The sequence below is a fragment of the Devosia sp. LjRoot3 genome, assembly GCF_964252865.1.
In the GTDB taxonomy this organism is placed as follows: domain Bacteria; phylum Pseudomonadota; class Alphaproteobacteria; order Rhizobiales; family Devosiaceae; genus Devosia.
The window spans coordinates 439,700-497,370 of sequence record NZ_CAXUPK020000004.1 but is presented as its reverse complement, the minus strand read 5'-3'; the positions used below and the strand labels follow the sequence as shown (position 1 = coordinate 497,370).

Sequence of the window (57,671 nt, the reverse complement as noted above, 5' to 3'; positions counted from 1 at the left end):
CCACCAGTTCGTCGGGAATATCGTCGAAACTGGCATAGTTCATGTTGTAGAGGCGCGAATAGAGCCCGCCCAACTCCATGAGCTGGTCGTGGTTGCCCTCTTCGATCTTTTCGCCGCTCTGCAGCACGATGATCCGATCCGCCCCACGAATGGTGGCGAGGCGGTGTGCGATAACGAGGCCCGTCCGGCCCTTGAGCAGGATTTCGAGGGCCTTCTGGATCTGCCGCTCGGTGTAGGAGTCGATGTTCGCTGTAGCTTCATCGAGCACCAGGATCTTTGCGTCGGCAACGAGTGCACGAGCAAAACTGAGAAGCTGGCGCTGGCCCAGCGACAGGTTGGAGCCACGCTGTTCCAGCCGGCTGTCGTAGCCGCCCGGCAGGCGCTCGATGAATTCATGCGCGCCAACCGCCTTGGCCGCCGCAATGACATCTTCGCGGGTCGCCGAAGCCTTGTTGTACTTGATGTTGTCGAACACCGTGCCGGTGAAGAGGAACGGCTCCTGCAACACCATGGCAACCTGCTCGCCCAAGCTCTCCTGGGTGACATTGCGCACATCGTGGCCGCCAACCAAAACCGCGCCGCCCTGCACTTCATAGAAGCGATGGACGAGCGCCATGGCACTGGTCTTGCCCGAACCGGTCGGCCCGACTAGCGCCACCGTTTCACCGGGATTGACGCGGAACGACACGTTCTTGAGCACCGGCCGCGCGGGATCGTAGCCAAAGACCACGTCGTGGAAGGCGACGGAGCCGTCCATATCGCCAGTCAGCGTCAGGGCATCGGGCTTGTCGGTAATGGTGACCGGCAGATCCAGGACTTCAGTGATACGGCGACCCGAGGTCATGGCGCGCTGCATGATCGAATATTGCATGGTTAGCGAGCGGATCGGGTCGAAGAAGCGCTGGATGTAAAAGAGGAACGCGACAATGACGCCGACCTGGAGCGTGCCATTGAGCACCAGGGAACCACCGACCAGCACCACGGTCGCCATGGCGATGCCGGTGAGGCTGTCTACGATGGGGACCATGACCTGCGCGTATTTGCTGCCGGTGAGCTGAGTTTCGAGGTTGTGATAGGCCTTGTCGTCGTAGAGGTCGAAATTGACCTGCTGGCGTTCGAGGTTCTGCACCGTGCGCACGCCATTGATGCCTTCGGCCATGGCGCCATTGGTCAGCGAGTTCGTCTCATGCGCTGCCCAGAAGGCGCGCTTGGCCGGCGGCAGCCAGAAGATGCGGACGATGAACAGCACCGGCATGGTGACAAGTGTCAGCAGGCCCAGCCACGGATCAAGGGTGAGCAGGACCGCAACGATGCCGAACAGCAGCACGATGTCGCCCACGGAAATGACGGAGGTTTCCAGGAATTCCTGCATGGAATTGACGTCGCCCTGGAGGCGGCTCATCAACCGGCCGACTTCGGTCTTGTCCATGAAGCTCAGGGACACGCGCTGCAATTGCGCGAACATGGCGCGGCGCATGTCGAAGAGGACGTTTTCTGCGACCTGGCCAACCTGGGTTTCCTGCACATAGGAGGCGACGAAATTGAACAGCACGGCGACCGCAAAGGCGACCACGGCCCAGGTCAGATTATTGGCGTTGCCGCCCGCTACCATGGCACCGTCAATGGCCCAGCCAATGATCAGCGGAATGGCAAGCTGGGTCGCCGTGAAGACCAGCACGGCGGCTACCGAAAGGTAGATCTTCATCCGATAGGGTTTTACGAAAGCCCAGATACGGCGCACCGTCTTGGGGTCATAGGCCTTGCCGAAGACCTCTTCCTCTATGCGATGGCTGCCCACCGACGCGCGCGGCGGCCGCTGGCCCGGAAAGCTTGCGACGTCCCGTTCGTCGTCTTCGACCACGCTCATTGGGCGGCCCTTTCTACGTCGATATCCTCGGTCGGTCGCGTCTGAAGGTCATAGAGCGCCGAATAGCGCCCCCCCAGAGCCAGGAGTTCGGCATGGCTGCCGCGCTCGACGATCTCGCCGTCTTCGAGGAAGAGAATTGTATCGGCATGCATCAGCGACGAGAGGCGATGCGCGATGATGATGGTGACGCGATCGCTGGCATAGGCGCGGATGGCCGAGCGGATACGATGCTCTGTGCCGGCATCAATGGCGGCGGTCGAGTCGTCGAACACCATGACGGCCGGGCGCATGACGAGGCTGCGGGCAATGGCAAGGCGCTGGCGCTGGCCGCCCGAGAGCGACACGCCACGTTCGCCCACCACCGTGTCATAATCGGTCGGCAGGCCCATGATGTAATTGTGGAGCTGCGCGCTTTCCGCCGCCTTCTCGATCTTGGTTTCCTTGGCCCAGGGATCGCCATAGGCGATGTTGTTCTCGATCGTGGTGGTGAAGAGGAACGAATCCTGCTGCACCACGCCCACCTGCCGACGCAGCGACTCGATGGTGACGTCGCGCACGTCCTGGCCATCGATGGTCACACGGCCAGAAGTGACATCGTAAAAGCGCGGGATGAGATGGGCGATCGTCGACTTACCGCTACCCGGCGCGCCGACAATGCCGATGGTCTCGCCGGTCCGGCCTTCGAAACTGATGCCCTTGAGGGTCGGATGCGTGGCACCAGGATAGGTGAAGTGCACGTCTTCGAAGCGCAGGGTGCCCTCGCCCAGTTGCAACGGCACAGCGCCAGGCTTGTCCTCGATTTCGATGGCCTGGTCGATAAAGGCATAGAAGCGTTCGCCGCAGGTATCGGCGCGGGCGAAGGAATTGACCATCAGGCCAAGCTGGCGCACCGGCATCTGCAGGATGGTCATGAAGGTGAGGAAGCTCGCCAGCGTACCAACGCTCATCTCTCCACCGATCACCTTGTTGCCACCGACCCAGAGCACCAGGCCCATGGCAGCAAAGAAGGAAAAGGTCATCATGGAGGTATTCTTGACGCGGATCAGCACGCGATCATGCGCCAGTTCCAATGCCGACTTCGACGCCGTGTCGAATTTGGCAAGCTCGAAGAGCTGGCCCGAAAACGCACGCACCACGCGGATACCGCCAAGGTTCTCTTCCATGACGCGGGTCATGATCGAGAGGCGCTCTTGCAGCACGACCCAGGTGGCGCGCAGCATCAATTGCGCTACCGAGGAGCGCCAGGCAACGAAGGGCACGAAGCTCAGGGCAAGAAGGCCCAGGACCACATCAGTGCTCAGCAACATATAGGCGCCGACCCCGATCAGCACCGTGAGCAGGATCGTGCGCACGAAGCCGGTCGAAAAGAACATGCGCACGCCGTCGAGATCGAGGAGGCCCAAGGTGATGAGATCGCCCGAATGCACGCGGTCATGATAGGAATAGGAGAGCTTTTGCACCTTGTCGTAGAAGGCGAGGCGCAGTTCGTAGCCGACGTGGTGGCCGACTGATTCCGAATAATAGTTCTGCACCAGGGTGAAGAGACCGCGCGCCACCGAGACAAGGAGCAGCGTCACCGCGCTCCACAGCAATGCCTGCTGGGCCCCCTCCGCCGCCGTGCTCAGCACGTTTTGTGCCTGATCGACCGCATGGCCGAGCAGGCGCGGGATCATCAATTGCAACACCGAGGCGATGATTGTTGCACCAATGGCCAGGCTCGCCTGCCAATAGTGCCGCAGGGAGAAGAAGGTGATGCGCAACAACGGGCTTCGGCCTTTGCCGGCATATACGGCGGCCAAGTGAGCCCGAGCATCGCCGCGTGAACGTTCGCGGCCAGCCTTGAGGGTAGGCAAGGGACTATCCAGACTTTAAAAAGTGGAGCCCGAAGGGGGAGGCGGGGATCCGTCGACCGGGATCGGGCAAATCAATGCCTGCCTATAAAAGTCGCATTGCGCGTACCATTCAAGGTGCAAATTGCGCAAAATTTGCAAGTTTTTGGCGTCCCGCTAAGCGGAACGCCAAAAAGGGCTTGTCGGGTCTCGGTAAAGTGGCGCGAGCGCCCTACTCCAGCCGCACCAGCAGATCCTTTGCGTCGATCTGATCGCCCGGACGGATGAGCAGCTCGGCCACGACGCCATCGACCTCGGCATGGATCGCCGTTTCCATCTTCATGGCTTCGATAGAGCAGAGCACGTCGCCGGCCTCGACCTTCTGGCCTTCCTTGACGGCAAGGGTCGAGATCACGCCCGGCATCGGCGCGCCGACCTGCTTGGGGTCGCCGGCCACGGCCTTTGCCCGAACTTTCACTTCGCCAGCCTTCAACCGGTCCGGAACCACGATGGTGCGCGGCTGGCCGTTGAGATCGAAGAAGACACGAACCTCACCCTTTTCATTGGTCGGAGCGCGGCCGAGATAATTGACGACCAGCGTCTTGCCCTTTTCGATATCGACAAGCAGCTCGTCGCCTTCCTCAAGGCCATAGAAATAGACCGGCGTTGGCAGAGCTTCGGTCGGGCCATAGCGATCCTGGGTCTTTTCGAAATCCGAATAGACTTTTGGGTACATCAGGTACGAGGCCAGCCGGAAGTCGTCGACCGGCACACCGACTTCGCCCGAAATCTTCTTGCGCTCGGCTTCGAGGTCGACGTCCTTCAAATAAGAACCCGGGCGCTCGGTGAGCGGCGTGCGGCCCTTGAGCACTTTCTTCTGCAGTGCCTGCGGGAAACCACCCGGCGGCTGGCCAAGATCGCCGGCAAAGAAGCCAACCACGGAATCGGGGAAGGCGATGTCCTTGTCCGGATTTTCGACATCCGTGCGGGTAATGCCGGCCGAGACCATGGCCAAGGCCATGTCGCCGACGACCTTGGAGGACGGGGTCACCTTGACGATATCGCCGAACATCTTGTTGACGTCGGCATAGGTCTGCGCGACTTCGTGCCAGCGGGTTTCAAGACCAAGCGAGCGCGCCTGTTCCTTGAGATTGGTAAACTGGCCGCCCGGCATTTCATGCAGATAAACTTCCGAGGCGCCGCCCTTGAGATCGCTCTCAAAGGCCCGATACTGGGTGCGCACCGCTTCCCAATAGAAGGAAATCTGGCGGATCGCCTTGGAGTCGAGCTGCGGATCGCGTTCGGAACCATCGAGGGCGGCAACCAGCGAACCGAGCGTTGGCTGTGAGGTGGTCGAGGACAGGGCATCCATGGCCGCGTCGACCGCATCCACACCCGCTTCCACTGCCGCCAGGACCGTCGCCGCCGAAGCGCCCGAGGTGTCATGGGTGTGGAGATGGATCGGCAGATCCGTTTCGTTACGCAGTGTCGAAATCAGCTTCTTGGCAGCAGCAGGCTTGAGGAGGCCCGCCATGTCCTTGATGCCCAGAACATGGACGCCAGCGGCCTCCAGTTCCTTGGCAAGGCCGACATAGTATTTCAGGTCATACTTGGAGCGATCGGGATCGAAGAGATCGCCAGTATAGCAGATGGCGCCTTCCGCCACCTTGCCCTCGGCCGCCACGGCATCGATCGAGACGCGCATGTTTTCGACCCAGTTGAGGCAGTCGAAAATGCGGAAGACGTCAACGCCGCCGCGGGCAGCCTGCTTGACGAAGAATTTGACGACATTGTCTGGATAGTTCGTGTAGCCGACGCCGTTGGAGCCGCGCAGCAGCATCTGGGTCAGAATGTTCGGCGCGCCTTCGCGCACCTTGGCGAGGCGCTCCCACGGATCCTCGTTGAGGAAGCGCATGGACACGTCAAAGGTCGCGCCGCCCCAGCATTCGAGCGAGAAGAGGTTCGGCAGGCCACGCGAATAGGCCTGGGCAATGCGCGTGATGTCGAACGAGCGCATGCGCGTCGCCAGCAGCGACTGGTGTGCGTCGCGCATGGTCGTGTCGGTAAAGAGCACGCGGCCCTGGCGCTTCATCCATTTGGCAAGACCCACCGGACCGTCGCGGTCCAGCACCTGCCGACTGCCTTCGATGACAATCAGCGGATCGAATTCGGGCACGAAGGGCGCGGCAGCATCCGCCGGCGGACGCGGACGATCGCGCACTTCGGGATGCCCGTTCACGGTCACGTCGGCGATGTAGCTCAGGAGCTTGGTCGCGCGGTCGCGACGCGGCTTGAAGTTGAACAGTTCCGGCGTCGTATCGATGAAGCGCGTGGTGTAGCGGTTCTCGACAAAGTCCGGATGCGTGATGATGTTTTCAAGGAATGCGAGATTGGTCGCCACGCCGCGAATGCGGAACTCGCGCAAGGCGCGATGCATACGCGCAATCGCCTCTTCGGCCGACGGCGCCCAGCAGGTGACTTTTTCGAGCAGCGGATCGTAGTAGCGCGTGATCACAGCGCCAGAATAGGCCGTGCCGCCATCGAGCCGCACGCCAAAGCCAGTCGCGCCACGATAGGCGGTGATACGGCCATAGTCCGGAATAAAGTTCTGTTCCGGATCTTCCGTCGTCACGCGGCACTGGATGGCATTGCCGTTGAGACGGATGTTTTCCTGGAGAGGAACGCCCGATTCCGGCGTGCCGATCACGGCGCCGTCGAGCAGATGAATCTGGGCTTTGACGATATCGATCCCCGTCACTTCTTCGGTGACGGTGTGCTCCACCTGAATGCGCGGGTTCACTTCGATGAAGTAGAACTTGTCGGTATCGGCATCCATCAGGAATTCAACCGTACCGGCACCGCGATAGTTCGCGGCATTGCCGAGACGCACGGCGGCGTCGGTCAGATCCTTGCGGACAGCGTCGGACAGATAGGGCGCAGGCGCGCGCTCGACCACCTTCTGGTTGCGGCGCTGCACCGAGCAATCGCGCTCATAAAGGTGCACGAGATTGCCGTGATCGTCGCCGATCAGCTGCACTTCGACGTGGCGGGCGCGCTCGATCAGCTTTTCGAGATACATCTCGTCCTTGCCGAAGGCGGCCTTGGCCTCGCGCTTGCCTTCCGAAACTTCCGAAAGCAGCGTCTTTTCATCCATGATGCGGCGCATGCCGCGGCCGCCGCCGCCCCACGAGGCCTTGAGCATCAGCGGATAGCCGATCTCGGCAGCGAGCTTCTTGATCTGCTCGGGATCATCAGGCAGCGCCTCGGTTGCCGGCACAACCGGCACCTTTGAGGCAATCGCCATATTGCGCGCGGCAACCTTGTTGCCGAGATCGCGCATGGTCTGGGCGCGCGGGCCGATGAAGATGATGCCGGCATCGTCGCAGGCATCGACGAATTCGGGGCTTTCCGACAGCAGGCCATAGCCGGGATGGATCGCATCGGCGCCGGAGATACGGGCGATACGGATATATTCTTCAATTTGAAGATAGGCTTCGACCGGGCCCTTGCCCTTGCCGATCAGATAGGCCTCGTCGGCCTTGAAGCGGTGCAGCGCCAGCTTGTCTTCTTCGGCATAGACCGCGACGGTTTTCAGCCCCAGTTCGTTGGCGGCGCGAAACACGCGGATGGCGATTTCGCTGCGGTTGGCGACGAGGATTTTCTTGATTGGCATCGATTTAAATTCCGAGCAGGAGAGGTTGAGGACCCGTTTGCCCGGGTCCGGCTCAGCAATGTCGGTAGAATGGATGGCGGGCCATCCACGCCGCCAAGTTGGTTATGTCAGCTTCTCGAAAGAATGCCGGCCAGATGGCTCATGTCGTAGCCGGCTTCCGCCGCCTGCGAGATGATTTCCGAGGCATCCATTTCACCGGCCTGGCTCAGCGCCCATAGCGTGGTCGAGCGCGTACCGGAACGGCAGAAGCAGAATACAGGGCCGTCGCTCCCCTCGATGACGGCCTTGGTCTTCTCGACGAGATCGGCATTGACGCCCTCTCGCCCCAGCGGAATGGCGTGGTAGGCAAGCCCGGCCGCCTTGGCGGCAGCCTCGATTTCATCACCCGCCGGCTGGTCAGGCGATTCACCGTCTGGACGGTTGTTGACGATGGCAACGAAACCCAGGGATTTGAGCGTGGCGACATCTTCGGGGCTGATCTGCCCAGAAACACTGACGTGATCGTTGATCCGCTTCAAGTCCAAGTCGCTACTCCCCGAATTCGCCCATTGGCTTCCCGCCCCCTTATATCCACCGGGCGGCAAGCCATGCAACTGTCGGTTAGTCGAAGTGTACTAAGAGTTACGGTTAGGCCGCATTGGCAACCGAAAGGCCCTTCAGCGGTGCCGGCCGTCCGAGGAGATACCCCTGGAAAGCGCTGCACCCGGCCCGGCGTAGCATATCGAGTTGTGCTTCGGTCTCGACGCCCTCGGCAATGACATCAACCTTGAGCGAGCGGGCAATATCGCAGATGGCCCCGACGATCATGGCGTCGATGCGATTGTCGCCGAGATTGGCCACATAGGTGCGGTCGATCTTGATGATGTCGAAGGCAAAGCCACGCAGATATTGCAGGCTCGCATGCCCCGCCCCGAAATCATCGATGGCGACTTTCAGCCCAAAGGCGCGGATCGCATCGAGATTGGCCTGCTCTATTGCACCCGCCACCATGGGCACGGTCTCGGTAACCTCGACGATCAGCATGCCGGGGTCGACGCCCATTTCCTCGACCACAAGACCCAATTGCTTGGCAAAATCGCTGCGGCGCAATTGTGCCGGCGACACATTGACCGCCACGGGCGTACCCAGCACTTCAAGGTCGGCACAGGCCCGGCGCAGCACCCAGTCGCCGAGCTTGTCGATCAGGTCGCTTTCCTCGGCAATACCGATGAATTGCGCCGGCGGGATCATGCCGCGCACCGTATGCCGCCAGCGCAGCAGCGCCTCATGCGAGCGCACGCGCATATCTGCGCCATAGACAGGCTGATAATGCAGTTCGAGTTCATCCATCAGCAAAGCGGCGCGCAACTCGCGCTCGATGAAACGGCGATGGCGCTCATCGCCCAGCATGTCGGGATCGAAAGCCACGACCTGCCGCCGCCCGGCCTTCTTGCCCTTGTAGAGCGCGAGATCCGCCTTGGCGATGAGATCGTCGACATCGGTGGCATCGGCCGGCGCCAGTGCCATGCCGATGGTCGCCGAGAGGCGGGTTGGGCGTCCTGCGACATTGACCGGCTGGTCGAGCCGGCGCAGCAATTCTTCCCCAAGCCGCCGCAGCGCACCGCGATTGTCGCAATCGGGAATGGCGATGCCGAACTCATCGCCCCCCAGACGGCCGACAACCGCCCCCGGCATCACCGCGCCGATGGTCTTGGCAAGATGGGTCAGGGCCGCATCGCCTGCAGCGTGGCCAGCTCCATCATTGAGGACTTTCAGATTGTCCATATCGAGCAGGAGATAGCCCAGCGACTTGTCCGAGCCGTGATGCACGTCATTGCGCAGCGCCTCCATGAAATAGGAGCGCGTAAAAACCCCGGTCAGTGCATCGCGATGTACCGAGGCCATGACTGCCCGCGTGGCCCGGGCGGAGTGCAGGAGGTCACGGCGGATCATGCGATGACCGGCAACAAGCCCGGCAATCCCCAGGGTAGAAAGCGCGATGGCGACAAGAACCATCAGTGGCTCAAGCCGATCCGCGGAACGGCCGGCCAGCAGCAGGACCGAGCCAACGGCACCCAAAAAGCAGAGGCCCACCAGAGTCGCTACGGCGCGATAGCCCGAGAGTATGCGCACGAACTGGTCGACCTGACGAATGTCCTGGTCACCCGCGCTGGTTTTGCGAAAGGCACGGCCCGATCGGGAAATACCACGAGCAAGCATCGCTCGGCTCCGCTCTCTTAACGAAAGATTCATAAACAGTTCAGGGGCTTAAAGGCGCATTTGAGAGCACCTTACGTCACCGGGCGGCACGCCGAATGACGGTTCGATGACAAATCATCGCCGCCAGAACTTATGGTATATGGCGCGTAAACCCTTCAGGGCGTTGCGCCGAGCCAGGCACCCCAGAGGTCGCGGCGCGCCACGACGAACCGCTCTGCCACGCTCTCGACTGTGGCGCCGGGCTCATTGAGCTGGCCAAGCAGCGCATTCATTTCCGCAATCGGCAAAGTGGCCCGCTGGAAATAGGAGGCGACCGTAGGCGCGTCGGCAAAAACCCACTCGGCCAGCGCAATAACAACCGTTTCCGCCGGAAAGGCAGAAGGCGTGGGCGTGGCACAGGCCAGGCGCGCAAGGCACTTCATCGCCTCTTCATCATAGGCGCCCATATCAAGCGCCCGGAAATCGAGCTGCGCCAGGACCGCATTGGGCTGCCAATAGTAGAGAATGAAATTCTCCTGCCGGCTGACCGCCTCGGCAATCAGCGCATCCATTTCGAAGCGATTGGCTGGCTCGACCACTTGAACGAGGCTGCCAAGGCCATAGGCCGCAATGAGATTGCGATTGATGACCGAACAGGCCCAATCCGCCGGACAGGAGATGAAGCGGACGGGCATTTCGCTGGTCTGGGTCGAGAGCAGTGGCTGCAAGGCCGCCGCGCTTGGCGTTCCGCCAAAGGCGCCTTCCATATAGGCCGGGATGAACCAGCCCTCCATTGTCGCTTCGGCAAAGCTCGGGGCAATGCTGCGCACCATCTGCGTTTCGACTGCACCGTTCCAGACATCGGCAATGCGCGTTACCCACATTTCCGGGGCCACGGCAGGCTGGCCGGTCGAGCCCATGGACGAGGCCGTCGCTGCCAGGTCTCCGGGCACCACCTGAGCCTCGCAGGCAAATTCGGCATTGAGAATGCGCGAATGAATATCGGCCAGGAGCGCCGCCGACGGCCAGCTCATGCGCGCAATGGTCATCGGCTGGGTGCCGCAAGGAGGTGGTGGCGCAGCGGGCGTCTCAGCCACTTGGGCCTCTGGCGCCGCGGGCACTGCGGTCCCTGCCCCCTGTGGCTGATCCTGGGCGCTGTCGAGCACAGTGATCTGCGCCAGGGCTGGCCCCACCAGAAAGGCCAGCATCAAGCCGGCAATGACAGGCTGCCGAAATCGCATGCGCATCCTCATTCCACCGGCGCCAGTCTATGCGCAATCGGCTTGCCTTAAGCAACCGCGAGCGTTCACCATTTTGCCCAAGACCCCCGGTGACTCCCTACACGAAAATGTGCAACAGTCCCCATCAGCGGGGCGCGTGAGGCGCCCCCGGTATTCGTTGTGTCGCTGCAAGGAGGAGGCTGGCAAGGCCACCCGGCACACAACGGCAACAGAGGGACGTCCATGTTCAAGAAAACCCTGACCCTGGCGGTCGCCGCCACTGCTCTGTCCATCGCCGCTCCGGCGCTGGCCCAGGACACCGGCGCCACCATCGGCTTTATCGGTGGCTTCACCGGCCCGATTGAATCGCTCACCCCGCCGATCTTTGGCGGCGCTGAACTGGTCGTGAAGCAGATCAACGAGCAGGGCGGCGTTCTGGGCGGCGAGCTCAAGCTCATCTCCGCCGACGGCGCCTGCGACGCGACGGCCGCTGCCGCCGCTGCCGACAAGCTCATCAACACCGACAATGTCACTGGCGTCGTCGGCGCGCTCTGCACCGGTGAAACCATCGGCGCCTTCAACGGCTCGGGTCTCTCGGGCGGCGTGGTCTTCATCTCGCCGGCTTCTTCGGCTCCGGCCCTGACGACGCTCGAAGACAATGACCTTGTCTATCGCACCACCCCGTCTGACGCGCTCCAGGGCGTGAAGCTGGCTGACCTGCTGCTCGCCAAGGGCGTCAACGACATCGCCATCACCTATGTGAACAACGACTACGGCAAGGGCTTTGCCGATGCTCTGGCGGCCGCCTACACCGCCGGCGGCGGCACGGTTGCTGCCAACCTCGCACACGAAGAAGGCAAGGCCGATTACCGCGCCGAGCTCGGCAACCTCGTTGCCTCGCAGAACCTCGTGATCCTCGCCTATGCCAACGCTTCGGGTAACACCGTGCTGCGTCAGGCTGTGGAATCGGGCAACTTCACCACCTTCGTTGGCGGTGACGGCATGGTCGGCGATGACCTCCTCAACGGCATCGACGCTGCTGCCGTCGAAGGCCTGATCGCGACCCGCGCCGGCGCCCCGACGGGCGAAGCCGTTGACATCTACAACGCCTTCACCGGTGAGGGCTTTACCGCCAACGCCACCTACGCTCCGCAGGCCTATGACGCCGCCTTCCTCCTGGCTCTCGCCATCGAGAAGAACGGTTCGGCCAGCCGTGAAGGTCTAGCCGCCGCCCTGCGCGACGTGTCCTCGGCTCCGGGCGAAAAGATCCTGCCCGGCGAATGGACCAAGGCCGTCGAGCTGATCAAGGCCGGCACCGACATCGACTATGAAGGCGCCGGTGGCGCGCTCGACTTCGACGCCGCTGGCGACGTTGACGGCATCATCGTCGAACTCGCCGTCGAAGGCGGCGCTTTCGTCGAAAAGGGCCCGATCCAGTAATTTGGCCACACGGCTTCGAACGATAAATCATCAGGCTCGGGAGCAATCCCGGGCCTTTTTGTTGGAGAATGCCTGATGGCCGACAATCCGACGCTGCGCTTTTACGCCGAGAACGCCGCTGTCTATGCCGAACATGTCACGACGCCCACCGGCGCACGCCTCAACGCGTTCCTGGCTCTGGTTTCTGCCGGCGGCAAAATCCTCGAACTCGGTTGCGGCAATGGACGGGACGCTGCGCATATGCTGTCCCGCGGCTTTGATGTCGATGCGACAGACGGCACGCCGGAACTGGCTGCGGAAGCCGAAAGGCGCATCGGGCGTGCGGTCCGCATCCTGCGCTTCGAACACCTCGACGCCAACGCCACCTATGACGGCGTCTGGGCCTGTGCCAGCCTGCTGCACGCCCCCGCATCCAGCCTCGTCGACATCCTCGGCCGTATCCATCGCGCCCTGCGGCCCGGTGGCGTTTTCACCGCCAGCTTCAAGGCGGGCAATGGCGAGGGTCACGACAGCCTCGGCCGCTATTTCAACTATCCCAGTGCAGAGCGTCTTCGCGCCGACTACGCCTTGGCCGGCTGGAGCGACGTCGCGATCGAAACGCAGATGGGCAGCGGCTATGACGCAAAGCCCACAGAATGGCTCTGGGTCACGGCGCGGCGGATGTTCTAGACACTATTGCGACAGTGTCTCTACCTCGATGGCAGGCCCGTCGGTGCGCACCGTCACCGAAAGGTGCTGAGCCTGGGTCACATCGAGCACCTTGCTCGGCCGATAGACGCAGATGGCGATCCCGCCCGTAAAACGCAGGCTATCGTAGACGATGCCGTCTTCGCCCGCGGCCCGCTGCTGTTCGCCAAAAGCCTGGCTTGCCGCATAGTCCTGCCGATCATAGAGCGCTGGTTCGTCGGCCCCGCGGAGATCGACAAAGGCGCCCTCCAGCCGGGCGACATAAACACGAAAGCAGCGTGTGGCACTCACCTGTCGACGAGCAAAGGCCTCGCGCCGGAGGTGATGGGCCACTTCGGCCAGGCTCGTCTCGATCCTGTCCGCCGCATACCAGGCACCAAGGTCTGCGCCTGAAAAGCGTCCGCCCCCCGGTGCTGCGTGGAGAAATGCCGCCATGACGATGGAGGAATTGGTCCGGCCAAATACCCATTCGTCCCGAGGCAGCCGGGCAATGCGTTCGGCAACCAGCCGATCATTGGTCCAGCCCGCCAGTTCCATCACCGCATCGAGATCGGCGGCGCGCGACACCGTATCGAAAAGCCCGATGGGTGGAAATTGCGACGGGATCAGCCGGAAACTCGGTTGCGGGGCCGGTGTGTGCCGCGTCTCTAGCGCCACACGATATCTCCCGCCGTCGTCGCCGGAAAATCGGTATCGAGCCCGTTGGGGGCCATATAGACGCCGCCCCGCGCCGCATCGAGGAAGCGCCGCACCAGCACGATGCCGTCCAACGACCCAGACATGATCAGGTTCAGCGGCTTTTGCCCCCCAAAAAGCGGCGCATCATGCGGCCCTCTGAGCCAGCCAAGCTGCTCCTGCGCATCGGCAAACAGCACGCCCAGGGCCTGATGAATGCCGAACACGCCCGACAAGCGCATCAGCGCATCGACGTCGAGCGTCACCTCGCCCTGCTCGCGGGCGATTTTCATCCAGTTCTGATAGGTCGAGCGGCTCGGATAGCCCAGCACCAGTCGGCGCTGTTCCTCATTGAGCCCCCAGAGATCGGCAATAGCTGCAAAGCTGCGCAGCGCCGGGGCGCTCAGCCGCCGCCGATTGGCCGGCTCGAAGCGTTCAGTACCGAGAACTTGAGCGTGACCCGCAAAGGCAGCCTGCGGCGCTTCACCAAATCCAAACGTGGACATCTCGATCTCCTTCGAGATAAGGATTGTCCATATTTGGACATTTGTCAAGTATTGGACGAATTAGCTCTCGCGTTTGACCACTTCGGGAATGAGACCCTTGGGTGCAAATCGCAGCGCAATGGTGATGACCAGGCCCAGCACGAAGACGCGCATCTGAGCCGAACGCGCCTCGATTTCCGGGATGGCGCCCCAGCCGAATTGCGTCGACCATGTGCTGACGAATTCGAATACCGCCTTGGACAGCGGCTCCGATACCACCCATATCAGCCAGAGCAGCACGGCCCCAAACAGGGCGCCCCAATTGTTGCCCGCACCGCCGACAATCACCATGACCCAGATGAGGAAGGTGTGGTTGATCGGCTGATAGCTGGAGGGATCGAAAATCTGCACGAAGCTGACCAGCATGGCCCCGCCAATGCCCATCAGCACCGAGCCGAAAACGAAAATTTCGAGCTGGCGGGCGGTGACGTTCTTGCCCATGGAGGTCGCGGCAATGTGGTTGTCGCGAATGGCCCGCATCATGCGGCCCCAGGGACCGGCATAGGCACGCGAAATCAGCCAGAGCACGACGCCGAGCACAACCAAGGCGAGCAAGAGGTAACCAGCGCGTGCGGCAAGCAGCGAAGTGGCGATGTTCATGCCACCAGCCTGGAAATCCTGCGGCAGCGGCGTCGGCCATGGGATCGGCGACACGGTCAGCGTGCCGCGCGTCAGCCAGTCCATGTTCTTGATCAGCGCGCGGATGATTTCGGAAATGCCGATGGTCGCGATGGCGAGATAGTCGGTCCTGAGGCCAAGGCAGATTTTGCCAACCACATAGGCGATGCCGGCGGCCAGAACGCCGCCAAAAACCCAGCCCAGGATCGGGTGGCCGCCAAGACCACCGACCCAGCCGCCACCGGCCGCCGATTCGATATAGGCGGCCGCCGGATCGAGTTGGCTGCGATAGAGCACATAGGCGACGAACCAGGCGAGAACGGTCAGCACGGCCTTCCACTTGCCGGTAATGCCGATGCGATCAGCCTTGCGCGCGGCGAGGACGATCAGGGCCCCGCCGGCAAAGGCCAGCAGTGCCCGCCCGAGCATGGCCGGGCCTTCACTGCCCCAGAAGACCGGATTGACCGGATAGGAAATGAAGGTGACGGCAGCGCCGCCCACCATGAGAAAACCCATGATGCCGAAATTGAACAGCCCGCCATAGCCCCACTGGATATTGAGCCCAAGCGCGATCAGCGCATAGGCGGCTGCTTCCACGAGGCGCGAGGAGGTAAAGGGGGCGCCCATCACCCAGCCCATGAGCAGGATGAGAACGAAAAGGCCGCCGAAAAGCGTCAGGGAACGCTGGATCATGACGAGGCTCCCTTAAAAATGCCCGTGGGTCGCACGAGCAGGGTGACGACGAGAATGACGAAGGCGACGGTAAGCTTATATTCGGTCGGCACCAGAGCCAGCGTCGGCGGCAATTGCATCCACTCGGGCAGGATCGCATTGAGCGGCCGCAGCAGCATGGTCCAGTTGAACACGGCCAGCGTTTCGGCAAAGCCGATCAGCAAGCCCCCGGCAATCGCACCATAGGCCTGGCCGAGGCCACCGACGATGGCGGCAGCAAAGATCGGCAGGATGATGTTGAAGGCGAGATCCGGTTTCAGCGTCACGTCCAGTGCCAGCATGGTGCCGGCCATGCAGCCCAGCGCGCCAGCTATGATCCAGGTCACGCGCACGACGAGCGCGGTGTTGATGCCCGAAACCTGGGCGAGGTCGGCATTGTCGGCCATGGCTCGCATGGCTTTGCCGAGCCGCGATCGCGTCAGGAAGAAATGTAGCGCCAGCACCGACACCAGGGTAACGACGATCATCAACACTTGCGGCTCGGTGATCACCAGCGGCCTGGTCGAGCCGATACTGGTCATGTCCATGCGGAACACTTCCTTGGGCTCGGTCTCGAAGAAGGAATAAGAGCCCGCGCCAAAGAACAGGCGGATAAGCCCCTGGATCATCAGCGTCACGCCGATCGAGGCAATCAGCAGCGTCACCGGCTTGGCGCCGCGCTTGCGCAGCGGCGCATAAAAACCCTTGTCGATCCCCAGGGCGAGGATGGCGGCCAGAACCATGGCGATGGGCAGGACGACAAAGCCGGTGGGGATCGGCGTCACGATGCCCCAGGCGGCAAAAAGGCTCGCCAGCAGGAAGGCGATGAACGCGCCGCCGGTCATGAGTTCGGAATGGGCAAAGTGTGCGAAGCGCAGAATGCCGAAGACCAGGGTGATACCGATAGCGCCCAGGGCATAGATGCAGCCGAGAACGAGACCAGAAATGACCACCTGATTGGTGAAGAAAATGAGTTCGGTCACGGCTCAGCCCCCGAGGAAAGACTTGGCGACTTCCGGATCGGCGATCAGCTCCGCCCCGGTGCCGGTGAAGCGGTTCTGCCCGCTGGCAAGCACGAAACCCTTGGAGGCAAAGGCCAGGGCCTGTCTTGCATTCTGCTCGACCATGAGAATGCCAACGCCTTCCTTGTTGACGCGCTGGATGGTCTCAAAGATCTCAATGACATAGCGCGGCGAAAGACCCGCCGACGGCTCGTCGAGCATCAGCAGCGTCGGCTTGCTCATCAGCGCGCGGCCCATGGCCACCATCTGCCGCTGGCCGCCCGAAAGCTCGCCCGCCGGCTGCCGGCGCTTTTCGCGCAGCACCGGGAACATTTCGTAGACCCATTCCATGGTGCTCGAAAAATCGTCGGTGCGCGTAAAGGCGCCCATTTCGAGATTTTCTTCGACCGACATCGAGGTGAAAACGTTCTTCTCCTGCGGCACGAAGCTCAGCCCCTTGGGGACGAGCTTGTCGGGCAGGGAATTGGCGATGTTCTCGCCACCGAAATCAATGGTGCCGCCGGTGACCTTCAAAAGCCCAAAAATGGCCTTGAGCGTCGTCGACTTGCCGGCGCCATTGGGGCCGACGATGACACCGATATCTGATTTCTCGATGGCGATATTGACGCCGTTCAAGATCGGCGCGCCACCATAGCCGCCAACGACGTGTTTCAGCTCAATAAGCGGCATCAGACAGCTACCTCGGCAGGCGAGCCGAAATAGGCTTCGACGATTTGGGGATTGGCGCGGATTTCGGCCATCGGGCCTTCGGCGATCTTTTCGCCCTGCGCCATGACGATGACGGGATCGCAGAGCCGGCCGATCAGGTCCATGTCATGCTCGATGACGAAGAACGTATAGCCAAGCTCGCGATTCATGCGCTCGATATTGCTGGCCAGATCATTGAGGAGGCTCTTGTTAACGCCGGCCGCGACTTCATCGAGCAGCACCACCTTGGCGTCGACCATCATGGTACGGCCAAGTTCGAGCAGTTTTTTCTGACCGCCCGAAAGGTTCCCGGCCAGTTCGTTGCGCACATGGCCGAGTTTCAAAAAGTCGATGACGTCGAGCGCCTTCTTGCGGACGTCGGTCTCGCGGCTTTTCACCAGCCCGGGCCGAAACCAGGTCGAGAGCAGATGCTCGCCCGGCTGGTCGCCCGGCACCATCATCAGGTTTTCGAGCGCCGTCATCTGCGAAAATTCGTGCGCGATCTGGAAGGTGCGCAGCATGCCGATGCGGAAAAGCTGGTAGGGTTTCATACCAGTGACATCGGCACCATCGAAGATGACCTGGCCGCTATCGGGCGTGATATTGCCAGCGACCATGTTGAACAGGGTCGACTTACCAGCGCCATTGGGCCCGATGAGCCCGGTTATCGATCCGCGCCGGACCGAGAGCGAGCAATTGTTGACGGCCGTGAGGCCGCCAAATCTTTTGGAGACGTTGCGAACGTCTATAACCAAATCGGTGGTCACTAAGCGCCCCGAATTTCCTGAATGCCATGCCGCCCGGTTAAATCCGGGCAATTTTGGGGCATCTGCTCACAAGCAGGAGTTATGGTCAACGCCACTGCGCGGCCCCTGGGGACAAAAAGGCCCGGTGAAATCGATTTTTGAAAAGATATCAGAAGCTCAGACGGCCGCGAGAACCGCGTCCGCCGTGGAGCGATTGTTGGCAAGCGGCACATCATAGAGCGTCGCGAGGCGCGTCAGCGCCTTCACATCGACATCATGCGGCTGGGCCGAGAGCGGATCGATGAAGAAGATCAGCACGTCGAGCCGGCCTTCGCAGATCATCGCACCAAGCTGCTGGTCGCCTCCCAAAGGTCCGCTCTTGAGCAGGGACACCTCAAGCCCTGTCGCCGCCATGACGCGGCTCCCGGTCGTTCCCGTGCCCCAAAGCTCATGCTGGACAAGCTTGTGCCGATGCCGTTCGGCCCAGGCACAAAGGTCATCCTTCTTGTCGTCATGCGCCACAAGACCAATGCGAGCCATGCTTGTCTCCCTAACCGGTCCTCTTCAAGCACGGCTCAGGCGAAAAGCGCAATGGCCTCGCTGACCAGCACATAGATGGCGGCCTCTGGAATCGACGCACCGGGATAGAGCCGAAGGAAGCGCCCTTTCTTCAGCTCTTCGCCCATCAGCAGACCCTCGGGGTCGGCCAGCACCCGCCCGTGCTCGAAATAGAGCGAGACCCGGTCGGCATAGGGAAAGACCGCACAGACATGCCCCGCCCTGGCGTGACGGAAATTGACCGAGCGCCAGCCGCTCATGACTTTTCCCGTCAATCCCGGCATGCCGCCCACAAGTCCGATCAGGTCGCGCGCCAAGGCGCCGATCTCGTCGGGTAGTGGATCGAGCAGATCACTGAGGCCAGGAAGATCCTGCATCGCGCCATCCAAAAGAAAAGCGCCGCCTCATGGGCGACGCCTTGTTTTCATCGCTTGCGATGACAGGTGCTGTCAGCAGGCCTCAGAACTCGTCCCAATCCTGCGCCAGGGCCGTATTGCCATAGCTCTTGGGCACGGGTTTTGCGGCGGGTTTTGCCACCGCCTTGGGCTGGCGGGTGACAGAAACGGGCGCTGCGGCAAGACGCTGGTGGCCCTCGATGCGGAACACATCGACGATCTTGTCGAGTTCGCTGGCCTGGGCTTCGGTCTGTTCGATGGCGGCATTGGTTTCTTCCACCAGCGCCGCATTGTGCTGGGTCATTTCGTCCATCTGCCGCACGGCCACGGTCACTTCCTCAAGCGCCGCGGACTGGGTGCGATTGGCCTGGGCGATCGTATCGATCAAGGTCGCGCTCTCCTGGGCACCGGCCAGAATATCGAGCAGCACTTCGGCGGCACGGGCGACCAATTGCGTGCCGCTGCGCACTTCGGCAGCGCTGGTTTCGATCAGCGCCTTCACTTCCGAGGAGGCATTGGCGGCCGACTGTGCCAGCCGCCGCACTTCCACAGCGACGACAGCAAAGCCCTTGCCTGCTTCGCCGGCGCGCGCCGCTTCCACCGAAGCGTTCAGGGCAAGCAGGTTGGTCTGGAAGGCGATGTCATCGATGAGGCCGATGATGTTGGAAATCTTGGCCGAAGAGGTTTCGATTGCACCCATGGCGCCATTGGCGGCGGTGATCGCCTCTCCGCCGGTCGTCGCGCTTTCTGCCACGCTGCGTGCCTTGTCGCTGGCGGTCGCCGCGCGCTTGGCGTTCTCCACCACAGCCGTCGAGAGCTGTTCGATTGCTGCGGTCGTCTCTTCAATGGTCGCGGCCTGGCGGGTCGTGCGGTCGGCCAGGTCATTGGTGCCCGACAGAATCTCGCTCGTCGCCACCTTCATCTGGCGCGAAGTCTGCTGCAATTGCGCGACAATGGTGCTGAGCCGCTCGGCCACGGCATTGGTATCGTGCTTGATCTGGTCGAATTCGGGTTCGAGCTCGGCCGTCACGCGCGTCGTCAGGTCGCCCCGCGCCACATCCTGCAGCACCGCGCCGGCAGCAGACACGGCCGCCTCGATCTTGGCCTTGGCCGCATCGTCGGCTTTCTTGGTGTCTTCATTGAGCTTTTCGAAATAGGCCGAGACGCCGATATCGATGTCGAGCAGGACCGCCTTGAGCACCGAAACCAGCGAGCCGGTCAGCACTTCAACGTCCTTCATGATCTCCTTGGGATCGCGCGGCACCGAACGCCCGAACGCGCCCTTGGTGGGGGTCAGCGCCGTAGCCATGTAGTCGGTGATGATACCGGTCACCAGCGTTTCGATGATGAGGCTGTATCCACCAATATGCCAGCGCGGTTCGAGCCCGATCAGCGCATGTCGAAGGCCGACGCGCGTGCTCGCTTCAAAGTAGTTGGCATCGAGCTGGCCCGAGGCAATGGCGCTCCAGTGGCCGACCTGCTTACCCTGGGCGCGGTTCATCTGCGGCTTACCGTCGAAGAAGCGCGCCACGGCCGGAACGGTCGCGATATGGCCATAGAACCGCTCGAGCGCCGGCACGAGATGGGCTTCGATCAGCGGCCGGATACGCACGAGGCGCGACCGAGCCTCCTCATCGAGTTGAACGAAATCCAGCCGCGACTGCAGCAGCTCGTGAGAAGATTTAGACATGACCGGCCTTTGACGAACGTCGGGATTACTTGGCTTGAACCGCGCGCAAGTTCCCAATCTTGGTCACGATCAACCCCAGAACCCTATGGCACTCTTGGTAAATTTCCGGTTTACCGGTTCAAAATTGCCCAAAGAAAAGGCAGTTCTAGCTAGGCCGCCGAGCGCTCCTGCCGTGTGCCCCTTGGCTCCTGGCGGAAGACATCGACAATGCTGTCAAGCTTGGCCGCCTGGGCTTCGGTCTGTTCGATGGCCGCGTTGGTCTGTTCCACCAGCGCCGCATTGTGCTGCGTCATTTCGTCCATCTGCCGAACTGCGGTAGCCACCTCATTGAGCGCGCTCGATTGTTCGCGGCTGGCCTTGGCCATCTCCCCGATCAATCCAAAACTGTCCTCGGCCCCGTGAAGGATGTCATCGAGTTTTCGTGCCGCCTGTTCGACGAGCTGGGCGCCGGTCCGCACTTCGCCGGCGCTGGTCTCAATCAGGGCCTTGACGTCGGCCGAAGCCTGCGCCGCCGATTGCGCGAGGCGCCGCACTTCGACCGCCACCACGGCAAAACCCTTGCCGGCGTCGCCCGCCCGCGCCGCTTCCACTGAAGCATTGAGGGCAAGGAGGTTGGTCTGGAAGGCAATGTCGTCGATCAGCCCGATGATGTTGGAAATCTTGCCCGACGAGGCCTCGATGGCCGCCATGGCTGCGGTCGCATCACCCATCACCGTGCCGCCCTTGGTCGCGTCTTCAGCCAGGCTCCGGGCCTTGTCGCTGGCTGTCGCCGCCCGCGTTGCATTATCAGCAACGGTCCCGGCAAGCTGCTCGACGGCGGCCGAGGTTTCCTCGATGGTTGCCGCCTGGCGCGTCGTGCGCTGCGACAGATCATTGGCCCCAGCCAGGATTTCGGCGGTCGCGGTCTTGAGTGAACCTGACGCATTGCGCAGGCCGCCAACAATGGTTTCGAGTTGGCTCAGCGACTGGTTGAAGGCCTGCCGGAGCTGCTCATACTGCCCGGTAAAGCTGGTATCGATCCGTCCGCCAAGGTCCCCATTGGACATGCGCGCAAGGCTCTGCGTCAGCAGCGCAATAATGCCTTCGGCCCGCTTGCGTTCGGAAATATCGGTGGCGAACTTGACGACCTTCACCACCTTGCCGGCAGCATCGAAAATGGGGTTGTAGGAGGCCTGGATCCAGATCTCCTTGCTGCCCTTGCCAAAACGCTGGAACTCAGCCGAGATATATTCGCCCGCCCCCAATCTTTGCCAGAAGGAGCGGTATTCAGCGCTTGCGGCAAAGTCCTTGTCGCAGAACATGGAATGATGCCGCCCGACGATTTCTTCGAGGCGATAGCCAAGGGTGGCGAGAAAGTTCTGGTTCGCCTCCATGATCGTACCATCGAGCTTGAAGGCGATGACGGCCTGGACGCGTGAAATCGCTTCCACCTGCGCCTTGTGATCGGCCGCCCGGCTTACCTGTTCGGTAATGTCGGTGGCAAACTTGATGACCTTTACCGGCTTGCCGGACTTGTCCATGACCGGGTTGTAGCTCGCCTGGATCCAGATTTCGCGCCCGCCCTTGGCAAGCCGCCGATAGGCCGCGGACTGAAACGAACCGCGCCGGAGCTCGGCCCAGAAATTCCTGTACTCTTCGCTCGTGGCAAAGGCAGGATCGCAGAACATCGAGTGGTGCTTGCCGACGATTTCGTCGAGGCGATATCCCATCGCGCCGAGAAAGTTCTCGTTGGCCGTTATGATCTTGCCTTCAAGGGTGAATTCGATGACTGCCTGGCTACGCGATATGGCCGCACACTTGGCCTCGAGATCACGTATCGAAGCACCCTGCCCAAAGCCCAGCGCTCGCATTTTTTGGCCTCTTGTCTGGGACGACAGCCGCCTATCGTCCTCTTTATGAGGCTGCGCCCCGAGGGTTAACAAAGGCTTTCTCGCCAAGTAGAATGTTTTTCGTATTTTGCGAACCGCATGTAAAAAGACATACGCCGGAATAATATGACAAAATCCGTCAGTAGATAATTCGACTATACTCTACGCAGGAATACGCATTCGCGATTGTATCTATCGTTACTAGATCTCGGGCGATGATAGGCGCGCCTTTATTGAGGGCACTCTGTCCCGGCGAATAACGAGGGGCGCCATCTCGGCGCCCCTTTGCTTTCAGTGCTTGGCGAACCAATCGTCCGCGCCGTGGTCTCGATCAGAACTCGTCCCAGTCCGCCGAGATGGCAGCGCTACCCTGGCTGAGATAGGCCTTGGCCGCTTTCTGGCTTGCAACCGGTCGTGGTGCCGGACGGTGAGACCTGGACACTGCCGGCTGGGGCGCGGCAGATCGATCGTCGGTGTGGAACACCGCCACGATCCGATCGAGCTCGCTCGCCTGGGCTTCGGTCTGCTCGATGGCGGCATTGGTTTGTTCCACCAGCGCCGCATTGTGCTGGGTCATCTCGTCCATCTGCCGCACGGCAACAGTCACTTCCTCGATCGCCGCGGCCTGCTCGCGGCTGTCGCGGGCCATGCCTTCCATCAGCGCCGAATTGGAGCGCGCCGCTTCAAGCATGGCGGCGAGTTTTGCCGCCGCTTCCGCCACGAGCTTGGTACCGGCCCCGACTTCACCCGAGGACGCCTCGATCAAGGCTTTGACGTCCGAGGAGGCCTGGGCGGCCGACTGGGCAAGCCGCCGCACTTCCACGGCCACCACGGCAAAACCCTTGCCCGCATCGCCAGCACGCGCCGCTTCCACCGAAGCGTTGAGGGCCAGCAGATTGGTCTGGAAGGCAATATCGTCGATGAGGCCAATAATGTTGGAGATCTTGCCCGAGGAGGTCGAGATTTGCTCCATGGCCTTGGTGGCGCGGCTCATCACTTCGCCGCCCTCTTCGGCCGTGCGGCTCACCAATTGCGCATCGGCATTAGCATCGCGCGCCCGGTCGGCATTCTGCAGCACGGTGTGAGCCAGCTGCTCCATGGCCGCCGAGGTTTCCTCGATGGTCGCCGCCTGCTTGGTCGTGCGTTCGCTGAGATCATTGGCGCCCGAGAGGATTTCCCCGGTTGCCGTCTTGATCGAGCGCGAGGTGTGCTTGAGCTGGCCGACGACATCGCTCAGCGTCTCGGCCACGGCATTGGCGTCATTCTTCAACTTGGCAAAGGCACCGCTGAAATTGCCCTGCATGCGAACCGTGAGGTCAGTCTGCGCCAGGGCCCCGAGCACGATACCGGTTTCCGACACGCCACTATCGACCGTCTCGACCAGCGAATTGACGCTGCGCGCGAGGCCGTTGAGTTCGGCATCGGGGAATTCGGCATGGACGCGCTTGGTGAAATCGCCGGCAATGGCGGCATCCACCACTTCTCCGAAAGCGGCCTGCAGGTCCGTCATCATGGCGCGGCGCTGCTGTTCGTCCGCCACGATGCGCGCGGCTTCCGCCTCGGTCATCTGGCTGATCTTGAGCCCGTTTTCGCGGAACACTTCCACGGCCCGCGCCATATTGCCGATTTCATCCTTGCCCTGCTGATAGGGCACTTCGAGGTCATACTTGCCCTGCGCCAGTTCGCGCATGATGGCGGTCATCTTCTGGATCGGACCGGAGATGAAACCTGCGCCGAACCACACCAGACCCAGCGCGACCAGCGCCAGGATCGCCGCGGCGCCGATGGCGAGATTGCGGGTATTGTCGACGCCGGCATAGATCGTTGCCAGCGGCACCTGCATGATCATGGTCCACTGCTCGGGCACGCCCGGGAACTGCATCTGCGTGGTCACGGCAAACTGCTGCACGCCATCGGCATCAGCATAGGCCATGCCCTGTTCCATGCGCGCGGTGTCCTGCAGCGCCGCGGCGACATCGGGCGCCACCGCCGTACCGGCCAGCGCCGGATCGGGATTAACGATCCAGAGGCCGTTATTGCTGATGATCTGCACTGTGCCCACGCCAAAGGGCTTGAGCTGGCCGATCACGCCGGCGATCGTGTCGAGCGTCAGGTCCGAGGTCAGGATGCCGATTGGCTTTTCATTCCTGCGGATCACGACGCTGACCGTGGTCATCAGCACCGTCTTGCCGCCCACGGTGTAGCTATAGGGCGGCACCAGCGTATTGCGGTTTTCCTTGATCGGCAGGTCATACCAATCGCCAGTTCCGGCCTCCGGCGACATATCGAGCTGTTCGACGATCAGCTCGCCATTGGGCCGGGCAAAATAGGGGACAAAGCGACCCGCCTGGTCGGAATAGGCATGGCCAATGAATTCGGCGTCGCGGCCGTCCGGCTGGTTCGGCTCGAAAGCCAGCGTCATGCCCATCAGCGTCGGCCGCGCTTCGATCGCCTGGGTGACGATGCGACCCAATTGATCGCGATCGATCACCGGACCCTGAATGGCGCCTTCGATCGCGGCACCCACGCCTTGGGTCATGTTGACGATGCCACCGAGCTGGCCGGAAGCCATCTGCGAATAGGAGGCAACGAGCGCCCTGGCGCGCTCCTGCGCTTCGGTGCCCGCCGTTTGATACATCAGGGCGATGCCGCCCGCGATGAGCCCGGCCATGCTGACCGCAAACAAAACCCCAGCGCCCGTTACCAGCTTGGCGCGAATGGAAAGATCGGAAAACTTCATTTCAACGCAATTGCCTCCACGCCCTTCTGGGCGGAATCCCCTCGCAGGCCACTGCCGTCCCTCGGCCAAGCCAAGAGAAAGCGCCTATGAGAGGGCTGTCTGGTGGCCGCCGAAGCGGACCATGATTTGCAATGTCTGCGTCCGACTGTAGCAATGCATGATTTGGGTTAAGTGCCGGTAAAGCATATCGGCAAATGAAGACGGCGCCCCAAAGGGGCGCCGTCTTGATGCATCGGTCTGAAAACCAAAAGGTCAGAACTCGTCCCAGTCAGGCGACAACGCCGCATTGCCCTTGGACTTGAAGACGGGCGCTGCCGGACGCCGCGATTGCACCGCAGGCCCGGCCCGGCTTTCATCGACGGTAAAGATATCGACGACCCGGTCGAGCTCGGCCGCCTGAGACTCGGTCTGCTCGATGGCCGCATTGGTCTCTTCCACCAGCGCCGCATTATGCTGGGTCATCTCGTCCATCACCCGCACCGACGTGCCCACTTCCTCGATGGCCTGGGCTTGCTCGCGGCTCGCCTTGGCGATGGTCTGCATCACCTCGGCATTGCGCACCACAGCGTCGAGCATGCTTTCGAGCTTCTTCGCCGCAGTGGAGACGAGGCGCGAGCCGCCGCTCACCTCCGTGGCGCTCTTCTCGATCAGTTCCTTGACCTCCGCCGAGGCCTGCGCCGCCGATTGCGCGAGGCGCCGCACCTCGACCGCAACCACGGCAAAGCCCTTGCCAGCCTCGCCCGCCCGCGCCGCTTCCACCGAAGCGTTGAGAGCCAGCAGATTCGTCTGGAAAGCGATGTCGTCGATCATGCCGATGATATTGGAAATCTTGGCAGAGGACTGGGTAATGCGCTCCATGGCCTCATTGGCCTCGCCCATCACCACCCCTGTTGCCTCGGCTTCGCGCGACACGTTTTCGGCATCGGCTCCCGCCTTGCCCGCCAGTTCCGCGTTGCTGGCAACGGTCGAGGCAAGCTGCTCCATGGCGGCCGAGGTTTCTTCGATCGTCGCCGCCTGCTTGGTGGTCCGCTCGGAGAGATCATTTGCCCCGGAGAGGATTTCTCCCGTCGCCATTTTCAGCGCCCGCGAGGTCACGCGCAATTGGCCGATGACATCGCATAGCTTGTCCGCGACGCCGTTAGTATCACCGCTGAGCTTGGCAAAGGCCCCCTGATAGTTCCCCGCCATGCGGTGCGTCAGGTCGGCCTCGGCAAGCCGGGAGAGCACCTCCCCGGTCTCGCTCAATCCGCGGTCGACGGTTTCCACCAGCCGATTGACGCTGCCCGCGAGACTGTTGAGTTCGGGATCAGCAAACTGGGCATGCACGCGCTTGGAAAAATCGCCTGCAATCGCAGCATCGACCACTTCCCCGAAGGCTGCCTGCAAGGCAACCATCATGTCGGTGCGCTCAATGCGCCGACGCTGCGAGGCAAGCCGTTCTTCCTCGGTCATCTCCGTCATCTTGAGGCCATTGGCGCGGAACACTTCAACGGACTTGGCCATGGCGCCCACTTCGTTGTTGCGGGCGACATAGGGAACGACGGCGTCGTAGTCGCCGCCCGAAATGGTCTCCATGACCTTGGCCAGCCGCGGCACGGGCGCCAGCAGTAGCCGCGCGACGAAGAAGCCGAAGACACCGAGAACAACCAGCACGCCACCACCGACCGCCAGCAGCAATTGCAGCAATTGCTGGATCGTACCGTCAACCCTCGCCCGGTCGACGCCGACATAGAGCACGCCAAGCGTCTTGCCGCCCTGATCGACGATCGGCTGATAGGCCGTGTAATAGGGTCGCCCAACGATGGTCGCTTCACCGAAATAGGCCGTGCCTGCCGCCACCGAGTCATAGGCCGGACTAGTCTTGCCCAGAACCGTGCCGAGAATGCGCTCGCCCTTTTCATCGACGATCGTCGTCGTCATGCGCACGAAATCCTGCTGCGCCTCGTCCCAGCCGAAGATCGTGGCGGATTCTCCCGTCAGCCGCACGATCGAGTCGACAAGGTCATGATTGAGGAACTGGCGCGGCATGGCCCAGGCAACCAGACCATCGAGGTCCCCGGTCTCACTCCACTTGGCCTCGGAACCCGGCAGATTGCCGGAAAGGATCGTCGCCGCCGTCTTGAGGTTGGCATGCTGTTGTTCGATCGCCTGCTCCCGAAGAGCCGCGCCGAGGCTTGAATAGACTGCAAATGTCACGGCGCTGATCGACAGAATAATCGTCACCACAACCAGACAAACAATGGCAGAGGTAACTTTGACGTCGGCAACGAAGGCCGAAATTCGGCTGAACATGAAATACCCCCTCAAGCGCTCGATTAAGACGAGTTTGCGCATTATCAGGGAATGTTAGCACCCCGCTATTAACCAGATATTATTGCTGATCTTCAGACAAAAACCCCGACCCGCACGCAGCAAGTCGGGGTCAGTATTGAACACAAATGCCTGTTATTACTTAGAATTCATCCCAGTCAGCAGTCAAAGCAGTATTTCCCGCGCTGCGCACCGTGGGCGGGGTCCGCCGAGGCGACGCTGAAACGCTCCGCTTTTCCGCCGGGACTGCCGCAGAGGCACCGCGATCATCGAGCCGGAAAATATCAACGATCCGGTCCAGTTCGCTCGCCTGGGCTTCAGTCTGTTCGATCGCGGCATTGGTTTGTTCCACCAGCGCCGCATTGTGCTGCGTCATCTCGTCCATCTGCCGCACGGCGGTCGAAATTTCCTCGATGGCGCCGGCCTGCTCACGGCTGTCGCGGGCAATGGCCTCGAGCGAGACGGTATTGTCGCGGATGGCACCCAGCACCGAAGCAAGCTTGCTCGCGGCCTCCTCCACGAGCCGCGATCCTGAAGCCACTTCCCCCGCGCTTTGCTCGATAAGGACCTTCACCTCAGCCGAGGCCTGAGCCGCCGATTGCGCAAGGCGCCGCACTTCCACCGCCACGACCGCAAAACCCTTGCCGGCGTCACCCGCCCGCGCCGCTTCCACCGAGGCGTTGAGCGCAAGCAGGTTCGTCTGGAACGCAACATCGTCGATCATGCCGATGATGTTGGAAATCTTGGCCGAAGACTGCGTGATCCGCTCCATAGCCTCAGTCGCATCCTGCATGGCGAGGCCGCCATGCTCGGCCGTCTGGGTGACCTGCGCAGCATTGGCGCTCGCATCCCTGGCGCGGGCCGCATTGCCCATCACGGTCGATGTCAGCTGCTCCATGGCCGCCGAGGTTTCCTCGATGGTCGCGGCCTGCCTCGTCGTGCGCTCGGAAAGATCATTGGCGCCGGAAAGGATTTCGCCCGTCGCCGCCTTCAGGGCCCCCGAGGTGGAGCGGAACTGCGTCACGATATCGGTCAGTTTTTCGGCCACTGCATTGATGTCGGCCTTGAGTTTGGCAAAGGCACCGCGATGCTCGCCCTGCATGCGCTGGGTCAGGTCAGTATTGGCCAGGGCATTTAGCACGGCCCCGGTCTCGCCGAGTCCACGATCGACGCTGCCCACCAGCGTATTGACCGACTTGGCGAGGCCATTGAGCTCGGCATCGGGAAATTGCTCGGGCACGCGACGAGAAAAATCCCCGTCGATGGCCGCATCGACCACATCACCAAAGGCGCGTTGCAACTCGATCATCATGGCCTGACGATCCTCGGAATCGCGGATGATGCGCGCTGCCTCCGCCTCGGTCATCTGGGCAACTTTCAGCCCACTCTCGCGAAAAACTTCCACGGCGCGGGCCATGGCGCCGACCTCATTGCCGCGCTGGACATAGGGAACATCGGTCTCAAACCGCCCCTCGGCAATCGCTCCCATGGCCGCCGCAATGCGGGGCAGCGGACGCGTGATGACAAGGCTCAGGAGGTAGCCGAGAATGCCCAGCACCAGCGTCGTTACCATCGCAATGGTCAGCATGAGCACCATCATGCCCTGCACAGATTGCTCAATGGCCTCAAGCGTTTCCCCGACGAGGATCGCGCCGGCCACCGCCCCGTCCTCTCGGACCACCGGGTGATAGGCAGCATAATAGGTTTCGCCGCCGATCGTCTCTTCACCCAGCCATGAGCGCCCTTCCTTCATCGCTGTCATGACGGCACCCTGCGGATCCATGATCTGACCCTTGAGGCTCGCACCAGCCTCATCCACCAAGGTGGTGGTATTGATCACCAGGTCCTTGGTGTCCTTGTCGGCGATATAGATCGCCGTTTCGCCGCCTGTGACGCGGGAAATGCCATCGACCAGTTCTGTATCGAAGAAGGGCAGCAGCGCCCACAGCGTCACCTGCCCCAGCGCACCATCGTCTCCCCAATTGACGACGGTCCCGCCGGCTTTGTTGGTCGCCGCGGCAAAGATGGTGGCGGCCGTACGCAGGTTCGCCTCCTGCCGGTCGCGGCCCTGCTGCATCATCGTGCTGGAGAAGTTGAGGTAGATGCCGATTGCAACGACGGTAATCGACACGACGATGGCAGCGGTCACCACAGTCGCAATAATAAATCTCAGGCTCAGACGCCCGAAAAAGGCGGATATAGACCGTGCCATTCTTGTCCCTCGGATGAGCAGCGTGGCGCGAATCTTATGGGAGTGGAATTTAATCAAGTATTACAATGATTTAGATCGACATCATTTTCATTTTTGCACCTCCGCACTGAAAATTCTCTCAATGAAATCGACATCGATACCCGGCTTTTTCAGTACGGGCTCCCCAGACGAAAATGGGGAAGGCCCGTTTCCGAGCCTTCCCCAGTTCTAATGAAGGAGTTGAGTGGAGTTTTACCTAGAACTCGCTCCAGTCGTCGGCCTTCACCGCAGCATTGCCGTGGCTGAGATAGGCTTTGGCGACAGACTTGAGTTTTTGCTGGATACCACGTGCACCCTGCGGCTCTGCTGGTGCGGCCGAAACCACCTTCCGCCCGTCGGTCGCAAAGATGTCTACGATCTGATCGAGCTTGGTGGCCTGCGCCTCCGTCTGCTCAATGGCCGCGTTCATCTCTTCAACCAGCGCCGCATTGTGCTGGGTCATTTCGTCCATCTGCCGGACCGCTGCATTAACCTCCTCGATAGAGGACGCCTGCTCACGGCTTTCGCGGGCAATGCCAGTCATCAGGTCATTGGACGAGCGTGCCGCTTCCAACATGGCCGCAAGCTTCGACGCCGCATCGCTGACAAGACGAGTGCCTCCCTTTACTTCGGTCGCGCTCTGCTCGATCAGCTGCTTAACATCCGAAGACGCACTGGCCGCACTTTGCGCCAGGCGCCGCACTTCCACGGCGACCACGGCAAAACCCTTGCCCGCCTCGCCGGCCCGCGCTGCTTCCACGGAGGCATTGAGCGCAAGCAGGTTGGTCTGGAAGGCGATGTCGTCGATCATGCCGATGATGTTCGAGATTTTCGCCGAGGATTGGGTAATCTTCTCCATCGCCTCGGTCGCCTGCGCCATCACCTGACCGCCGACTTCCGCCGAACTTGTCACATCGCCTGCCGCCGCGCTCGCCTCCTGCGCCCGCTGCGCATTCTGCAGAACCGTGGCCGCAAGCTGCTCCATCGCCGCTGACGTCTCTTCGATTGTCGCCGCCTGCTTGGTGGTGCGTTCGGAGAGATCATTGGCCCCGGAGAGAATTTCTCCCGTCGCTGTCTTCAGTGTCCCCGAAGTTGTCCGCAGCTCGCCAACAACGTCTGTGAGACGATCCGCCACCGCATTGACGTCCGACTTCAACCGCGCAAAGGCGCCTTGATACTCGCCCTCCATGCGATGAGTCAGATCCGTATTGGCCAGCGCCGACAGCACCACGCCCGTCTCGCCAACCCCACGATCCACCGTCTCGACGAGCCCATTGACCGAACGCGCCAACGCATTGAGTTCGTCATCCGGAAAATCGGCTTCCACCCGGCGCGAGAAGTCGCCCGCGATCGCCGCATCCACCACATGCCCAAACGAGCGCTGCAGATCGGTCATCATCTGCTGCCGGCTTTCCTGTTCCGACAGGATGCGCGCCGCTTCCGCCTCGGTCATCTGGCTGACGCGCAGGCCGTTCTCGCGGAACACTTCCACCGCCCGGGCCATGGCGCCGATCTCGTTGCGACGATCGACATAGAGCACCTCGGTCTCAAAATTCCTCTCGGCAATCGCCTGCATGGTCGCGGCGAGTTTCGGCACAGGCTTGGTCAATTGCCGCGAAACGATTAGCGCCAGCGCGCCCATCACAGTCAACAGCACGCCACCGATCACCAGCATGCCCGGAATCGACGCACGCGCCGACGCTTCCGCCGCGCCGAGATCCGCACCGACCCAGAAAGCGCCGAGCAAGGTATTGTCGAGCTTGAGCACAGGGAAGAACTCACCCCAATAGGTTTTGCCCAGCAGCTCGACTTCGCCCTCATAGGGCAACGATTGCGACAGGGCTGCATGGGCTGGACTCTGCGGATCAACGGCAAAGTCGATGGCCCGCTCATCGCCCTCGCCGACAAAACTCGACGTCTTGGCCAAAAACTGCCCTGTCGCCGGGTCGACCGCAAAAACCACGGCCTCGCCGCCAGTCACGCGGGTGATCGAGTCCACCGTGCCATTGTCGTAAAAGCGCGGGATGGAATAGGTCTGGAAGGCGCCGACATTATTGTCCTCGGCCCAGGTCACCACGGAACTGGCGAGACGCTTTTCGAGGATGGTCGCGGCGGTCTTGAGGTCGGTCCGCTGCTGGAGCTGGGCCTGCTGCAATGCCTGCTGATGCAGCCCCATGTAATTGCTGACCGAATAGGCGATGATCGTCACGACGATGCTACCCAGAACCAGTCCGGAAATAGCCGTGGTCAGCTTGATGCTGCCAAGCGCGGAAAAAAGTTTCATGCGTCCCCCTGAGCACCCTGCCCGGTGCCGTCACCTCAAATCTGTCCGCGCGCATCCTAGAGAACGGGGAGTTAATGCAATGTTTCTTGTATGGTAGGGCAGGACAAGAAAAAGGGCGCCAGTGGCGCCCTTTTTTGTCGAGGTGACAACGATCTAGAACTCGCTCCAATCGTCGGCCTTCACCGCGGCATTGCCGTGGCTGAGATAGGCTTTGGCGACAGACTTGAGTTTTTGCTGGATACCTCGTGCACCCTGCGGTTCTGCAGGGGCGGCCGAAACCACCTTCCGCCCGTCGGTCGCAAAGATGTCGACGATCTGATCGAGCTTGGTGGCCTGTGCCTCCGTCTGCTCGATGGCCGCATTCATCTCTTCCACCAGCGCCGCATTGTGCTGGGTCATCTCGTCCATCTGCCGGACGGCTGCATTGACTTCCTCGATAGAGGAGGCCTGCTCGCGGCTCTCGCGGGCAATGCCAGTCATCAGGTCATTGGAGGACCGCGCCGCTTCGAGCATGGCTGCAAGTTTGGATGCCGCATCGCTGACAAGACGAGTGCCACCCTTCACTTCGGTCGCGCTCTGCTCGATGAGCTGTTTCACATCCGAAGATGCGCTAGCCGCACTTTGCGCCAGGCGTCGCACTTCCACGGCGACCACGGCAAAACCCTTGCCCGCCTCGCCGGCCCGCGCTGCTTCCACGGAGGCATTGAGCGCAAGCAGGTTGGTCTGGAAGGCGATGTCGTCGATCATGCCGATGATGTTCGAGATTTTCGCCGAGGATTGGGTAATCTTCTCCATCGCCTCGGTCGCCTGCGCCATCACCTGACCGCCGACTTCCGCCGAACTTGTCACATCGCCTGCCGCCGCGCTCGCCTCCTGCGCCCGCTGCGCATTCTGCAGAACCGTGGCCGCCAGCTGCTCCATCGCTGCTGACGTCTCTTCGATTGTCGCCGCCTGCTTGGTCGTCCGTTCCGAGAGATCATTGGCCCCGGAGAGAATTTCTCCCGTCGCCGTCTTCAGCGTGCCTGAAGTCGTCCGCAGCTCGCCAACAACGTCTGTGAGACGATCCGCCACCGCATTGACGTCCGACTTCAACCGCGCAAAGGCGCCCTGATACTCGCCTTCCATGCGGTGGGTCAGATCCGTATTGGCCAGCGCCGACAGCACCACGCCGGTCTCGCCAACCCCACGATCCACCGTCTCGACAAGCCCATTGACCGAACGGGCCAACGCATTGAGTTCGTCATCCGGAAAATCGGCTTCCACCCGGCGCGAGAAGTCGCCCGCGATCGCCGCATCCACCACATGCCCAAACGAGCGCTGCAATTGCTGCATCATGGCCGCGCGATCGGCCTGACCCCGAATGATGGAGGCCGCTTCCGCCTCGGTCATCTCAGCCATGCGCAGGCCATTCTGCCGGAACACTTCCACGGCCCGGGCCATGGCGCCGATTTCATCGCCGCGCGCCCCGCCCATAACTTCCACTGAAAGATCACCCTCGGCCAGTGTCTCCATCGTGTGGGTCAAACGGGAGATTGGCCGGCTGATGGAACGAGCAAAGAAGAAGCCCAGGACAGCCGCAATGGCCAGCAAGACACCACCCACCAACAGCGTCATGTTGCGCATGCTGACAACAGGGGCAAAGGCTTCCTCTTCCGGCTGCACGGCCGTGACCGCCCAGGTGACGCCGCCCACGCTGACAGGTTCTGCCCGCACCACCATGGGCGCACCGCGATAGTCCGTGCTCATCCCTTCACCGACCTCGCCGGAAAAGGCTGCAGTCACGACATCGGAGGTCAGCGTCGTGACGAGAACGTCGTCGGCCGCGGTCTTGGGTGACTCGCTGCGAAGCAGACCATCGGCCCCCACAACGATCACTTCGCCACTCTTGCCCATGCCAGACAGCGCGGACACCCGGGCACTCATCGCCGCCGGCGAGATTGCCAGCACCATGACGCCCGTCTTCTCGTCCTTGTCATAGACCGGCATGGCCATGAAACTTTGCGGCGTGCCGGCCGGTCCATAGACGGCAAAGTCAACAAAGGCAGCCGAGCCATCCGCAAGGTCCTTGGCTGCGATAAAGGCCTGACCGAGCCCTGAGGCAGAGAGGCCTGGGTCGGCAACGACATTGCCGGCAAAGTCCATGTTCTTTGAAACCGAATAGACCACATCCCCGGTGGCGCTGATCAGCAACACGTCGGAATAGCCGCGCTCGACCTGCAAGGTGCGGAAGCCGGGGTGGAAACGCTTGTGCGGTGCATCATAAGTGGCGCCCTTGGCGCCGACGCTATCGACCGCAGCGCGGTCCGCCGGATTGGGGTTTTCGGTGACATAGGCAGCCTGCAATTGCAGCGCTGCGCGTTCCTTGAGCCCCATGCGCAATTCCTCGAGCGCACGAGTGAGGTTCTTCATCGCCGTAACAGTGTCGGAGCGCTGCACGAAGAGCCGGAGATCAACCTCGGCGCTCGAAAAATACTCACTGACCAGCGTCGTCGCCGTATTGAGCGAAGCCTGCATGGATTGGTTGCGCTGTTCCTCGACCGTGCCGAGGCCGATGAAATAGCTGGCAATGCCAACCCCGGCACTCACCACCAGCGCCGAACCAACCAAAGCCAGCGGCAGCTTCTGCGCGATGCGCAGTTGCGGAAATATCCTCACCCTCGTCCCCCCGAGCCTGCCCGATCCCCGGCCCTCCAGCCAGACCGCCTCCCGGCCGGCGAAACGCCTCACAGGATCGAACGAATTGCGTCCTGCAATCGATACACATTTAGGTTTAACTACTTATTACGCCCAAAGCCGCGCCCCAAAAGGCGAAGCGCCCGCAACCGGCCGGTTGCGAGCGCTTCAGCAATCGGTTCTTTTCTCAGGCGATCAGGTCAGCGCGCCGATCACGGCCTCGATACGCTTTTTCATGGTCGAAACGTCGAACGGCTTGATGATGTAGTTGTTGACGCCCGCCGAAATCGCTTCCTTCACCTGCTCGGCGTCGGAACGCCCGGTCGCCATGATGAAGGGCATCGCCTGGGTGCGCGGATGCTTGCGGATCACCTTGAGCAGGGTCAGCCCATCGATATCATCCATGTTCCAGTCGGAAATGATGAGATCGACATTCGCCCCTTCGAGCTTGCCCAATGCATCGCGGCCAGACTTGGCCTCGATGATGTCCTTGAAGCCGAGCTGATTGAGAATGTACTTACAGATGCCACGCATGGACTGCTGGTCATCAACGATCAGGACGCTGACAGCACTGGCTTTAGGCATGGACTCTATCTACCTCTTACGCGCCGGAGCCTGAGCCCCGGTATTCAAGTTCATCCTAGGTGGGAGAGGTTACAATTCTCTCAATTGCACCGGACGGATTGCATGCTCGGCTTTAAGCCGCCGAGCGCAAACGAACGAGCGCATTGGCAAGCTTGCCGGCCACCTGTTCGAGCGGCGCCTGCTCGACGACCGCGCCTTCCTCGAAGGCAACACGCGGCATCCCATAGACGAGAGCCGAAGCCTGGCTCTGGCCCACCGTATAGGCGCCGGCATCGCGCATCAGTTTGAGGCCCCGCGCCCCGTCACGGCCCATGCCGGTGAGAATGGCGCCGACCGCCATATGCCCAACCGCCTTGGCCACCGATTCAAACAGCACGTCCACGCTCGGACGGTGGCCGCTGGTCAGCTCATCCTGGCTCAACCGGCATTTCAGCTGCCCCGAAGAGCGCTCGACGCGCAGGTGATAGTCGCCGCGCGCCACATAGGCATGGCCGCGTTCGAGTACCATGCGGTCCTCGGCTTCCACCACCTTGATGGCACAGAGCTCATCGAGGCGTGCCGCAAAGCGGCCGGTAAAGCCGGCCGGCATGTGCTGGGCAATGACCACCGGCGGGCAATCGGCCGGCATGTTTGTGAGGACAGCACGGATCGCCTCGACGCCGCCAGTCGAAGCGCCGATGGCAATGAGCGCGCCATCGGGAGCGGCTGCCGTCTTGACCGATGTCTTGGGCGCCTCGATGCGCGTTGCTGCACCGCGCACGTCGGTGCGGGCCGCATCGCGGATCTTGTCGCGCAGGCTCGCGCCAAAGGCATCGAGCCCACCGGCAAATTCGGCACTGGGCTTGGCCACGAAATCAATAGCGCCCAATTCAAGCGCTAACAGTGTCTCGCTCGCGCCCTTCTTGGTAAGGGTCGACACCATCACCACCGGCATGGGCCGCAGGCGCATCAGCTTTTCGAGAAAATCCAGCCCGTTCATATTGGGCATTTCGATATCGAGCGTCACCACATCGGGATTGAGCTGCTTGATCTTCTCGCGCGCTTCGATCGGGTCCGTTGCCGTGCCGACGACGGTGATGTCGCCGTCGCGCGTCAACATGCGGGTGAGCACCTCGCGAATGAGGGCCGAGTCATCGACGACCAGAACCTTGATAGTCATGCTGCTTCTCGTTTGTTCATCCGCTTGGATTGGTAGATGGTCTTGCCCACGAGGCGGAAACCTTCCCCGCCCGAACCCAGATTTTCCGAGTGGCCGATATAGAGGAAGGCTTCGGGGGCCAGGAGCTTGCCGAAGCGGCCAAAGACGGCCCCTTGCGTCGGCTTGTCGAAATAGATCGCCACATTGCGGCAGAAGATGGCATCGAACGGGCCCTTCATCGGCCATTCGGCGATCAGGTTGAGCGGCTTGAACGAGACCAGTTCGCGCGCTGCCTGCGGTACCTGCACGGTGCCGTCATTGAGTTTCTGGAACGGCCGGGCGCGTTCCCCGCTGAGGCCCGAAAGCTCGTTCTCCGGATAGATGCCGCGCGCCGCCTTGGCGATCACAGCCGTATCGATATCCGTTGCGAGGATCTTGAAATCCCAGCGCTTGAGTTCGGGAAAGGCATTGAGGAGGTCCATGCCGATCGTATAGGGCTCCTGCCCTGTCGAACAACCGGCCGACCAGATGCGCAGTTTTTGGCCGCGCGGCCTCTCGCTGATCAGGCCACCGACATAGGTCTTGAGGTGATCGAAATGATGGTCTTCGCGATAAAAGCGCGTCAGATTGGTGGTGAGGGCATTGACGAAGTCCTGCCCGTCGCTCGCCGAGGCGCCCTTTTCGAGATAGTCGACATAGTCGTCAAAACTGGCGAGTTCGAGCGCCCGAACGATCTTTGACAGGCGTGACACAACCAGGGTCCGCTTGGCGTCGCTGAGGGAAATACCGGCGACCTTATAGACGCGGCTTTTGATGCGCGAAAACTCGCGCTCGCTGAGGGAAATTTCTCCCTGTTCCATGAAACCTTCCCCGACTGCCCCAGGCCCCACCGCAAAGCGGCAAGTCACCGTTACGCCCGCATGATCGCGACATCAGCGCCATGCTGTTGAGCGAAAGTCATAGTGGCCGGTGCATTCCTTAGATTGCGTAAATTCCGCCCGGAACACCGGGCAATATTTGCGCGAAGAGGCCTAGAAAAGTTCGATATCGTCGACCGGCGCTGGCACCACGACACGGCGCTTGGCGAGCGCCAGTTCTTCCTTGGCGACATTGGCGCCGACATCGCTATCGAGCCGCTTTACGAAGGCACGGCCGGAATGGGGCTTGAACAGCACGCGCCGGGCAAACATGCCCCCGAGGTCTTCGCTCGAGGCCATATAGCCTTCATCGGCGAGGAACTGGCGTACGAATTCGATGTTCTTGGCCCCGACATCGTCGAGCGCCGAATTGATCTTGCCGCCGCCAAAGACCTTGATCTCGAGATTGGACTTCTTGCCCGAGCCCTGCGAGAGCACCTTGTTGATCAACTGTTCCATGGCAAAGGCGCCGTAACGGGCCGAAGCGCCGTAGCGATCCTTGGCCGAACCGGACTGTTCTGCGAGGAGGAAATGGTTCATCCCGCCGACATTGGCGACGCGATCCCTTACGCAGGCCGAGATGCACGAGCCCAGCACGGTCGAAAACGTGACATCCTGCGCCGAAGAAACGTGGCAATCACCCTGATGGACCGTGGTGACGATACCTCTGTCGAATTCAGGAGGCAGGGAGCTATTCTGGCCCATTTGTCTACGAATACCCGTCGAGTCCATTTGCTTCCGACCTTAGCTTTAACTCGTTAGCCAAACGCTAACCACGCTACGCGGGGAGTCCCGATCTGGCTGTCGCAGCAAGAAGCGGTTTAGAAATATTCGGATAGTGTGGGCTGGTAGATCTGAGGTTATGCGTATGTCATTGCAGAAGCTGGCAAGAGAGCTCGACGAGACAGCCCGTCAGTCCGCCGCAATGTTGGAAGGGATTACCGAAGCCCTCGATCTTCTGACCGACTCTTCAGCCGGCAAGGACGCTTCCGTGCGCCAGGCGATGATGATGATCATCACTGCCCTTCAGGGCCAGGACCGTATCGAGCAGCGCTGCCGCAACATGGCACTTGCCGCCCGCCAGTTCTCGCTGCTTCCGCCGACCGCGCCTGAAAGCGTCTACGATGAAATCTGGCAGAGCCTGACGCTCGACGAGCTGCGCGTCCCTGCCCTCTCCGGCGTCGCCGCCAACCAGCCGCACGGCGAGATCGAGCTGTTCTAGGCGGAAAGCTCTTCGACGGCTTTCGACCCCATTCTCGCCGTTGGTGCCTCGCTCGCAGTTTCCTATGGGCGGACACAGGCGATCATCCGCAAGAGTGGGCTTCTAACGAAATTGCGGACTTTCCTGCCGCGCGTCATGCGTCTAGCCTTGCGCCATGACAAAAAGCATTCTCAGGTTCTTTTTCGACTATGGCGCGGGTGGTTGCCTCTGGGCGGGTGACAACGAGACCCGTGAAGAATTGGGACTAGGCCCAGTGGACGAGAAATTGTTCGTTTCGAAGCCTGCTTGTGATCTGCGGGGCCAGCTTGACTTCGAGCATTCCGGCTATCTGAACCCCCTGTATCCGCCCGATCCGAGCCTGTGGACACAAACGCTTTGTGATCGCTTCAATGCTAGGGTGGACACGCTACTTGGGCTTTTGCGGCATGAATTGGGCGCAAGCTATGACATTGTGGATGAGCAACAGCGCTATTGCGAGGATCCCCGCTTGGGCGAGTATCTTGAGAACAATGCAGGCCTTGCTGCACTCAACGAAGTTGACGCGCCAACCGTAGGCTAAAGCATCGCACACGCGCCTCGACTTGCACCGACCTGGCATATTCTGGTGGGGTGCGTTTCTGGCAAATGCCTAACCCGTCATATCTAACTCATTCGGAGATGCAGGTCGGCTTTCGCAGAGCCTGCCTCAAAAGCAGACTGTCGGCTCCCCACCCCGAGTCTGACAGCATTCCGCGCCCCAAAACTAAGAAGGGCGCCTTGCGGCGCCCCTCCTTGAACTCACGCTTGCAGGCCTTAGCCGTCGAGCTTGGCCCCGTTGACCACGGCGTGGAGGTCGATGAGACCCACCATGCGGCTGTCATGGGTGATGATGCCGTTGAGCAGTTCGGTGTCGATGGCATTGCCTTCGGGCACATTGTGAATGTCTTCGCGGCTCACGGTCAGAATGTCGCTGACAGCGTCGACCAGGATGCCGACCCACTTGTCGCCAACGCTCATCACCACCACGACGTGGTTCTTGGTGGGCGAGGTCTGGCCATCGCCGAAGCGGGCGCGCAGATCGAAGATCGGCACGATGGTGCCGCGCAGGTTGATCACGCCGCGCACGAAGTCGCGCGTGTTCGGCAGCGGGGTCGCACCATTCCAGGCGCGGATTTCACGCACCGTGGTGATCTCAACGCCATAGGTCTGCTCGCCGATGGAGAAGGCGATAAGTTGCAGGGTGTTCTGGCCAACGACGGCCGTTTTATCCCCATTGTCTTCGCGGAGGCTGAGCGCTTCCATTTTCCTGGCCTTTCTGCCGCCCTTCTGGGCCGGTTACACACTGTGAGCGGCTGACAAGCCGCGCGTTACTCGTATTCCGGCGCGACGTCGCCGCCGCGCCACTTGGCCAACTAGGCCGCGTTCTGGTGAATCTGGTGGACCCTAAGACCCTGCACGTCGACGATCAGCGCGACATTGCCGTCGCCCAGGATCGTGCCGCCGGCAATGCCTTCGACCTGCTCGAAGTTTTCTTCGAGCGATTTGATGACGACCTGCTGCTGGCCGATGATGTCGTCGACGACGAGCGCCACCTTCTGGCTACCTTCGCTTTCGCACAGCACCACGAAGCGATCGTCCGGCGCCTTGTTCGAATGCATGCCGAAGCGCTGGGCCACATCGATGACCTGCACATATTCGCCGCGCACCTGCAGCACCTGGCCGCCGGAGGGGACGCGCTCGAAAATGGCGCCCGAGCACTGCATGGTTTCAACGATCGAGGAGAGCGGCACCACATAGGGGCTTTCGCCGACCTTGACGAGCATGACGTCGAGCACGGCCAGGGTCAGCGGCAGGCGCAGCGTCACGCGAGAACCCTTGCCGGTCCAGGAGCGGACATGCACGGAGCCACCGATCTTCTTGATATTTGAGAGCACCACGTCCATGCCGACGCCGCGGCCGGAAATGTCGCTCACCGCATCGGCCGTCGAGAAGCCCGGCGCGAAGATCAGCTGGTCGATCTGCTCGTCGGTCGGGGTGATATCGGGGGCAACCAGACCCTTGTCGCGAGCCAGCTGCAGCACGCGCTCGCGGTTGATGCCGTTGCCGTCATCTTCGACAATGATGAGAATATTGCCGCCGGCCTGCTCGGCCGAAAGGCGGATGGTGCCGATTTCGGACTTGCCGCGCGACTTGCGCTTTTCCGGATCCTCGATGCCATGGTCGGCCGAGTTGCGGATCATATGGGTCAGCGGGTCGCTGAGCTGCTCAATGACGGTCTTGTCGATTTCGGTGTTTTCACCGATCGTCTCGAGCTTGATCTTCTTGCCGGTCTTTGTGGCGAGTTCGCGCACTAGGCGCGGCATGCGCGAGAACACCGATTTGACCGGCTGGGCGCGGATGGCCATGACCGAGTCCTGCAATCCGCGCGTCGTCTGGGCCAGAACCTCAAGACCGCGAACGAGCTCGGTATAACGAGCGCGCAGATTTTCATCCATCTGCTGGGTCAGCATGGACTGGGTGATCACCAGCTCGCTGACCATGTTGACGACGCGGTCAACCTTGTCGAGATCGACGCGGATCGACTGCACGCCAACAGCGCGATTGCCGCCCTCTTCGCCACCTTCCCCGCCGGCAGCGGGTTTGGGTGCGGCAGCGGACTTGGGCGCAGCGGCCTGCGGCACGGGCCGCGGCGGCGCAGAAGCCGAGATTTCATTGGCGAGATCGGCAAAGCTGAGAGCCGGTTCTTCGGCCACAGGCTCTGCGGCAACAGGGGCGGACGGAGCTTCGGCAACGAGACGCACGGGAGCGGCAGCCACTTCGTCTTCAGTCAGCGCCATGAGGTTCTCGTCGGCTTTGGCAGGTTGTACGACCGCAACAGGTGTGGGAGCCGGCGCAGCCGCTGGCGGCACCACATGGCCGAGCGGCACGACTTCGATGCTGCAATCGCCATCGACGAATTCGAAGACTTCGCGGATCGCGGATTCCGTCAGGTCAGGCGCAAAGAGCGAGATTTCCCATGAGCAATAGACGCCAAACGGCTCGAAGTCGCTCAGGGCCGGAATGTCGGTGAGAATGGCACGGACATTGATCTCGCCCAGGGCTGCCAGTTCGCGGAACAGCAGCAGCGGATCATTGGCGCGCGAATAGAGCTGGCGATAGGGCGTGAAGCGCACTTCCCAGTGGCCCGGCTCGACCGGCATGGGCGGGGCGTCGAACGTATCGGGCTCGGCAGCAACCGGAGCGTCAACGGCTTCGACGACGTCGCCATCATCGACAGCAAGCTCGACGCGCACCGGCGTGAATTCGATATCGAATTCCTCGATGATCTCGCCGCTCCACTCGTCTTCGTCGCCGCCGCGCTGGCCGCGGGCAATGGCGTCGAAGCGCTGCTTTTCTTCCTGGCCGTAGTCGGCAGCCAGCTCTTCGCCGCTCTGGGCGGCATTGATGTAGTCGCCAACGATATCATTGGCGCGGATGCAGAGGCTGACCACGTCGTCGGTCATCTCAACACGACCATCGCGGACATAGTCGAGCAATGTCTCATAGGCATGGGCAAAGCCCACGAGCCCGGAGAAGCCGAAAGCACCGGCACCGCCCTTGATCGAGTGAATGGCGCGGAAAACAGCATTGAGCCGGTCGGCGTCGCGCTCGCCCCCTTCGATCGCTGCGAACTGTTCTTCGAGCTCGTTCATCAGCTCGGAACATTCGTCGAAATAGGTGGCCTTGAAGTCGTCTAGGTCGCTCATGGCGCCGTACCAGCCTTAGAAGGTAGTGTTAGTGGACCACGCGATGGATGACGCTGATCAGCTTGTCGGGGTCGAAGGGTTTCACGATCCAGCCTGTGCCGCCCGCGGCCTTGCCCTGGTCGCGCTTGTCCTGGCTCGTTTCAGTCGTGAGAATGAGGATCGGCAGGCTCTGGTACTGGCCGCTGGCCCGCACATTCTTGATGAACTCGATACCGTCCATGACAGGCATGTTGATGTCGGTGATGACGACGTCGATGTCGTGGCTCATCAGCACGTCCAGGCCCTGCTTGCCGTCTTCGGCCTGCAGCACCTCGAAACCGGCATTGCTCAGCGTATGGTGCAACATGGCCAGGATGGTTCTGGAATCATCCACAGTCAGTACGCGCAATGTCATGGTCTCATCATCCCTGAAAATTGTGCGCCAAGGCCCAATCGATCGATCGCGGCCAACATGGCGGCGCTCGGCGCGTCGACAGCAAATTCATTATGGTTGCGACGGGCGCTTTCGGCAGCGCTGATCAACATCAGCAGACCATTGGTCGACACGCGTTGCACCGCGCTTGCGACCACGGTCACCGCACCATCTTCGACAGCGTCGATCAGCTTGTCACGAATCGCGTCCAGCGCGTCGAGGTCGATGACCTCTGGCAAGGCAATCGCGCTTGCTTCCTGATGTGCCATTTCGTGGCCAGCCCCCGGAGTTCTCTCCTTCGCCATATTCATCTGGAACGGTTTAAGAAGTGCTAATCGCCCGGATGCCGGGGCTTAGCGTCGTGCGACCTCCAGCGCGCTTGCCGCCGCGGGCAAGTGGCTGTAACGAGGCGGCAGTATCAGGACAATTGCCATGACCACCAAGATCGCCCTGACCGGGCTCGCCCGTGACCTTGCCGCCCGCGCCGATGCGGGCAAGCCCATTCGCGTCGGCGTTATCGGCTCAGGCGAGATGGGCACCGATCTTGTCACCCAGATGAGCCTGATGAAGGGCGTCGAAATGGCTGCGATCGCCACAAGGCGGCCCCATACGGCGCTGGCCGCCATGACCATTGCCTATGGCGACGACAGCCATGGCAAGGTGGTCGATTCCCCGGCTGCCGCCACCGCCGCCATCGAACAGGGCAAGATCGCCGTCACCTCGGCCGAAACTCTCGTCACCACGCCCAATATCGATGTCGTCATCGACGCCACCGGCAAGCCGGGCGTTGCCGCCGATTTTTCCCTCACCGCCATGGAGCACGGCAAGCACCTCGTCATGATGAATGTCGAGGCTGATGTCACCATCGGACCCTATCTGAAGGCCCAGGCCGACCGCCTCGGTGTCGTCTATTCCGTCGGCGCCGGCGACGAACCCTCGTCCTGCATGGAGCTGATCGAATTCGTCACCGCGCTTGGTCTTGATGTGGTTGCGGCCGGCAAGGGCAAGAACAATCCCCTCAAGCACGACGCGGTCCCCGACGATTATCGCGAGGAAGCCGACCGGCGGAACATGAACCCACGCATGCTGGTGGAGTTCGTCGATGGGTCGAAGACCGCCGTCGAGATGACCGCCATTGCCAATGCCACCGGCCTCATGCCCGATATTCCGGGCATGCACGGACCCAAGGCCGACCGTGACGACATGGCCAAGGTGCTGATTCCCAAGGCCGATGGCGGGATTCTGAATTCCTCCGGCGTCGTCGACTTCACCATCGGCAAGGGCGTCGCCCCGGGCGTCTTCGTCATCGTCAAGGCAGAGCATCCGCGCATCATCGAACGCATGGACGATCTCCATATCGGCCACGGGCCCTACTATGCCTTCTTCCGGCCCTATCACCTGACCAGCCTTGAAGTGCCGCTGACCTGTGCGCGCATCATGCTCACCGGCAAGCCGGACATGGTGCCCCTGCCCCGCCCCGTCGCCGAAGTCTGCGCGGTCGCCAAGCGTGACCTGCTGCCCGGCGAACCGCTCGATGCGATCGGGGAGACCTGCTACCGCTCCTATGCCATGAGGGCCGACGATGCCCGCGCCGCAGGCGCCGTGCCGGTCGGCCTTCTCGAAGGCGGCAAGGTCACGGCACCGATCGCCAAGGGCGCGCTTCTTACGGCGGCCAACAGCCAGCCCGATTCTTCGACGCGACTGTTCGCCCTGCGGCGCGAGCAGGATCGGATGCTCGGCTACACCTCGTAGACAGGGGCTTGGGGGAGCCTTAGCTCCCCCTGATCGCGATCTTGCCCTTGCGGCCCGGTTCGCCGCTGGCCCGCACGGCTTCCGCCACGTCAGTGATCGGGTAGGCGGCCTCGATATCGAGCACCAGCTTGCCGGCGGCCGCATCCCGGATCAGTTCACCCAGAAGTTCGCCAATGCGCTCGGGCTTGACCGGCGGCTTGGCGCCCCAGAATCCCTTGACCGAAATATCGCGGAATAGCAGTTCGCCGGCCGAAATTTTCAGCGGTCGGCCGGTCATCGCGCCAAAGCTGATCAGTTGCGCGCCATCGGCGAGAATGCCGGAAAGCTGTGCCGCGCCGTCGCCACCAAGCGACTCGATGCCGCGCAGGATCGGTGCACCGCCGGTGATCGTGCGGACTTTTTCCTGCCAATCTTCGCCTTCGGTTGCGACGACAGTCTTGAACCCGAACGCTGCCATTTCGTCGACGGCAGCATCGCGCCGGACGAGGCCGAGGACGTTGACGCCCTTTTCGGCACCATACTGGGCAAGCAGTTTGCCTACCGCGCCATTGGCCGCATTGATCGCGATCCAGTCGCCGGCACCAACCTCAAGTGTATCGAGCAGCATCTTGGCCGAGAGCGGCATGGAGACCAGCTGGCAGGCGGTCGCGTCACCGACGCTGTCGGGCACCGGCACGAGCCGCGCCGCGGTCGCAAGATAATATTCGGCCCAAGTCTTTTCCGCGCCGCCGGCGACGCGCTGCCCCAGCTTGAGATGGGTAACGCCCTCACCCAGCGCCTCGACGGTACCCACTGCTTCCGTGCCCGGAACAGCCGGCAGGGCGGGCTTGAACCCGTAGTGACCGGCAATGGTCATCAGGTCATGGTTATGGACCGGCGACAGCACCATCTTGACCAGGACCTGGCCGGGTCCGGGCTGCGGGCGCTCCACCTCCTTGGTCTGCAGAACTTTTTCCGGCGTGCCGAATTCGGAATAAATGGCGGTCTTCATCACCGGCTCCTGTAAATTACTATGCGGCAAAGATATGTCTCGCGCTTTGGTGTTCAAGCCCCGCTTGCCATCCCCCAAGGCATGAAATAATTGCTGATCGTGTTATTCAGGATTTAAGCCATGTCGACCGAAGCTCTCGATCCCCGCGCGCCGCAGCGCGTTCGCCACGACACCCGTCTGCGTTTGCTGACCGTGACCGCCGTCACCGACATTACCCCGCTCATGCGCCGGGTTCGGCTCACCGGCGACATGGAAGGCTTCGTTTCTCCCGGCCATGCCGATCATATCAAGGCTTTCTTCTTTCCTGAAGGCGTAACGCCACTCCTGCCGGTTGTCGGGCCCAATGGCGCCGAATTCGAACCCGGCACCCGCCCCGAAATGCGCGACTACACGCCCCGCTATTGGGATGTCGCGGAGGGCTGGATCGAACTCGATTTTGTGTTGCATGGCGATGGCCCTGCCTCGAGCTGGGCGGCAGCTGCCGCGCCGGGCAAGACCCTCGTCATCGGTGGTCCGCGTGGTTCGGTGGTCGTGCCCGCGACCTATGACTGGTATCTGCTGGTCGGCGACGAAACCGCCCTGCCCGCCATCGGCCGCCGCATCGAGGAATTGCCCGCAGGCGCCATCGTCGTCGCCGTTGTCGAAGTCGACTCCGCCGCCGAAGAGCAGGGTTTCGAGAGCAAGGCCGATCTCGACCTCGTCTATGTCCACCGCAATGGCGCTCCAGCCGGCACCACCACGCTGCTCCTCGACAAGGTCAGGACGTTGGTCCTGCCCAAGGGCGATGCCTATGCCTATATCGCGGGCGAGAGCGGCATGAGCAAAGCGGTTCGCCAGCACCTCACCGAAGAGCGCGGTTTCAGTTCCGAATGGGTCAAGGCAGCCGGCTACTGGTTGCTCGGCACTGCAGACGCCCACGAGCCGCACTAAGCGCCAAGCCGGCCCCGCAAGGGGCCGGCACTCACCGGTTACTTGGTTTTGGTCTTGCCCGAAGTCGGCGCATTGGCCTCGGCCTGCAGCCGGTCCATCAGCGCGCGCCATTCTTCATAGGCCACGTCCTGGTCCGGCAGCGCCTCGCGCGAGCCGCCGCGTTCAACCAGTTCGCTCAACACAGCTTCAACATCGGGACCTTTTTCCTCGCAGGTCCCGGCCTCGTCGAGCGCATTGAAGGCGGGGGTGTAGTAGTTGGTGTCGTAGTCGTCGGTATTGAGCTTGAGCTGGCCATAGGCAAGGAGGTCAGCGGAATCGGTCAGCAGCGACCATTCCTCGTCCGTCACCTCATAGCCCCCGCAATTGCTCGAGACGACATTGGCGAGGACGACGCGCTCCAAAAACGCCTCGGCCTCCGCTCCCGAATAGGAGGTCAGATCGGGCAGTTGCACGAAAATCTTGCCGTCAGCGGCAGCCTGCTGCACTCCCACGGCAAGGAGAAGTCCGGTCACCAGTGCTTTCTTGAACATTTGCATCCCTCACAATTCGTTTGCCTCGAAGGTACTGACCTTCATGGAGAAATAACGGCAGAGGACTATTGCGGCTGGCCGCCCACGAATTGCACGGCCCGCGCACCATTGGCGATCCCGCGCTCAAGGCACTCCTCGACCGACTGCCCCTCAGTGAGCGCAGCAATAAAGCCCGCCGCGAAGGCATCGCCCGCCCCGGTTGAATCGACCACTTTCACGATCGGCGCCGGACGGCTGAAGTCGACACCCTGCGCCCCACCAACAGCAGCGCCGAACCGTCCGCGTTTGATGACGACGTGTTTGAACTGCGCCCCAAGAATCCGCACCTGGTCCTCAAAGCCCGCCACACCCGCCAGCATTTCCGCTTCGCTCTCATTGGCAAAGAGCCAGTCCGCCGCGCCAACCCAGGCAAGGAAGGTTTGCGGCCCGACCTCTTCGAGAAAGCCGATCGAGGCCGGATCGATGGCGATCGGGATATTGCGCTTGCGGGCCCGACCTAGCAGCGACTGCACGGCGGCGCGCGGCCCCGGCGCAAAGAAGCTGTAGCCCGAGACCAGCACCAGCCCCGTGCCATCGAGGAGGCTATCGGGCAGGTCCTCGGCGCAAAGATTGAGATTGGCCCCGCGATCGGTGAGGAAGCTGCGCTCGCCGCTCGGATCGAGCAGAGTCACAAGCACGCCCGAGCCGAGCTGCGCATCGCCCGCCAGCATGGGCGTCACGCCGCGCAGGCGAAAATGCCCTTCATGGCTCGCCTTGTCGACCATCCCGACACGGGCAGCAAACACCACATCGGCTCCGGCCGCGCCAAGCCACACGGCCTGATTGGCCCCCGAACCACCGGCACGGCTTTCGATCGCTGCGCGCCGGTCGGAGCCGAACACGATCGGCCCCTCGGGCTTGACGATGACGTCGGTCATCACATCGCCGACGACGAGGACTTTTTTGCTCATGCGCGGCGAACGGGTGCCTTGCCGGCCTGAAGATGCGCCAGGGCCACCGCGATCTGGCCAGCCACAAGCGCATTGTTCTTCACGAGCGCAATATTAGACACCAGCGACTTGCCGCCCGTCAGCTCAAATATGCGCTGCAGCAGGAACGGGGTCATGGCCTTGCCTTTCACCCCTTTGGCGTCGGCGTCGGCCAGAGCCTGGGTGATAAAGCCTTCGATGGCGCTGGCTTCCCAGGCATCGGCTTCAGGAATGGGGTTGGCGATCAGCACGCCGCCCATTTCGAGATCGGACTGGATGGCCAGCATCTTGGCGACGCCCTCGGCATCGTCAAAGCGGTGATCGACGCTGAAGCCGCTTTCGCGGGCCCAGAAGGCCGGGAAGTGGTCGGTGCCGAAACCGAGGACCGGCACGCCATTGGTCTCAAGCACTTCAAGGGTCTTGGCAATGTCGAGGATCGACTTGGCGCCTGCGCAGACGACGGTAACCGGCGTCTTGCCCAGTTCTTCAAGATCAGCCGAAATATCAAAGCTGTCCTCGGCGCCGCGATGCACCCCGCCAATGCCGCCGGTCGCAAAGACCTTGATGCCTGCAAGTGCGGCGATCTGCATGGTCGTTGCAACCGTCGTTCCAGCCGTGGTCCCGCTCGCGAGGAGCGCCGCGACGTCACGGCGGCTCGCCTTGGCAGCCTTGTGGCCTTCGAGGGCGAGGCGTTCAAGGTCTTCCCCTGCCAAACCCACGCAGAGCCTTCCGTCCATGATGGCGATGGTCGCCGGCACCGCGCCGGTTGCCCGCACCACATCCTCGACCTCGTTGGCCATGGCGAGGTTCTGCGGATAGGGCATGCCATGGGTGATGATGGTGGATTCAAGCGCCACCACGGCCTTGCCGGCAGCCAGCGCCGCCTTCACGTCTGCCGATACTGAAAGATAGGCCTTGCCGCTCATCCATGCCTCTTTGGAACTGTTCGGGGGCGCATAAGCTCTGCCCCAGGTTGCCAGCGCTTTTGCGCCTGGGTTGTTCTCTGGTCAACCCCCGCAAAAACTTCTGTTTGTCAGTCTTGTCGCTCTGAAAAAATGGCTTTAGTTTGCCCGTGATCAGAGAGGGAAAGGGCACTTCGCTGACCAGGTCTTTTGTTGATGGCGCGCGTGCCGCGCATCGATATTCGCCCGTCTCCGGGCCGATCGCAGCGACAGTCCCGGGCGCCCTTCGGCGTCCCCTAGAGACGTGTTCCCAATTGTTCACCAATTCTGCGCCGGGCACTCAAAGATGAGCGCCCGGGCCTGAGCGCGGCTTGCCGCAAAAGCCTGCCGCTTGCCGGCACCTAACCGCCCCTTCGCAAGAGGGGCAATGCCCCCGAATTATTACTAGGAGCTTCCACGTTATGAACAAGACGCTCGCCCTCGCCTTTGGCGCCCTGGTGGTCGCAAGCCCCGCTCTGGCCCAGGAGGAACCGGTCCTCAACGTCTATAATTGGTCCGACTATATTGCCGAAGACACCATTGCCAATTTCGAGGCGGAGACCGGCATCAAGGTCAATTACGACGTCTATGACAATAACGAGATCGTCGACGCCAAGCTGCTCGCGGGCAATTCGGGCTATGACATCGTCGTTCCCTCGGGCAACTTTCTCGAGCGCCAGATTCTCGCCGGCCTGATCCTGCCGCTCGACAAGTCCAAGCTGACTAATCTGGGCAATCTCGACCCGGCCGTGATGGCAACCGCCGCCAGCCAGGACCCGGACAACGCCCATGGCGTGCCCTATATGATCAACACGATCGGGCTCGGCTACAATGTCGCCAAGGTCACCGAAGCCCTCGGCCCCGATGCCGATCTTGAAAGCTGGGACCTGCTGTTCAAGCCTGAAGTCGTCTCCAAGCTCGCCGGTTGCGGCGTTGCCGTGCTCGACAGCCCCTCTGAAGTCACCGGCATTGCGCTGCACTATCTTGGCCTTGATCCGAACTCGGAGAGCGAAGAGGACCTCGCCAAGGCCGAGGAACTGCTGAACTCGGTCAAATCCTCGATCCGCTACTTCCATTCGAGCCAGTACATCGACGACCTGGGCAATGGCGAAATCTGCCTGGCACTGGGCTATTCGGGCGACATCTTCATCGCTTCGGATGCTGCAGCTCAAGCCGGCCAGGGCAATGAAGTCACCTACCTGATCCCCAAGGAAGGCGCCGCGACGCTGTTTGACTTCCTGGCGATCCCGATCGATGCCCCGCATCCGGAAAACGCCCACAAGTTCATCGACTATATCCTGAAACCCGAAGTCGTGGCCGCGATCACCAATTACGTGTTCTACGCCAACCCCAACCTTCCGGCGCTCGAATTTGTCGATGAGGAAGTTAAGTCCAACCCGGGCATCTACCCGCCCGCCGAGACCATCGCCAAGGCATTCGTCATGAAGGCGCACTCGCCTGAATTCGAAGAGGTCTTGACCCGCACCTGGACCCGCATCAAAACCGGCCAGTAATATCTTCATAGGGGCGGTTTTTCCTGCCGCCCCTTCACTCTCCTCGGATGCCGCCATGAAGAAGTCCCAGCAGCTCGCCGTCGATACTCGGCCGTGGCGCGATACGGCCAATAACAAGCCGTTTGTCCGCATCAAGAACGTGACGAAAAAGTTCGGCGATGTGCTGGCCGTGCACGATGTCTCGCTCGACATCTACAAGTCCGAACTCTTCTGCCTGCTCGGCGGTTCGGGCTCGGGCAAGTCGACGCTGCTGCGCATGCTGGCCGGCTTCGAGCAGCCGACCTCGGGCACCATCGAGATCGATGGCCAGGACATGACCGAGGTCCCGCCCTACAATCGTCCGGTCAACATGATGTTCCAGTCCTATGCGCTCTTCCCGCATATGTCGGTGGAACAGAACATTGCCTATGGCCTCAAGCGCGACAATCTCCCCAAGGGCGAGATCAATGACCGCGTCGCCGAACTCCTCAGCCTCGTCAAACTGCAGGACTATGGCCGCCGCAAGCCGCACCAGCTTTCCGGTGGCCAGCGCCAGCGCGTGGCCCTTGCACGCGCTTTGGCAAAACGTCCAAAACTCCTGCTCCTCGACGAGCCCCTTGGCGCGCTCGACAAAAAACTGCGCGAGGAAACCCAGTTCGAACTGGTGAAAATCCAGGAGAGCCTCGGTGTCACCTTCATCGTCGTGACCCATGACCAGGAAGAGGCCATGACCCTTGCTACCCGCATCGGCGTCATGAACCTTGGTGAAATCGCCATGGTGGGCGAGCCCACCGACATCTACGAATTCCCCAATTCGCGCTTCGTCGCCGGCTTCATCGGTTCGGCCAATATGGTGGAGGGCATCGTCACCGAGGACGAGCCCGGCCATGTGCGCATCCGTTCGAGTGAACTGGGCTGCGATATCTATGTCGGCCACGGCGTCGATTGCGCGCCCGAACAGATTCTGTGGTGGGCCATCCGCCCCGAAAAAATGTCGCTCAGCCGTGAAAAACCGGTCACTCCTCATGATGCCAATGTCACTTCGGGCATTGTAGAAGAGATCGCGTATCTGGGGGATATCTCTTTGTATCAGGTGGCTCTGGAGAGCGGCAAACGCATCCGCGTCAGCCAGACCAATTCGGTTCGCGGCAATCCCGATGCCATCACCTGGGACGAGAAGGTGTTTGTTACCTGGAGCGATAGCTCCGGTTCGGTGCTGACAGTATGACCGCCGCCCATTCCCCCACCATTCCGCCGCCAAGACGCTTGAAGCCGTGGAACGCGGTCGAGCGTGGCCTCGCCAAGGTCGGCATTTCCGGCCGCATGCTGGTGCTTGCCGCCCCGGTCCTGTGGCTGCTGGTCTTTTTCCTCATTCCGCTGGCCGTGGTTTTCGGCATTTCGCTCGCCACAAAACAGTTCGGCCGCCCGCCCTATTCGCCGCTCCTCACCACCGAGGAAGGCACGGTGCAACTGACCCTGCACCTCAACAATTACATCCGCCTCTTCACCGACAATCTCTATATCGCGGCCTATCTGTCCTCGATCCGCATCGCCTTCATCTCGACGGTGATCACGCTCTTTGTCGGCTACCCCATGGCCTATGCCATTGCCCGGGCTCCCGATCGCTGGCGCAATATCCTCTTAATGCTGGTGATCCTGCCCTTCTTCACCTCGTTCCTGCTGCGCGTCTATGCGCTGACCGGCTTCATGCGCGGCAATGGCGTCATCAACCAGTTTTTGGGCCTCTTTGGCATTGAGCCCTTGGTGATGATGCAGACCGATTTCGCCGTCTATGTCGGTATCGTCTATACCTACCTGCCCTTCATGATCCTGCCGCTCTATACGACGCTGGTGAAACTCGACGTCTCGCTGTTTGAAGCCTCAGCCGACCTTGGCGCCCGTCCGCTGCGCACCTTCCTATCGGTCACGTTGCCGCTCTCGCTGCCGGGCATCATTGCCGGCTCCATGCTGGTCTTCATTCCGGCCATTGGCGAATACGTCATCCCCTCGCTGCTCGGAGGCCCCGAAACCCTGATGATCGGCCGCGTGCTCTGGGACGAATTCTTCACTGCCGCCAACTGGCCGCGTGCGGCCGCCGTGGCGGTCGCCATGCTCCTGGCCGTGGTGGTTCCGATCATGCTGTTGCAGCGCGCCCAGAGCGCTGTGGTGGAGAGATAAGATGCGCCGTGGCTGGTTCCTCCCCATCGCAGCGGCCCTCGGGTTCTCGTTCCTTTACGCGCCCATCGTTTCGCTCGTTATTTTTTCCTTTAACGAGAGCCGCCTCGTTACCGTCTGGTCGGGCTTTTCGACCAAGTGGTATGGCGAATTGTTCCGCGATCCGCAGATGCTGGGCGCTGCCTGGCTGAGCCTGCAGATCGCCGCCATTGCCGCGACCATTGCCCTGGTGCTCGGCACACTCGCCGCCGTAGCCCTCGTGCGCTTCCGGCGCTTCAAGGGGCGCACGCTGTTTTCCGGCATGGTTTCGGCCCCGCTCGTCATGCCCGATGTGATCACCGGCCTTTCCCTGCTGCTGCTCTTTGTTGCCATGGAAGGGTTTTTGGGCTGGCCGCGCGGCCGCGGCATGCTGACCATCGTCATCGCCCACGCCACCTTCTGCACCGCCTATGTCTGCGTCGTGGTGCAATCGCGCCTCTCCGACTTTGATCGCAGCCTCGAAGAAGCGGCCATGGATCTTGGCGCGAGCCCAGTCCGCACCTTCTTCGACATCACCCTGCCGATCATTGCCCCGGCCCTGGTTTCGGGCTGGCTGCTGGGCTTTACGCTCTCGCTCGACGATCTCGTTATCGCCAGCTTCGTCTCGGGGCCGGGTTCGTCGACGCTGCCCATGGTGATTTTCTCAAAGGTGCGTCTCGGCGTGTCGCCTGACGTCAATGCGCTGGCGACCATCATTATCGGTCTCGTGGCAACCGGTGTGCTCATTGCCACCATCATCCAGCTGCGCTCGAAGCCCAAAAAGGCCAAGGCATAAGACCTTTTGGGCGGGGCCAAGGCGCCGCCCAGCACCAGTATCCGCGCTGCCTGGCGGCGCACGGTCGCGACGCCCTTTGGGCGCACGGCGGAAAGCGGCTTTCGCCCCGAAATTGGTAGTAAAAAAGAGGCGAAAGCCGCTTCCCACGATCGGGATTTTTTGCGCACGCCTCGAGCGGCCCCCTTTTGGGGTTTTGCGGTCCAGATCGCCGTCGGAAGCATCATGCGATGCAACGGGGGCTCACTGCCGCTTGGCCGGTTGTCGGCATCCACGCATCCGCCTGAGCGACCTCAAGCAGCCCGCCTTCCCACCCGGCACTTCGTCGGTACCGCGTGTTGCGGTGGGAACGGGGAGATCATGGCACGATTTTTCTTCGCGGGGATAAGATGGATAGATCAGGACACTGGCTGATGCACCAGCCAGCCATCCTCGCGCGCGCTATCCGGATCGCTATGGGCGCGCCGGAAGGCGGCAAGGCCTGCCTCTGCATCATCGAGGGCTCGGTGCAACTGCACCAGTTCGATCTCCGCGCCCGCCGGCAGGCGGAGCAATGCCCGGCCTCCAGGCTCGCGCGAGATCAGGCGATAGATATCGGCCATGAGCCGCCGGACTGCGACTGCCATCAGCCCGGCGACCGGACCAGTATCCGGACGCAAGGACAGCTCGAACCGCAAGTCTTCGAGCGTTTCGATGAGGCGCTGGTGTTCAGAGACCTGATGGCCGGGAATGGCACTTTTGTGAATGAGGCGGGTGGTGCTGGACATCTCTTGGACTCCCCTGTTTGAGGGGAGTGTGGGGCCGGCAGTCGGGAGCGGGGATAAACTGGGTTTGTGATGCAACACCGGAACGGGCACGAAGCCCGTGAAGGTTTTGTGACTAGACAGGTCCGGCGAACGGGCGCAAGCTTCCCTCATGTTCAACCAACGAGAAGGAGGTGTTCCAGTGTCTTTTGAGAATTTGGTGCTCGAAGAAAGTCTGGGAAATGTGGTGATGCGCGGAGGTTGCTCCAGCTAAACCACGACCTCCCGGGCCTATCGAGGCCTGTGACTCAGGGAAGGGCTGCTCCAGGCGAGCGGCCCTTTTCCTTTTGGGCAGCGCCGTTTGACGGCAACTTTTCCGGCCAGGGGACGCGACAGGCACAAGCAAGGCTTGACGGAAATGCTGCAGCCATTGATACCGCTGGCTGCATCTTTCTCCGGAGGCCCGCCTTGTCCTCGGCCAATTTCGTCCTGACCCTTTCCTGCACCGACCGTCCCGGCATTGTTGCCGCCGTGACCACGGAGCTGGCGGCGCTCAACGCCAATATCGCGGAATCCAACCAGTTCTGGGACAAGGAAACCGGTCGCTTCTTCATGCGCCTCGCCTTCACCGCGCCCGAGGGCGTGGGCCGGGAGAAAATCGAAAAGGCGCTGAAATCGCCAATCGAGCGCTTTGACATGAAGACCGCGCTCAGCGATGAAAGCCGCCGCAAGCAGATCGTTATTTTGGTCTCAAAATTCGACCATACGCTGCTGCATCTGCTTTACCAGATCCGCGTGGGTTGGCTCGACGCCGAGGTGGCTGCGGTGATCTCCAACCACGAAGACGCGCGCAAGATTGCCGAGGATGCCGGCATCCCCTTCCACTACCTGCCGGTGACCAAGGACACCAAGGCGGCGCAGGAAGCCCAGGTGCTCGATATCGTCAAGGCGGTGGGTGCGGACCTCGTGGTGCTCGCCCGCTACATGCAGGTGCTTTCGGACAATCTGTCGACGCGCCTCTTTGGCCAGGTGATCAATATTCACCACTCGTTCCTGCCCAGTTTCAAGGGCGCAAAACCCTATCACCAGGCACACGAGCGCGGCGTCAAGATCATCGGCGCGACGGCGCATTATGTGACGCCCGACCTCGACGAGGGTCCGATCATCGAGCAGGAAACGGCGCGCGTGACCCATGCGCTGAGCCCGGACGACCTCGTTGCCGCCGGCCGCGATATCGAAAGCCGCGTGCTGGCGCGGGCGGTAAAGCTGCACCTGGAAAGCCGGGTCATGCTCAACGGCAAGAAGACGGTGGTTTTCGGATAAGGGTTCTCCCCTGCTCAGCAGACCGTCACCCTCGGGCTCGACCCGAGGGCCCTTCACTTTCGTACTCAAGCTAAGTGAATTGTCCTCGGGTCAAGCCCGAGGATGACGCGTTGTGGGGCGACACATGGGCGAAGGACCAAAAATACTCAGGCGACTTCGTCGATCGGCAGGTCTTCGAGATTGAGCGAATCCGCCAGGCTCGTGCTGTCGAGCACGGCGCGGGTGGCGAGGGTCACCCGCTCGAAGACGTGGCGGATTTCGCAGGAACTCTCGTCCTTGCAGTCTTCGCATTTGCGGTAGGCAATCTTTGAGAGGCAGGGCAAAGGCGCGATCGGCCCGTCGATCAGACGCAGCACTTCGCCATACATGATCTCTTCAGGCGCCTTGACCAGCTCATAGCCACCCATTCGACCGCGCCGGCTGGAAACGAGGCCGGCGCGTTTGAGTTCGAGCAGGATCTGTTCGAGGAACTTTTTCGGGATCGCCTGGTCGCGGGAAATCTCGCCGATCATGCGGCTTTCGCCACGGCCAGCTCGGGCCAAGGCCACAAGGGCCCTCAACGCATACTTGGCCTTTTGCGACATCATGGCCCGGCCTACTCCCTCGGCTCCGGCTTGACCACCGGTACATCCGGTTCGGTTTCCTCGGCCTCTTCGGCCTCCTGCCCGGACGCATCTTCGTCGGCTTCGACGGGCTCCGCAACAAGTGCCTCGTCGACCGTCTCGGCATCGTCAGCAGGCTCTGCGATATCGTCCGCCACGATCGCTTCGGTTTCAGCCACGGCGGGCCCTTCTTCGGACTTTGTCTCAGGCGGCAGGACGATGACCTCGTCGATGGCCGGCGGAGCCTCGCCGATGGACGGGGTATCCTCTGCCCTGGTTTCCACCTCTGCCTCGCCTTCGCTGGGTTCAAGCACGACCAGCTCTGCGGGTGGAATCTCTGCCGCCTCGGGCTCCGGCGCGGGCGGGGGTAATTCGATGACTGCGGATGCCTCGACGACCGGGATCGCTTCGATGGGCTCGACCGGCGCTTCGGGCTCCACGGGGGCTTCGGGTTCTACGGGTGTCTCGACCGCAGCGACCGGCATAGGAATGACCGGCTCCGCCACGGCGACAATGGCCGCGGCCTGGGCCAGGATATTTTCACTCGGCGGCAGCGGGCCGGCAGGTTCCGTGGGCTTGGCCGAAGCCTCGTCGCGCAAAAGGTCCAAAATGCCCTTGCCGATTTCGCGTTCACCGCGAATGACGATGGAAGCGCCAAGGCCACGAAGAAAGTCTTCTTCTTCTTCCGAATAGGCGCGGGCGATGATGCTGATCTCGGGGTTGAGCTTTCGGCCGCTCTCGCAGACTGTGCCTGCCTCAAAGGCGTTGGAAATGGCCACCAGCAGGTTTTTCGCCCCACCGAGATTGGCGAGTTTCAGCGTCTTCTGGCTCGCCGCATTGCCATAGATGACCTCGAGCCCGGCGACGCGCGCGGCAGCGACGTCATGATCGGAATCCTCGATCACGACGATATCGCGGCCGGCAGCCTTGAGGCCATCGGCCACGATGCGTCCGACCTGGCCGTAGCCGACAAGAACGGTGTGGCCGGTAAGGGTCAGGGGCTCGACGACATCGTCATCCGGTCCCGGTGCTCCGCGCTCGATAGCGGCGTCGCGCGGAATATCGGTGGTGGCCGGGCCCATGGAGGCGGCAGAAAGTTCGCCCGGCTCGACGCGGGTTTCGGGCGTGGCGGCAGCGACGCGGCCGCCGAAACGGGCTTCGACGCGGGGGCGCAAAAACTCGAGGATGAAGAAGACGATGGGGTTGAGGACGATGGAGATCAGCGCGCCGGCAAGGATCAGGTCCTGGCCCTCTTCGGGCAGGATAGCGAGGCTGACGCCCATGCTGGCGAGAATGAAGGAGAACTCGCCGATCTGCGCAAGGCTCGCCGAAATGGTCAGCGCCGTACCGGCCGGACGACGGAACAAAAGCACGATGCCGAAGGCGGCGAGCGATTTGCCGACGACGATGATGAAGACCGTGCCCAGCACCGGCAGGGGATCAGTGAGGATGATCGCGGGGTCAAACAGCATGCCGACCGAGACGAAGAACAGCACCGCGAAAGCGTCGCGCAGCGGCAGTGTTTCATTGGCGGCGCGATGGCTGAGTTCGCTTTCGGAGAGGATCATGCCGGCAAAGAAGGCGCCGAGCGCCAGGGACACGCCGAAGAGCACCGAAGAGCCCAGAGCCACGCCCAGCGCGATGGAAAGCACGGCCAGGCGGAACAGCTCGCGGCTGCCGGTATGGGCGGTAAAATGCAGCGCCCAGGGAATGACGCGGCGACCGACGATCAGCATGAAACCGACAAAGGCGGCGATCTTGATCAGG

At 61.8% G+C, this 57,671-nt stretch carries 46 protein-coding genes and 1 pseudogene (2 of these 47 running past the window's edge); 11 read left to right on the top strand and 36 right to left on the bottom strand.

Going from position 1 to position 57,671, the window contains the following annotated elements; translation table 11 throughout:
• From ACSQ2A_RS17080 to ACSQ2A_RS17055, 6 genes are all read right to left on the bottom strand, one after another.
• Positions 1-1,867, bottom strand: partial view of an ABC transporter ATP-binding protein gene (locus ACSQ2A_RS17080; protein WP_295412675.1) — the 5' portion only. It extends 32 nt beyond the left edge of the window; only the first 1,867 of its 1,899 coding nucleotides appear in the window; it begins with the start codon at positions 1,865-1,867; the stop codon falls past the left edge of the window.
• On the bottom strand, positions 1,864-3,666 hold the full coding sequence (locus ACSQ2A_RS17075) for an ABC transporter ATP-binding protein (protein ID WP_436073231.1): 1,803 nt from the start codon (positions 3,664-3,666) through the stop codon (positions 1,864-1,866). The genes ACSQ2A_RS17080 and ACSQ2A_RS17075 overlap by 4 nt, the downstream gene beginning before the upstream one ends.
• A 262-nt stretch (positions 3,667-3,928) precedes the next feature.
• Complete coding sequence (pyc, locus tag ACSQ2A_RS17070) at positions 3,929-7,369, bottom strand: pyruvate carboxylase (protein WP_436073190.1); 3,441 nt, start codon at positions 7,367-7,369, stop codon at positions 3,929-3,931.
• 107 nt (positions 7,370-7,476) lie between these two features.
• A complete protein-coding gene (locus ACSQ2A_RS17065; protein WP_436073189.1) occupies positions 7,477-7,893 on the bottom strand; it encodes a TIGR01244 family sulfur transferase in 417 nt (138 codons plus the stop codon).
• 103 nt (positions 7,894-7,996) lie between these two features.
• Positions 7,997-9,568 (bottom strand): putative bifunctional diguanylate cyclase/phosphodiesterase, encoded by a 1,572-nt coding sequence (locus tag ACSQ2A_RS17060; RefSeq protein ID WP_436073188.1) that lies wholly within the window; start codon positions 9,566-9,568, stop codon positions 7,997-7,999.
• 155 nt (positions 9,569-9,723) lie between these two features.
• The gene (locus ACSQ2A_RS17055; RefSeq protein ID WP_436073187.1) at positions 9,724-10,788 is read right to left on the bottom strand and encodes a glycine betaine ABC transporter substrate-binding protein; all 1,065 of its coding nucleotides are present in this window, start codon (positions 10,786-10,788) and stop codon (positions 9,724-9,726) included.
• Between the two features lie 222 nt (positions 10,789-11,010).
• On the opposite strand from ACSQ2A_RS17055, the gene ACSQ2A_RS17050 reads away from it, so the two are divergent.
• Both ACSQ2A_RS17050 and ACSQ2A_RS17045 read left to right on the top strand, forming a co-directional pair.
• The gene (locus tag ACSQ2A_RS17050) at positions 11,011-12,207 is read left to right on the top strand and encodes an ABC transporter substrate-binding protein (RefSeq protein WP_436073186.1); all 1,197 of its coding nucleotides are present in this window, start codon (positions 11,011-11,013) and stop codon (positions 12,205-12,207) included.
• 75 nt (positions 12,208-12,282) lie between these two features.
• Positions 12,283-12,876: a class I SAM-dependent methyltransferase gene (locus ACSQ2A_RS17045; protein ID WP_436073185.1), complete on the top strand. Its 594-nt coding sequence runs from the start codon at positions 12,283-12,285 to the stop codon at positions 12,874-12,876.
• 3 nt (positions 12,877-12,879) lie between these two features.
• Here the strand turns inward: ACSQ2A_RS17045 and ACSQ2A_RS17040 are convergent, their stop codons facing one another.
• The 19 genes from ACSQ2A_RS17040 to ACSQ2A_RS16950 all read right to left on the bottom strand — a co-directional run bounded on the left by ACSQ2A_RS17040 (position 12,880) and on the right by ACSQ2A_RS16950 (position 37,991).
• Positions 12,880-13,551 carry an RES family NAD+ phosphorylase gene (locus ACSQ2A_RS17040; protein WP_436073184.1) on the bottom strand — a complete coding sequence of 224 codons (672 nt, stop codon included), beginning with the start codon at positions 13,549-13,551 and terminating at the stop codon, positions 12,880-12,882.
• The gene (locus tag ACSQ2A_RS17035; protein ID WP_436073183.1) at positions 13,542-14,075 is read right to left on the bottom strand and encodes an MbcA/ParS/Xre antitoxin family protein; all 534 of its coding nucleotides are present in this window, start codon (positions 14,073-14,075) and stop codon (positions 13,542-13,544) included. The genes ACSQ2A_RS17040 and ACSQ2A_RS17035 overlap by 10 nt, the downstream gene beginning before the upstream one ends.
• Before the next feature lie 60 nt (positions 14,076-14,135).
• Complete coding sequence (locus ACSQ2A_RS17030; protein ID WP_436073182.1) at positions 14,136-15,425, bottom strand: branched-chain amino acid ABC transporter permease; 1,290 nt, start codon at positions 15,423-15,425, stop codon at positions 14,136-14,138.
• Positions 15,422-16,426: a branched-chain amino acid ABC transporter permease gene (locus ACSQ2A_RS17025; RefSeq protein WP_436073181.1), complete on the bottom strand. Its 1,005-nt coding sequence runs from the start codon at positions 16,424-16,426 to the stop codon at positions 15,422-15,424. Before ACSQ2A_RS17025 ends, ACSQ2A_RS17030 begins: the two co-directional genes overlap by 4 nt.
• 3 nt (positions 16,427-16,429) lie before the next feature.
• Positions 16,430-17,134, bottom strand: coding sequence for an ABC transporter ATP-binding protein (locus tag ACSQ2A_RS17020; protein WP_035085411.1), 705 nt, complete (start codon positions 17,132-17,134; stop codon positions 16,430-16,432).
• A complete protein-coding gene (locus tag ACSQ2A_RS17015; protein ID WP_295412688.1) occupies positions 17,134-17,919 on the bottom strand; it encodes an ABC transporter ATP-binding protein in 786 nt (261 codons plus the stop codon). Before ACSQ2A_RS17015 ends, ACSQ2A_RS17020 begins: the two co-directional genes overlap by 1 nt.
• A 156-nt stretch (positions 17,920-18,075) precedes the next feature.
• Positions 18,076-18,438, bottom strand: a complete 363-nt coding sequence (locus ACSQ2A_RS17010; RefSeq protein ID WP_295412690.1) for a methylglyoxal synthase — start codon at positions 18,436-18,438, stop codon at positions 18,076-18,078.
• Between the two features lie 35 nt (positions 18,439-18,473).
• Positions 18,474-18,833 carry a hypothetical protein gene (locus ACSQ2A_RS17005; protein WP_436073180.1) on the bottom strand — a complete coding sequence of 120 codons (360 nt, stop codon included), beginning with the start codon at positions 18,831-18,833 and terminating at the stop codon, positions 18,474-18,476.
• An 82-nt stretch (positions 18,834-18,915) separates the two neighbouring features.
• Complete coding sequence (locus tag ACSQ2A_RS17000) at positions 18,916-20,541, bottom strand: methyl-accepting chemotaxis protein (protein WP_436073179.1); 1,626 nt, start codon at positions 20,539-20,541, stop codon at positions 18,916-18,918.
• A gap of 149 nt (positions 20,542-20,690) precedes the next feature.
• On the bottom strand, positions 20,691-22,391 hold the full coding sequence (locus tag ACSQ2A_RS16995; RefSeq protein WP_436073178.1) for a methyl-accepting chemotaxis protein: 1,701 nt from the start codon (positions 22,389-22,391) through the stop codon (positions 20,691-20,693).
• 349 nt (positions 22,392-22,740) lie between these two features.
• Positions 22,741-25,149, bottom strand: a complete 2,409-nt coding sequence (locus tag ACSQ2A_RS16990; protein WP_436073177.1) for a methyl-accepting chemotaxis protein — start codon at positions 25,147-25,149, stop codon at positions 22,741-22,743.
• A 252-nt stretch (positions 25,150-25,401) separates the two neighbouring features.
• Positions 25,402-27,441 carry a methyl-accepting chemotaxis protein gene (locus tag ACSQ2A_RS16985; protein ID WP_436073176.1) on the bottom strand — a complete coding sequence of 680 codons (2,040 nt, stop codon included), beginning with the start codon at positions 27,439-27,441 and terminating at the stop codon, positions 25,402-25,404.
• Between the two features lie 160 nt (positions 27,442-27,601).
• Entirely contained in the window at positions 27,602-29,671 is a 2,070-nt protein-coding gene (locus ACSQ2A_RS16980; RefSeq protein WP_436073175.1) for a methyl-accepting chemotaxis protein, read from the bottom strand.
• A gap of 235 nt (positions 29,672-29,906) precedes the next feature.
• Positions 29,907-31,973: a methyl-accepting chemotaxis protein gene (locus tag ACSQ2A_RS16975; protein WP_436073174.1), complete on the bottom strand. Its 2,067-nt coding sequence runs from the start codon at positions 31,971-31,973 to the stop codon at positions 29,907-29,909.
• 153 nt (positions 31,974-32,126) lie between these two features.
• A complete protein-coding gene (locus ACSQ2A_RS16970; RefSeq protein ID WP_436073173.1) occupies positions 32,127-34,628 on the bottom strand; it encodes a methyl-accepting chemotaxis protein in 2,502 nt (833 codons plus the stop codon).
• Positions 34,629-34,841: 213 nt separating this feature from the next.
• A complete protein-coding gene (locus ACSQ2A_RS16965; protein WP_035085417.1) occupies positions 34,842-35,231 on the bottom strand; it encodes a response regulator in 390 nt (129 codons plus the stop codon).
• A gap of 112 nt (positions 35,232-35,343) precedes the next feature.
• Positions 35,344-36,390 carry a protein-glutamate methylesterase/protein-glutamine glutaminase gene (locus ACSQ2A_RS16960; protein WP_295412701.1) on the bottom strand — a complete coding sequence of 349 codons (1,047 nt, stop codon included), beginning with the start codon at positions 36,388-36,390 and terminating at the stop codon, positions 35,344-35,346.
• On the bottom strand, positions 36,387-37,229 hold the full coding sequence (locus tag ACSQ2A_RS16955; RefSeq protein ID WP_295412702.1) for a CheR family methyltransferase: 843 nt from the start codon (positions 37,227-37,229) through the stop codon (positions 36,387-36,389). The genes ACSQ2A_RS16960 and ACSQ2A_RS16955 overlap by 4 nt, the downstream gene beginning before the upstream one ends.
• 171 nt (positions 37,230-37,400) lie before the next feature.
• A complete protein-coding gene (locus ACSQ2A_RS16950; RefSeq protein ID WP_051960838.1) occupies positions 37,401-37,991 on the bottom strand; it encodes a chemotaxis protein CheD in 591 nt (196 codons plus the stop codon).
• Positions 37,992-38,154: 163 nt separating this feature from the next.
• Between ACSQ2A_RS16950 and ACSQ2A_RS16945 the strand changes: the two genes are divergently transcribed.
• The gene (locus ACSQ2A_RS16945; protein ID WP_295412704.1) at positions 38,155-38,508 is read left to right on the top strand and encodes a hypothetical protein; all 354 of its coding nucleotides are present in this window, start codon (positions 38,155-38,157) and stop codon (positions 38,506-38,508) included.
• A gap of 154 nt (positions 38,509-38,662) precedes the next feature.
• Positions 38,663-39,067 carry a hypothetical protein gene (locus tag ACSQ2A_RS16940; RefSeq protein ID WP_436073172.1) on the top strand — a complete coding sequence of 135 codons (405 nt, stop codon included), beginning with the start codon at positions 38,663-38,665 and terminating at the stop codon, positions 39,065-39,067.
• 233 nt (positions 39,068-39,300) lie between these two features.
• Here ACSQ2A_RS16940 and ACSQ2A_RS16935 read toward each other — a convergent pair whose 3' ends face one another.
• The 4 genes from ACSQ2A_RS16935 to ACSQ2A_RS16920 all read right to left on the bottom strand — a co-directional run bounded on the left by ACSQ2A_RS16935 (position 39,301) and on the right by ACSQ2A_RS16920 (position 42,914).
• A complete protein-coding gene (locus ACSQ2A_RS16935) occupies positions 39,301-39,789 on the bottom strand; it encodes a chemotaxis protein CheW (RefSeq protein ID WP_035085422.1) in 489 nt (162 codons plus the stop codon).
• 110 nt (positions 39,790-39,899) lie between these two features.
• Positions 39,900-42,233, bottom strand: coding sequence for a chemotaxis protein CheA (locus ACSQ2A_RS16930; RefSeq protein WP_436073171.1), 2,334 nt, complete (start codon positions 42,231-42,233; stop codon positions 39,900-39,902).
• 28 nt (positions 42,234-42,261) lie between these two features.
• Complete coding sequence (locus tag ACSQ2A_RS16925) at positions 42,262-42,627, bottom strand: response regulator (protein ID WP_035085423.1); 366 nt, start codon at positions 42,625-42,627, stop codon at positions 42,262-42,264.
• Positions 42,624-42,914, bottom strand: a complete 291-nt coding sequence (locus ACSQ2A_RS16920; protein WP_291421606.1) for an STAS domain-containing protein — start codon at positions 42,912-42,914, stop codon at positions 42,624-42,626. The genes ACSQ2A_RS16925 and ACSQ2A_RS16920 overlap by 4 nt, the downstream gene beginning before the upstream one ends.
• A 163-nt stretch (positions 42,915-43,077) precedes the next feature.
• On the opposite strand from ACSQ2A_RS16920, the gene ACSQ2A_RS16915 reads away from it, so the two are divergent.
• Positions 43,078-44,397, top strand: a complete 1,320-nt coding sequence (locus ACSQ2A_RS16915) for an NAD(P)H-dependent oxidoreductase (RefSeq protein WP_295412710.1) — start codon at positions 43,078-43,080, stop codon at positions 44,395-44,397.
• 19 nt (positions 44,398-44,416) lie between these two features.
• Here ACSQ2A_RS16915 and ACSQ2A_RS16910 read toward each other — a convergent pair whose 3' ends face one another.
• On the bottom strand, positions 44,417-45,388 hold the full coding sequence (locus ACSQ2A_RS16910) for a zinc-binding dehydrogenase (RefSeq protein ID WP_436073170.1): 972 nt from the start codon (positions 45,386-45,388) through the stop codon (positions 44,417-44,419).
• Between the two features lie 120 nt (positions 45,389-45,508).
• On the opposite strand from ACSQ2A_RS16910, the gene ACSQ2A_RS16905 reads away from it, so the two are divergent.
• Entirely contained in the window at positions 45,509-46,318 is an 810-nt protein-coding gene (locus tag ACSQ2A_RS16905; protein ID WP_436073169.1) for a siderophore-interacting protein, read from the top strand.
• Between the two features lie 38 nt (positions 46,319-46,356).
• On the opposite strand, the gene ACSQ2A_RS16900 is transcribed toward ACSQ2A_RS16905, so the two are convergent.
• From ACSQ2A_RS16900 to ACSQ2A_RS16890, 3 genes are all read right to left on the bottom strand, one after another.
• Positions 46,357-46,848: a hypothetical protein gene (locus ACSQ2A_RS16900; protein ID WP_436073168.1), complete on the bottom strand. Its 492-nt coding sequence runs from the start codon at positions 46,846-46,848 to the stop codon at positions 46,357-46,359.
• Between the two features lie 65 nt (positions 46,849-46,913).
• Positions 46,914-47,798: a carbohydrate kinase family protein gene (locus ACSQ2A_RS16895; RefSeq protein ID WP_436073167.1), complete on the bottom strand. Its 885-nt coding sequence runs from the start codon at positions 47,796-47,798 to the stop codon at positions 46,914-46,916.
• Positions 47,795-48,742, bottom strand: coding sequence for a pseudouridine-5'-phosphate glycosidase (locus ACSQ2A_RS16890; protein ID WP_295412720.1), 948 nt, complete (start codon positions 48,740-48,742; stop codon positions 47,795-47,797). The genes ACSQ2A_RS16895 and ACSQ2A_RS16890 overlap by 4 nt, the downstream gene beginning before the upstream one ends.
• Before the next feature lie 437 nt (positions 48,743-49,179).
• On the opposite strand from ACSQ2A_RS16890, the gene ACSQ2A_RS16885 reads away from it, so the two are divergent.
• The 4 genes from ACSQ2A_RS16885 (at position 49,180) to ACSQ2A_RS16870 (ending at position 53,239) form a co-directional block, all read left to right on the top strand.
• Positions 49,180-50,271 carry a polyamine ABC transporter substrate-binding protein gene (locus ACSQ2A_RS16885; RefSeq protein WP_436073166.1) on the top strand — a complete coding sequence of 364 codons (1,092 nt, stop codon included), beginning with the start codon at positions 49,180-49,182 and terminating at the stop codon, positions 50,269-50,271.
• A 55-nt stretch (positions 50,272-50,326) separates the two neighbouring features.
• The gene (locus tag ACSQ2A_RS16880) at positions 50,327-51,478 is read left to right on the top strand and encodes an ABC transporter ATP-binding protein (RefSeq protein ID WP_436073165.1); all 1,152 of its coding nucleotides are present in this window, start codon (positions 50,327-50,329) and stop codon (positions 51,476-51,478) included.
• 95 nt (positions 51,479-51,573) lie between these two features.
• The gene (locus ACSQ2A_RS16875) at positions 51,574-52,428 is read left to right on the top strand and encodes an ABC transporter permease subunit (RefSeq protein ID WP_295414424.1); all 855 of its coding nucleotides are present in this window, start codon (positions 51,574-51,576) and stop codon (positions 52,426-52,428) included.
• 1 nt (position 52,429) lies between these two features.
• Positions 52,430-53,239 (top strand): ABC transporter permease subunit, encoded by an 810-nt coding sequence (locus ACSQ2A_RS16870; protein WP_035085439.1) that lies wholly within the window; start codon positions 52,430-52,432, stop codon positions 53,237-53,239.
• A 395-nt stretch (positions 53,240-53,634) separates the two neighbouring features.
• Here ACSQ2A_RS16870 and ACSQ2A_RS16865 read toward each other — a convergent pair whose 3' ends face one another.
• Positions 53,635-54,003 carry a hypothetical protein gene (locus ACSQ2A_RS16865; RefSeq protein WP_436073164.1) on the bottom strand — a complete coding sequence of 123 codons (369 nt, stop codon included), beginning with the start codon at positions 54,001-54,003 and terminating at the stop codon, positions 53,635-53,637.
• Positions 54,004-54,447: 444 nt separating this feature from the next.
• Here ACSQ2A_RS16865 and purU point away from each other — a divergent pair, with 444 nt between their 5' ends.
• A complete protein-coding gene (purU, locus tag ACSQ2A_RS16860) occupies positions 54,448-55,302 on the top strand; it encodes a formyltetrahydrofolate deformylase (RefSeq protein WP_295412725.1) in 855 nt (284 codons plus the stop codon).
• A gap of 146 nt (positions 55,303-55,448) precedes the next feature.
• Here purU and ACSQ2A_RS16855 read toward each other — a convergent pair whose 3' ends face one another.
• Both ACSQ2A_RS16855 and ACSQ2A_RS16850 read right to left on the bottom strand, forming a co-directional pair.
• A complete protein-coding gene (locus tag ACSQ2A_RS16855; RefSeq protein WP_295412726.1) occupies positions 55,449-55,889 on the bottom strand; it encodes an RrF2 family transcriptional regulator in 441 nt (146 codons plus the stop codon).
• Between the two features lie 611 nt (positions 55,890-56,500).
• Positions 56,501-57,671: pseudogene (locus ACSQ2A_RS16850) on the bottom strand (cation:proton antiporter domain-containing protein); its annotated part runs 617 nt beyond the window's last position; the annotation flags it as partial.

Bases quoted from the DNA above. Each gene is read 5' to 3' on its own strand.
- ACSQ2A_RS17060 (WP_436073188.1), bottom strand. From the start codon at position 9,568: ATGCTTGCTCGTGGTATTTCCCGATCGGGCCGTGCCTTTCGCAAAACC.
- ACSQ2A_RS16910 (WP_436073170.1), bottom strand. From the start codon at position 45,388: ATGAAGACCGCCATTTATTCCGAATTCGGCACGCCGGAAAAAGTTCTG.
- ACSQ2A_RS16925 (WP_035085423.1), bottom strand. From the start codon at position 42,627: ATGACATTGCGCGTACTGACTGTGGATGATTCCAGAACCATCCTGGCC.
- ACSQ2A_RS16885 (WP_436073166.1), top strand. From the start codon at position 49,180: ATGAACAAGACGCTCGCCCTCGCCTTTGGCGCCCTGGTGGTCGCAAGC.
- ACSQ2A_RS16895 (WP_436073167.1), bottom strand. From the start codon at position 47,798: ATGAGCAAAAAAGTCCTCGTCGTCGGCGATGTGATGACCGACGTCATC.
- ACSQ2A_RS16900 (WP_436073168.1), bottom strand. From the start codon at position 46,848: ATGTTCAAGAAAGCACTGGTGACCGGACTTCTCCTTGCCGTGGGAGTG.
- ACSQ2A_RS16995 (WP_436073178.1), bottom strand. From the start codon at position 22,391: ATGCGAGCGCTGGGCTTTGGGCAGGGTGCTTCGATACGTGATCTCGAG.
- ACSQ2A_RS17035 (WP_436073183.1), bottom strand. From the start codon at position 14,075: ATGTCCACGTTTGGATTTGGTGAAGCGCCGCAGGCTGCCTTTGCGGGT.
- ACSQ2A_RS17010 (WP_295412690.1), bottom strand. From the start codon at position 18,438: ATGGCTCGCATTGGTCTTGTGGCGCATGACGACAAGAAGGATGACCTT.
- ACSQ2A_RS17030 (WP_436073182.1), bottom strand. From the start codon at position 15,425: ATGATCCAGCGTTCCCTGACGCTTTTCGGCGGCCTTTTCGTTCTCATC.
- ACSQ2A_RS16915 (WP_295412710.1), top strand. From the start codon at position 43,078: ATGACCACCAAGATCGCCCTGACCGGGCTCGCCCGTGACCTTGCCGCC.
- ACSQ2A_RS16945 (WP_295412704.1), top strand. From the start codon at position 38,155: ATGTCATTGCAGAAGCTGGCAAGAGAGCTCGACGAGACAGCCCGTCAG.
- ACSQ2A_RS16960 (WP_295412701.1), bottom strand. From the start codon at position 36,390: ATGACTATCAAGGTTCTGGTCGTCGATGACTCGGCCCTCATTCGCGAG.
- ACSQ2A_RS16965 (WP_035085417.1), bottom strand. From the start codon at position 35,231: ATGCCTAAAGCCAGTGCTGTCAGCGTCCTGATCGTTGATGACCAGCAG.
- ACSQ2A_RS16920 (WP_291421606.1), bottom strand. From the start codon at position 42,914: ATGGCACATCAGGAAGCAAGCGCGATTGCCTTGCCAGAGGTCATCGAC.
- ACSQ2A_RS16985 (WP_436073176.1), bottom strand. From the start codon at position 27,441: ATGTTCAGCCGAATTTCGGCCTTCGTTGCCGACGTCAAAGTTACCTCT.
- ACSQ2A_RS16950 (WP_051960838.1), bottom strand. From the start codon at position 37,991: ATGGGCCAGAATAGCTCCCTGCCTCCTGAATTCGACAGAGGTATCGTC.
- ACSQ2A_RS16930 (WP_436073171.1), bottom strand. From the start codon at position 42,233: ATGAGCGACCTAGACGACTTCAAGGCCACCTATTTCGACGAATGTTCC.
- ACSQ2A_RS16905 (WP_436073169.1), top strand. From the start codon at position 45,509: ATGTCGACCGAAGCTCTCGATCCCCGCGCGCCGCAGCGCGTTCGCCAC.
- ACSQ2A_RS16855 (WP_295412726.1), bottom strand. From the start codon at position 55,889: ATGATGTCGCAAAAGGCCAAGTATGCGTTGAGGGCCCTTGTGGCCTTG.
- ACSQ2A_RS16990 (WP_436073177.1), bottom strand. From the start codon at position 25,149: ATGAAGTTTTCCGATCTTTCCATTCGCGCCAAGCTGGTAACGGGCGCT.
- ACSQ2A_RS17020 (WP_035085411.1), bottom strand. From the start codon at position 17,134: ATGCCGCTTATTGAGCTGAAACACGTCGTTGGCGGCTATGGTGGCGCG.
- ACSQ2A_RS16870 (WP_035085439.1), top strand. From the start codon at position 52,430: ATGCGCCGTGGCTGGTTCCTCCCCATCGCAGCGGCCCTCGGGTTCTCG.
- ACSQ2A_RS16935 (WP_035085422.1), bottom strand. From the start codon at position 39,789: ATGGAAGCGCTCAGCCTCCGCGAAGACAATGGGGATAAAACGGCCGTC.
- ACSQ2A_RS17050 (WP_436073186.1), top strand. From the start codon at position 11,011: ATGTTCAAGAAAACCCTGACCCTGGCGGTCGCCGCCACTGCTCTGTCC.
- ACSQ2A_RS17005 (WP_436073180.1), bottom strand. From the start codon at position 18,833: ATGCAGGATCTTCCTGGCCTCAGTGATCTGCTCGATCCACTACCCGAC.
- ACSQ2A_RS17045 (WP_436073185.1), top strand. From the start codon at position 12,283: ATGGCCGACAATCCGACGCTGCGCTTTTACGCCGAGAACGCCGCTGTC.
- ACSQ2A_RS16940 (WP_436073172.1), top strand. From the start codon at position 38,663: ATGACAAAAAGCATTCTCAGGTTCTTTTTCGACTATGGCGCGGGTGGT.
- ACSQ2A_RS17055 (WP_436073187.1), bottom strand. From the start codon at position 10,788: ATGCGATTTCGGCAGCCTGTCATTGCCGGCTTGATGCTGGCCTTTCTG.
- ACSQ2A_RS16955 (WP_295412702.1), bottom strand. From the start codon at position 37,229: ATGGAACAGGGAGAAATTTCCCTCAGCGAGCGCGAGTTTTCGCGCATC.
- ACSQ2A_RS16980 (WP_436073175.1), bottom strand. From the start codon at position 29,671: ATGGCACGGTCTATATCCGCCTTTTTCGGGCGTCTGAGCCTGAGATTT.
- ACSQ2A_RS17000 (WP_436073179.1), bottom strand. From the start codon at position 20,541: ATGTCTAAATCTTCTCACGAGCTGCTGCAGTCGCGGCTGGATTTCGTT.
- ACSQ2A_RS16880 (WP_436073165.1), top strand. From the start codon at position 50,327: ATGAAGAAGTCCCAGCAGCTCGCCGTCGATACTCGGCCGTGGCGCGAT.
- ACSQ2A_RS16865 (WP_436073164.1), bottom strand. From the start codon at position 54,003: ATGTCCAGCACCACCCGCCTCATTCACAAAAGTGCCATTCCCGGCCAT.
- ACSQ2A_RS16975 (WP_436073174.1), bottom strand. From the start codon at position 31,973: ATGAAACTTTTTTCCGCGCTTGGCAGCATCAAGCTGACCACGGCTATT.
- pyc (WP_436073190.1), bottom strand. From the start codon at position 7,369: ATGCCAATCAAGAAAATCCTCGTCGCCAACCGCAGCGAAATCGCCATC.
- ACSQ2A_RS16890 (WP_295412720.1), bottom strand. From the start codon at position 48,742: ATGAGCGGCAAGGCCTATCTTTCAGTATCGGCAGACGTGAAGGCGGCG.
- ACSQ2A_RS16875 (WP_295414424.1), top strand. From the start codon at position 51,574: ATGCTGGTGCTTGCCGCCCCGGTCCTGTGGCTGCTGGTCTTTTTCCTC.